A 55,583-nucleotide genomic window follows, 5' to 3' on the forward strand; every position below is an offset into this window, starting at 1 on the left:
ATGTGGAAGTCGCCCAACGGCACGATCCGCAACATCCTGGGCGGGACGATCTTCCGCGAACCCATCGTGATCAAGAACGTCCCCCGCCTGATCCCGGGCTGGACGCATCCGATCGTCGTCGGCCGTCACGCCTTCGGCGACCAATATCGCGCGACCGACTTCCTCGTCCCCGGCCCCGGCAAGCTGCGCCTCGTCTTCGAGGGCGTCGACGGCCAGACGATCGACCGCGAAGTCTTCGATTTCCCCAGCTCCGGCGTTGCGATGGCGATGTACAATCTGGACGATTCGATCCGCGATTTCGCCCGCGCCTCGATGCATTACGGCCTCAACCTCAAGTGGCCGGTGTATCTCAGCACCAAGAACACGATCCTCAAGGCCTATGACGGCCGCTTCAAGGACCTGTTCGCCGAGGTGTTCGAGGCAGAGTTCAAGGACAAGTTCAAGGAAGCGGGCATCGTCTACGAGCATCGCCTGATCGACGACATGGTCGCCTCGGCGTTGAAGTGGAACGGCGAGTTCGTCTGGGCCTGCAAGAACTACGACGGCGACGTCCAGTCGGACCAGGTCGCGCAAGGGTTCGGGTCGCTCGGCCTGATGACCTCGGTCCTGCTGACGCCGGACGGCAAGACGGTCGAGGCGGAGGCCGCGCACGGCACCGTCACGCGCCATTATCGCCAGCATGAGCAGGGCAAGGCGACCAGCACCAACCCTATCGCGTCGATCTTCGCATGGACCGGCGGCCTGAAGTATCGCGGCAAGTTCGACGATACGCCCGAGGTGACCAAGTTCGCCGAGACGCTGGAGCGGTGCTGCATCGAGTGCGTGGAAAACGGCCAGATGACCAAGGATCTCGCGATCCTGATCGGGCCGCACCAGCCGTGGATGACCACCGAGCAATTCTTCGAGGCGGTGCGCGCCAACCTCGAGCAGAAGATGGCGAACTGGGGCTGATCGCCTTCGCCTGAGACGATCGGGGGCTCGGACGCTTAAGCGTCCGGGCCCTTTTTCGTGAGACCCGCGACGAACAGGGCGAGCGCGGCGCGGGCGGCGTCAGGCTCGGGCGGCAGCCGGCGGTCGAGCGCGAGCGTCGCGAAACCGTGGACCAGCGCCCAGGCGGCCATCGTCGCGGCCGCGGCCCTATCTGGGCAGAGCGTCGCGACGCGCGCGGCGAGCACACCATAAGCGTCGCCCTCGGCCGCGCAGTCGGGGCTGACGTGCACGGCGGCGGCGATCGCGTCGGTGAACATCAGCCGGAACAGTGCGGGATGCGCCTGCGCGAAGCCGACATAGGCCAGACCCTGTTCGACCAGCGCCTGTTCGGGCGCGACGGCGCCACCCCGTTCATCGGCGGCGACGAGCAGGCCATGCAGCGTCGCGAAGCCTTCCGCCGCCACCGCGCCGAGCAGCGCATTCCTGTCCGGAAAATGGCGATAAGGCGCCATCGCTGATACCCCCGCCGCCCTCGCGACGGCGCGGAGCGAGGGATCGTGCTCGCCCGCGTCGAGCAGCCGCATCGCATGATCGACGAGCGTCTGGCGGAGCGAAGGTGCGGTGGTCATAGGCTGTTTACACTGTAAGCACTGGATGGTAGCTTACGGTGTAAACAAGGAGGCCGAATGGTGCAAACGGATGGACGAACCGCGACGGCGCGCGCGACGGTGGACCTGTCGGGCTATCCCGATCTGGTGATGGTGCTGCTCGGATTCCGGGTTGGCAGCCTGCGGGGACTGCCCGCGCTGATGCGGATCGGCCGCGGCCTCGCCACGATCGGGCGTTCGCCGCCCGAGGGATTGCTGGGCAATGACGGCATGATGTTCGGCTGGAACCACGTCGGCATCCGCCATTATTGGCGTGATCTCGACAGCCTCGGCCGGTTCACCCGCTCGGCGCCGCACAGCGGCTGGTGGCGGGACTTCCTCGCGGATCGCCACGGCTGCGGGTTCTGGCATGAGGCGTATAGCGCCAAAGGGGGAATCGAGGCGATCTACGTGGGGATCGACGATCCGGTCGGGCTGGGGGCTTTCGCACCGGCACGGCGACCGGAGGGGCCGTTCCTGTCGAGCCGCGATCGATTGATGGCGGATGCACGGGAACGGCGGGACGTCGCGGCCTGACCCCCATCCATCGTCCCGGCGCATGCCGGGACGATGGCGGAAGAGATTATTCGTTGTCGTTGACGCTGCCCTGCCCTTCGCCGTGATTGCCGTAACCGGCGCCCGATTCCTCGGTGTCGGTATTCTCGGTCGGCGCGAGCGGATCGATATTGTGGTCGTTCTTGTCCTGGTCTTCGGTGCGGTCGGGGTCGGTCATCGTCTGTCCTTCTGCAACACGGCGTCCGGGACCAACCGACGGTCGGCCCGGTCGTTCCCGGCAATGGCGCGCGATCGCAACCGTCCTGATCTCGATCAGCCGGCGCGGCGATAGACGGTGACGCCGAGGTCGCGGGCGATCACGCGATAGTGACGCGCGAGCGTGCGGCGGACGAGGATCACGACCGGCCGGCGGCGGTTGCGAGGGATGTCGCCGATCGCGATCACCGGCGGGCGGGCGGCGAGGATGCGGGCGACCTCCTGCGTCGGGTCGACGCCGATCGCGTGCGCCTCGCTGGCTTCGACGAGGTGGAACGGAAACGGGTACCTCGTCGGCAGGCAGGCGTGCGTCGCGTCGTAGAGCACCGGCGGGGCCTGGACGAGGAACGGGCAGCCCTGCCCGCGGGCGCGATCGATGATCCCGGCGAGCGCGGTGAGGCGCCGGCGCGTGTCGGCGGTCTCGCCGCGATGCGGATACCCGCTGAACAGCAGCAGCGCGGCCGCCGCGGCGGCGGCGAGCGCCTGCATCGCGCGCCGATCGAGCGCGATCGCGGCGGCGACCGCGATCGGGACGAGCAGCGGCAGCGCATAATGATTGAAATAGGGCGGGACGAGCAGCCAGCCGATCACCGCCGCGGCGAGCCAGCCGGTCAGGAACCGGTCGGGTCGCAAAACCAGCCCGCGCACCGCGAGCCCGGCGGGGACGAGCAGCACGATCGCGACGCCGGCGAGCCGCGCCGCGACCGGATCGCCGGGAGTCGCCTGCCGCAGGAAGATCGATTCGACGTTGGCGAACCACCAGGCCTCGCCATGGCCGAGTGCGGCATAGGTCGCGGCGGCGGCGATCGTCGGGAGCAGCGCGGTGATGGCGTAGAGCGTTGCCGCTGCGGCGAGACGCGCCGGGCTGCGATGGCGCTGCCAGACGGCCACGAGCAGCGCGATGCCGAGGAACCCGCCTTCGAAGACCGCGGTCGGCTTGATCTGCAACGCGATCCCGGCGAGCAGCATCGCCGGGATCGCGGCGCGGCGGTGGCCGGCGATCGTGTCGCGGGTCAGCAGCGCCGCCACGACGATGGCGAGATCGTAGAAGACCGGCGATTGCCCGCCGCGGCCACCGAGCAGCTCCAGCCAGACGAGGTAGAGCAGGCCCGCGGCGAGTGCGCCACCGGCACCGGCATGGCGGCGCGCCATCGTCGCGATCAGGCCGGCGGTGGCCGCCGCGGCGGCGAGCGCGAGCACATGATAGGCGACGACGGGATCGCCGGGCAGGCCGCGCGCGGCGGCGGCGATCAGGAACAGGCCGATCGGCTTGCGGTCCCAGATGTCGACATAGGGGATCGCCCCGTCCCACATCCGCTGGCCGACGAGCAGGTACATCTGTTCGTCGACGTCGACGAGCGGGTTGCCGATATCGGGCAGCCGCAACGCCACCGCGGCGAGGATCAGGATCAGCCAGGAAAGCCGGTGCGTCATGCGGCGCCCGTCATGGCGCCAGGAGGGTTAGCGGCGCGCTAACGCCGTTCAGAACAGCTCGCCCTGCGGCCCGGCGGGCGGCCGGAACAGGTCGGTGCGCAGCGGCCGGCCGCGGTTGCCGAGGCCGTGCTTGCGGCAGGCGATACGAAAGCGGGTGCGCATCAGCTCCGCCCAGGGGCCGGCACCCTGCATGCGCGTGAAGAAATCGGGATCGTTGTCGCGGCCGCCGCGCAGCGACTGAATGATGCTCATCACCTTGCCGGCGCGATCGGGGAAATGTTCGTCGAGCCACGCCCGGAACAGCGGCGCGACCTCGTGCGGCAGGCGGACGGGGATGAAGAAACAGGATGTCGCGCCCGCTTCCGCGGCGCGCTCGACCAGATGCTCCAGCTCGTGATCGGTGATCGACGGGATCACCGGCGCGATCGAGACATAGACGGGCACGCCGGCATCGGCGAGCATTCGCACCGCGCGCAGCCGCCGTTCGGGATGCGGCGCGCGCGGCTCGATCGTCGCGGCGATCTTCGGGTCCAGCGAGGTGATCGACATCGCGACGCCGGCCAGTTCCTCGGCCGCCATCGCCGAAAGCAGGTCGATATCGCGCGTCACCCGATCGGACTTGGTGGTGATGGTGAGCGGGTGGCGCGTCTCGGCGAGCAATTCGATGATGCCGCGGGTGATCCGCCAGTCGCGCTCGATCGGCTGATAGGGGTCGGTGTTGGTGCCGAGCGCGATCGGCGCGACGGCATAGCCGGGCTTGCGGAGTTCAGCGCGGAGCAGCGCGGCGGCCTGCGGCTTGGCGAACAGCCGCGTTTCGAAATCGAGGCCGGGGGACAGATCGTGATAGGCATGCGTCGGCCGCGCGAAGCAATAGATGCAGCCGTGCTCGCAGCCGCGATAGGGGTTGATCGAGCGATCGAAGAACACGTCGGGCGAGCTGTTGCGGGTGATGATCGTGCGCGGCTGTTCGACGGTGACGCTGGTGCGCAGCGGCGCGGCGGCGCCGTCGATATCCGCGCGGGCGTCGAGCCAGTCGCCATCCGCCTCGACCTGCGGCAGGTTGAAGCGGTGGCTCGCGGTGTTGACCGTAGCGCCGCGGACGGCACGTTTGACATGGGGCTTTGCCATTGCACGGGGCTAGGCCGGTGTGTAGAACATAGCAAGAACGTTGATGGGAGCGATACGATGGCGCGGTTGAACTATCTCGAACTGCCGGTGGCCGATACGGCGCGGGCAAAGGCCTTCTACGGCGCGGCGTTCGCCTGGGGGTTCAGCGATTTCGGGCCGAGCTATGCGGCGACGACGAGCGGGGATACCGACATCGGGTTCCAGGCCGATCCGGCGCAACAGACCGCGGCGGCGCTCCCGGTGATCAAGGTGGCGGATGTCGATGCGGCGCTCGCCGCGGTCGAGGCGGCCGGCGGGCGGGTGACGATGCCCGTGTTCGCCTTTCCCGGCGGGCGGCGGTTCCACTTCGCCGATCCCGATGGACACGAGCTGGCGGTGATGCAGGTGGACGCGGGCTAATTTCGTTTCTTGACGGACCCGGTGAGCCACTGTCCGTCATGCCGGGCTTGTTCCGGGGTGACGGGTGGTTCGGAGTGACGTCGTGCGCTTTCCGCCGGTGAGCCGGCGCCGGCCTACAGCCGCTGGCCGATCACCGTTCCGTCAACCGCGGCATCAGCTCGACGAAGTTGCAGGGGCGGTGGCGGCTGTCGAGCTGGTCCTGCAGGATGCCGTCCCAGCCGTCCTTCACCGCGCCGATCGAGCCGGGCAGCGCGAAGATATAGGTGCCGCGGGCGACACAGGCGCAGGCGCGCGACTGGACCGTGCTGGTGCCGATCTTGGCGTAGCTGAGATAGCGGAACAACTCGCCGAAGCCGGGGATCATCTTGGTCGCGACGCGCTCGACCGCCTCGGGCGTGACGTCGCGGCCGGTGACGCCGGTGCCGCCGGTGGTGACGACGCAATCGACGCTCTCGTCGTCGATCCAACGGTGGAGCTGCGCGACGATCGCGTCGGTATCGTCGCGCAGGATGACGCGGTCGGCGAGGACGTGGCCCGCCGCCGCGATCCGCGCGACGAGCGTGTCGCCCGAGCGATCCTCGGCGAGCCCGCGCGTGTCGGAAACGGTGAGCACCGCGATGTTGACGGGGCGGAAAGCGAGGCTGGTGTCGATCGACATGGCTCAGCCCACCGAGCGCAATTGCGAAGCGACGCGGTCGAGCGCGACGTCGCTGACGCCGGGGATCGCCTGGATCGTCTCGACCAATTCCATGTCGAGCAGGAAGTCGCGGCCGAGCAGCACCGTCGCCTCGCCCTCCTCCACCGGAATGCGCGCGCGCACCTCGCCGCGCGCACCGCGGTGATGCGCGAGCAACGCCGACAGCGCCGCAAAGGCGGTGGCGTGCGCGACCTTCGCCTCGATCGTGAAGCGCGCGATCGACGCCAGCCCCTCGAACGGCTGGATGCGCTTGACCGAGACGCGCGGCGTCTCCTCGCCGGGGCGACGGTCGAGCTCGACGGTGATGAGGCCGCAGCCGCCGCAACGCGCGGCGTCCTCCAGTTCGGCGGCGACCGAATCATCGAAGCAGGTGGCGACGAACTGGCCGCTCGCATCCGACAGCGTCGCCATCATATAGCGCTTGCCCCGTGCCGAGGTACGCCAGCGGGCGTCCTCGACCAGCACCGCCATCGTCGCACCGGCGCGGGTGCCGTCCTCGGGGATGTTGAGCTCGGTCAGCGCGACATATTGGCGCGCGCCGTGCATCTTGGCGAGATGGGTGTGGCGATCGACCGGATGCGCCGAGAAATAGAAGCCGAACGCCTCCTTCTCCTGCTCCATCGCATCGGCCATCGACCAGCGCGCGCCCGCCGGCAGCTTGATCGCGTCGCCGGCGACATCCTCGGCGCCGAACAGGCCGTGCTGGCCGCTGGTCTTGCCCTCGTGCGTGCGCGCGGCGACGGCGAGGATCGTCTCGGCGACGGCGTGGATGCCGGCGCGGTTGGCGTCGAAACTGTCGAACGTGCCGCTGGCGGCGAGCGTTTCGAGCTGGCGCTTGTTGATGAGGCGCGGATCGACGCGGGTGGCGAGATCGTCGATGCTCTTGAACGGGCCGTTGGCGCTACGCTCGACGACGAGCTTCTCCATCGCCCCCTCGCCCACCGATTTCAGCGCGGCGAGCGCGTAGCGGACCGCGAGGCCGCCGTCCTCGGTCGCCTCGACGTCGAACTCGGCATCGCTCTTGTTGATATCGGGGCCGCAGATCGTCACGCCCAGCCGGCGCATGTCGTCGACGAAGATGCAAAGCTTGTCGGTCTGCGCCATGTCGTAGCACATCGACGCGGCGTAGAATTCCTCCGGGTGATGCGCCTTCAGCCACGCGGTCTGATAGGCGAGCAGCGCGTAGGCCGCGGCGTGGCTCTTGTTGAAGCCATAGCCGGCGAATTTGTCGATCAAGTCGAACAATTCGTTCGCCTTTGCCTTGGCGATGCCGTTCACCTTGGCGCAGCCCTCGACGAAGATCGCGCGCTGGGCGTCCATCTCCGCCTTGATCTTCTTGCCCATCGCGCGACGCAGCAGATCGGCGCCGCCGAGCGAGAAGCCGGCGAGGATCTGCGCCGCCTGCATCACCTGTTCCTGATAGACGAAGATGCCGTAGGTCTCGGACAGGATCGGTTCGAGCAGGTCGTGCGGGTAGACGATCGGCTCGGTGCCCTGCTTGCGGCGGCCGAAGCTCGGGATATTGTCCATCGGGCCGGGGCGGTAAAGCGAGACGAGCGCGATGATGTCGCCGAAATTGGTCGGGCGCACGGCGCTGAGCGTGCGGCGCATCCCCTCCGACTCGAGCTGGAACACGCCGACCGTGTCGCCCTTCTGGAGCAATTTGTAGACCGCCTCGTCGTCCCACAGCAATGCGTCGAGATCGATCGAAATGCCGCGCTTGGCGAGGAGTTGCACGGCCTTCTTGAGCACCGACAGCGTCTTGAGGCCGAGGAAGTCGAACTTCACGAGGCCGGCGCCCTCGACGTACTTCATGTCGAACTGGGTGACGGGCATGTCCGAACGCGGGTCGCGGTAGAGCGGCACCAGCTGCGCGAGCGGCCGGTCGCCGATCACCACGCCGGCGGCGTGCGTCGAGGAGTGCCGCGGCAAGCCTTCGAGCTTGGTGGCGAGATCGAGCAGGCGGCGGACCTGATTGTCGTTCGAATATTCCTTGGCAAGCTCGGGCACGCCGTTGAGCGCGCGCTTGAGGTCCCACGGGTCGGTCGGGTGGTTGGGGACCAGCTTGGCGAGGCGATCGACCTGGCCATAGCTCATCTGGAGGACGCGGCCGGTGTCCTTGAGCACCGCGCGCGCCTTCAGCTTACCGAAGGTGATGATCTGCGCGACCTGATCGCGGCCGTATTTCTCCTGCACGTAGCGGATGACCTCGCCACGCCGGGTTTCGCAGAAATCGATGTCGAAGTCGGGCATCGAGACGCGTTCCGGGTTGAGGAAGCGTTCGAACAGCAGGCCCAATTTCATCGGATCGAGATCGGTGATGGTCAGCGCCCAGGCGACGACCGAGCCGGCGCCCGAACCGCGCCCCGGCCCCACGGGAATGTCGTGATCCTTCGCCCATTTGATGAAGTCGCCGACGATCAGGAAATAGCCGGGGAACCCCATCTGGACGATGACGTCGACCTCGAAGGCGAGCCGCGCGCGATAGGCGTCGCGCCAATTGGGGTCGTCGGCGGGCTGGGTGCCGAGCTGTTCGATCCGGTCGAGCCGCTTCTCCAGCCCCGCCGCCGCCTCGGCGCGCAGCATCGCCGCCTCGCCCTCGCGATCGCCGGCAAGGCTGGGCAAGATCGGCTTGCGATAGGGCGCCATCACCGCGCAGCGCTGCGCAACGACCAGCGTATTGTCGATCGCCTCGGGCAGGTCGGCGAACAATTGCCGCATCGTCTCGGCGGGCTTGAGCCATGCGTCCGGGCAGGAGCGGATGCGATCCTCGCTCTCGACATAGGTCGAATGCGCGATGCACAGCATCGCGTCATGCGCGTCGAGGAAGGCGCTGTCCGAGAAACAGCAGGGGTTGGTCGCGACAAGCGGCAGATCGCGGTCGTACGCGAAGTCGATCAGCGCCTGTTCGGCCGCCTCCTCGATCGCGTCGCTGCGGCGGGCCAGCTCGATGTAGAGGCGATCGGGGAACAGCGCCTGCAACCGGTCGAGATAGGCGGCGGCGCGGGCCGGCTGGTCCTCGTGGATCAGCCGGGCGAGCGCACCCTCGCCGCCCGCGGTCAGCGCGATCAGGCCGTCGGTCCGCCCCTCCAGCGCGGCGAAATCGACGTGCGCGGGCAGTTCGATCGGCCGTTCGAGATGCGCGAGGCTGACCAGCGCGCACAGATTGTCATAGCCCGTCGAATCCTGCGCATAGAGCGCGATCCAGTCGAGCGGCACGACGACGCCGTCGGGCATGTCCGGCCGCGCGACGCACAGCATCGTACCGATCACCGGCTGGACGCCGTCCTTCTTGGCGGCATCCGAAAAGGCCATCGCCGCATACAGGCCGTTGCGATCGGTCAGGCCGGCGGCGGGAAAGCGCATCGCCTTCGCCTGTTTGGCGATCGCCTTGGGCTCGATCGCCCCGTCGAGCATCGTGTAGGACGAGAAAATGCGGAGCGGTACGAAACCGGAATGAGCCATTGCCGGGACTTAGTCCCTCCGCCGTGATTCGAACAGGGCGGCGCGAGGAACCGGTCGTGGATAACTCCGTTTCGGCAGGGCAACGGAGGATACGTCGATGTCGGACAGGACTGCTTTCACCAATCCGCTCACGCCGGACTCGGCCGGCGCCGGCTGGGGCTGGATCCTCGCTTATGGCGTGTTGTCGATCGTGCTCGGCGTGCTCGCCTTCCTCAATCCGTTCGCGGCGACCTATGCCGCGACGTTGGTGATCGGGGCGTTCTTCATCGCGGCCGGACTGGTGTCGATCGCCGCCGGTTTCGCCGGCAGGGGGCATGAGGGGCGCGGCTATGCGATCGGTTTCGGCATCCTGTCGCTGGTCATCGGCCTGCTGATGGCCTTCGCGCCCGCCACGGCGGCGATCTCGCTGACGCTGCTGGTGGCGATCTGGCTCGGCATCCGCGGTGCGCTGGAGATCGGGCTGGGCGCGCGGTTCAAGCGCGGGCGGGGGCTGATGATCGTGCTCGGCGTGGTCAACATCCTGCTCGCGATCTACGTGCTGGCGACGCTGCCGTGGTCGGCGCTGACGCTGCCGGGGTTCATCCTCGGGATCAGCTTCCTGCTGGGTGGCGTCGCGTCGGTGGCGTCGGCGCTCAACCACAAGACCGGGGCGAAAGCCTTCGCCGCGCCGGAGGTGTGAACGGTCCTCTCGCGCAAGACCCGTACCCCGGCCGAAGCCGGGGTACTTGAAATTGTAGCGTTAGAGCAATGCTTCTATATCCCCGGCGATCTCTTCGGGCTTGGTCGTCGGTGCGTAGCGGCGGACGACCTTCCCCTCGCGGTTCACCAGAAACTTGGTGAAATTCCACTTGATCGCCTTCGACCCCAACAGCCCCGGCGCCTCGGCCTTAAGCCGCACGAACAGGGGATCGGCCCCTGCCCCGTTGACGTCGACCTTGGCGAACACCGGAAAGGTCACGCCATAGGTCAGCGAGCAGAAACTGGCGATCTCGGCGGCGTCGCCCGGCTCCTGCGCACCGAATTGATTGCAGGGGAAGCCGAGCACCTCGAAACCGCTGTCGGCGAAGCGCCGATGCAGCTTCTCAAGCCCCTCATATTGCGGCGTGAAGCCGCATTTCGATGCGGTGTTGACGATCAGCAGCACCTGCCCCGCCCAACGATCGAGCGATGCGGCGGCGCCGTCGGCACCGGTGACGGTGAAGTCGGTGATCGCGGTCATGCATGCCTCGCCAGCAGGAAGTGGAGGTTCTGCTTCACGCCCGGCCATTCGCGGTCGAGGATCGAATAGACGACGGTGTCGCGCAACCGGCCGTCGGCCATCCGCTGATGCCCGCGCAGCACGCCGTCCTTCGTCGCGCCGAGCCGCTCGATCGCCGTCTGGCTGCGCTTGTTGAGCGAATCGGTGCGGATCTGCACGCACTGGCAATCCAAAGCCTCGAACGCATGCGTGAGCAGCAGCAGCTTGGCCTCGGTGTTGACGCCGGTGCGCTGCACCGCCTTGGCGTAGAAGGTGCCGCCGAGCTCGAGCCGGCGATGCCCAGGCGCCATCCGCATATAGCGCGTGGTGCCGATCACCTGCCCCGCCGGATCGCATACCGCGAACAGGAGCGCGCGGCCGTAATCGGCTTGCGCGAACGACGTCTCGATCCAGCGATCCGCATTCTTGAGCTGCGCGACATTGGCGTAGAACGTGTCCCACAGATCGTCCGCCGCGGCCGCGGCGACCAGCGCATCCCGGTCGGCGCGCACCAGCGGCCGCAGCGTGACGTGACGCCCGATCAGCGTCGGCGTCTCGCGCCAGAGCGTCACGTCAGCACGCCCTCGTGCAGGCGGACGACGCGGTCCATCCGCTGCGCCAGCCGCTCGTTATGCGTCGCGATCAGCGCCGCCGACCCCTCGCCGCGGACCAGCCGCAGCAGTTCGGCGAGCACCACGTCGGCGGTATGTTCGTCGAGATTGCCGGTCGGCTCGTCGGCGAGCACCAGGGCCGGCCGGTTGGCGAGCGCACGCGCGACCGCGACGCGCTGCTGCTCGCCGCCGGAGAGCTGGCTCGGCCGGTGGGTCAGGCGATGGCCGAGGCCGAGCGCGGTGAGCAACGCCACCGCACGATCGTCGGCGGGCTTGCGCTCGGCGCCGTGGACGAGTTGCGGCAGCACGACATTCTCGGTCGCGTTGAAGTCGGGCAGCAGATGGTGGAACTGGTAGACGAAGCCCAGGCGGTCGCGGCGCATGATCGTGCGGCCATGCGCGTCGAGCTTCGCCGCCTCCTCGCCGCCGATCATGATCGAGCCCTGGAAGCCGCCTTCGAGCAGGCCGACCGCTTGCAGCAGCGTCGACTTGCCCGACCCCGACGGCCCGACGAGCGCGACGATCTCGCCCGGCGCGACCGACAGATCGACGCCGCGCAGGACGTGGATCGTCTCCTCGCCCTGGCGGAAGCTGCGGGTCAGGCCGGTGGTGCGGAGGACGTCATTCATAGCGCAGCACCTGTACCGGATCGGTGCTCGCCGCCTTCCACGCCGGATAGAGCGTGGCGAGGAAGCTGAACACCAGCGCCATCAGCGCGATGATGACGATCTCGACCGGATCGGGCTTTGACGGCAATTCGGTGAGATAGCGGATCGACGGGTCCCACAGGTTCTGCCCGGTGACGAGCTGGACGAGGTTCACCACCGCCTGCCGGTAGAACAGGAAGACGAAGCCGAGCGCCAGTCCGGCGAGCGTGCCGAGCGCGCCGATCGTGGTGCCGACGACCATGAAGATGCGCATCAATCCGACCCGCGTCGCGCCCATCGTCCGCAATATCGCGATGTCGCGCGTCTTGGCGCGGACCAGCATGATCAGCGACGACAGGATGTTGAACACCGCGACGAGGATGATGATCGACAGCACGGTGAACATCGCGACCCGCTCGACCTCCAGCGCCTGGAACAGCTGCGCGTTCATGCTGCGCCAGTCGGCGATCACCGCGCCGCCGCGCAGCTTGTCCGCGAGCGGGGCGAGGATCGGCGCGACCTTGTCGGGATCGACCGTCTGCAACTCGATCTGGCTGACGTTGTCGCCGAGCAGCAGCAGCGTCTGCGCATCCTCGATCGGCATGATCACATACGCCTTGTCGTAATCGTACAGCCCGATCTCGAAAATGGCGCCGACCGTATAGTTCACGATGCGCGGCACGGTGCCGAACGGCGTCGCCTGCCCCTGCGGATTGAACAGCGAGATTTCGCTGCCCACCTGCGCGCCGAGCGCCTCGGCCAGCCGCGAACCGATCGCGATGCGGCCGGTGCCCGGTGCGATGCCGGCGAGCGTCCCCATGACGAGCTTGTCGCCGATCACGGGCTTGACGTCGGCCATGCGGACGCCGCGGACCAGCACGCCTTCGGCGCGGCCGTTATAGGTCGCGGCGAGCGGCTGTTCGACCATCGGCGTCGCGGAGGTGACGCCAGGCGTCCGGCGCGCCTCGGCGACGATCTCGCGCCAGTCGGGCAGGCGGCCGCCGACGCCCTGGATGACGGCATGGCCATTTAGCCCGACGATCTTGTCGAACAGTTCGGCGCGGAAGCCGTTCATCACGCTCATCACGATGACGAGCGCGGCGACGCCGAGCATCACCGCGACGAGGCTGATCGAGGCGACTAGGAAGATGAACGCCTCGCCCTTGCCCGGGAGCAGGTAGCGCCGGGCGATCATCCGTTCGTAGCGTGAGAGGAGCATGGCCGGACCTCTAGGTGACGTGCGAGTCACAAGCAACAAATGTTGCGGATTCGACACAGGTTTCGGGCAATCGATTCCGGCCTCTCACATAGCCGGTGACAAAGCCGGCAGTGCTGCCTAGCAAAGACTTACTGAGACACAGGCAACGGCCGTGGTTCGGGGAAGAGTGGAACGGCAGCGCAGCGAAACAACGCGCGATCGTCGGGAAACGACCTAAGGGGGCTGACGGGTTTTCTCGTCACGCAGGCGCCCGGATCGGCAACGGTCCGGGCGTTTGCTTGTCCGCCGCAGATTTAGACCAGAGTAGCCGGGCAGAGGGAGGGAGCTTCCAGGTCGCGCCCCCTGTCCGGCGATCCTGTTTATTGCCGAACAATCCTGAACCGGGTCATAACGCGGACCGAAATATCTGCGATTCCGGACCGAATCCGGTTTGGGCGGCGCGCTTGGCTTCTTCGTCATCCCGACGAAAGTCGGGACCCATGGTCGCGATGACGGCAACGGTATGCGCCACCATTCATCGTCGTAATGTAAGTCCTCCCCCGCCAGGGGGAGGAATTGTCATCGTGCACGAGTTGAATGTCGATCGGCCTAGAACCGCTTCGACACGGTGGCTCCATACGTCCGCGGATCGCCCGGCTGGCCGACAACCAGACCGGTGTTGCCCGACTGGGTCGACAGCAATTCGAAGTAATTCTGGTCGAACACGTTGCGAACCCAGCCGAAGACGTTGAAATCGTCCTTGCGATAACCGGCGCGAACGTTGGAGATCGAATAACCCTCGATCCACGTATAGGCAGACGGCGACGGGTTGGACGAGAAACGCGACCGGTAATTGCCGTCATAGCCGACATAGACCTCGCCGCCCGAGCCATCGACGGGGAGGTTATATTCGCCGCCGTAGGAGAAGGACCATTTCGAGATGCCCGGCAGGCGCTGGCCGGAGATGTCGCATTGCGCCGGGCTGTACGAGGGTTGAGTCGAACTTCCGGCCTGACCGGCGGGGCTTGCCGGATTGGTCAGGCTCGCGGCGCTGCCGCCGGACAGTTCTGGCGGGCATGGCGCGTTCTTGAAGTCGACATATGTGGCGTCGGTAAAGGCGCCGCTGACGTACAGGTTGAGCCGCTTGCTCGGGCGGAAGCTGGTATCGAATTCCACCCCGCGCGACCGCACCTTGCCAGCGTTGGCGAGATAGCCGCGGATCACGTTGATCGCATTGTTGTTCACCGTCGCCTGATAATCGGAGACGTCGGTCCAGAAGCCGGCGAGGTTAAGCGTCAGGCGGCGATCGAGGAACTGCGTCTTGAGGCCGATCTCGTAATTGTTGACCTTCTCGGGCTTCACCGTCTGCGTGGAGAGGTCGACGCCGGTGCTGGTCGAGTTGAGCGGCAGCCCCGACAGGTTGATGCCGCCCGACTTGAAGCTGCGCGCATAGGTCGCGTAGCCATGGATCTCGGGCGCGAAATCATAGGATACGGTGACGTCGCCCGACGTATTCCACGCGCTGAACCGCGGGCTGTAGCGCTGCGGCGCGAGCGTGTTGATCTGGTTCTGGAACGTCGTGCGTGCCGCGGTGGTGGGCTGCGCGGCGAGCAGCGCCGCGACGTTGTCGGCCGTGGCGGTGAAATTATACTGGCTGTTGGCGATACTCACGACCGATTCGTAGAAGCCCGACTTGCGGTCGTAATTGACGCGCAGGCCGGGCTGGATGTGCAGCGCATCGGTAAGCGCCCAGTTGAGCTTGCCGAACACCGCGAAGCTGGTGTTGTCGAACGTGATCGTGTTGGTTGAGGTCAGGCCGTTGAGCACGTTGGGATTGTTGGCGTCGGTTCCCGACAGCAGGAAGCGGCTCGCCGCCGGCCCCTGCACCTGCGAGCCCTGGGTATCGATCGTCTGGTGGAACAGGAAGGCGCCGACGGTATAATCGAGCCGGTTGGTGCCGTTCGAAGCGAGGCGCAGCTCCTGCGACACCTGCTTCTGCTGCGAAGGATTCTGCGACACGGTGGTGATCGGTAGGCCGGTGAAGTCGCGATCGTTCTGCGGCTGCCAGTCCCAATAGCGCCAGGCGCTGACCGAGGTCAGCGTCGCCGGGCCGAGGTCCCAATCGGCGACGAGCGAGGCGCCGCCCACCTCCTGGCGCGAGTTGATCGCGGCATCCAGATCGGTGCGGCGGTCGAACGGATCGCGGCTGGGCGGTGCGTAATTGAGCGCGGCGGCCAGCGCGTCATATTGGCGTGCGATCGGCCGCTGCGTCGTGCCGACCCGCGCATAATATTGCACGCAGCATTCCGGGTTCTGGACGTTGAAGTCGCCCGACAACGTGAAATGCAGCGAGTCGGTGGCGTTCCACAGCAATTGCCCGCGCAACCCCAGGTTGCGCTGGCGGTGCAGGTCCTGCTGCGAGGTGACGTCGTAGATCGTGCCCTTGCGCGTCGTCGCCGAACTCGACAGCCGCAGCGCGACCGTGTCCGACAACGGGCCAGATATCGATGCCTTGCCCTGGACGAAGTCGTAATTGCCGACGCTGATCTCGGCGCGCCCTTCCGGCGTGAAGCTCGGCGGGCGGGTGGTGACGTTGAGCGCGCCGGCGGTGGTGTTCTTGCCATAGAGCGTACCCTGCGGTCCGCGGAGCACCTCGACCCGGTCGACGTCGACGAAGTCGAACGTCGAGGCGCCGATCCGGCCGATATAGACGCCGTCGACATAGAAGCCGACGCCCTGTTCGATCCCGTCGTTGGTCAGGCCGAACGGCGCGCCCAAGCCGCGGATGTTGATCGCCGAATTGCGCGGGTTGCTCGAGAAGAATTGCAGCGAGGGCTGCTGCTGTTGCAGCCGGTTGACGTTGAACGCGCCGGTCCGGTCGATTTCGGCGCCGCCGACCACCGACATGGCGATCGGCACGCGCTGCACCGATTCGGCCCGGCGGCGCGCGGTGACGAGGATGTCGCCGCTGCCCGGCGCCGCCGCGGCCGGCCGGGCACCTTCGCTCGCCCCGGCGGGCGCCGTCGCCGGTGCGGCATCGTCCTGCGCCGCGACGGGTGCGGCGGCGGCAGCGGCGGTCTGGCCGGCGAGAAGAAGGGCGAGCGTGAGCGACATGCGGTTTCCCTGATGTGATTTTGACTGCAAACTCCACTGCTTCAGGGGATGTTCAAAGATGGAGATGCTTCGCGGCGGCAAAGCGGGGCTTCGGCGCAGACGCGAAAAATTACCAAACGGGGTGGCGGACGCCCTCTTGAACCGGGATCGGCGCGAACCGAAATCCCCGCTGCACGGCGCCGATTGTTGGGCCGTGTACCGGCATCGCACGTCCGTGGATGCCGTCGTTCAACTCGCTTCTCGCGGAGGATTTGACATGCGACTCGACCTGACCCCCTATCGCCGCTCGACCATCGGTTTTGACCGTCTGTTCGACATGCTGGAAACCAACGCGCGCGCCGCCACCGCGGAGAATTACCCGCCCTTCAACCTCGAACGCCTCGCCGAGGATCGCTATCGCATCACGCTCGCGGTCGCCGGCTTCTCGCGCGACGAGATCGAGATCACCGCGCAGCAGAACCTGCTGCTGGTCTCCGGCAAGAAGGACGACAAGGCGGGCAACGCCAATTTCCTGCACGTCGGCATCGCCAATCGCAGCTTCGAACGCCGCTTTGAACTCGCCGATTTCGTCTTCGTCGAGGATGCCCGTCTCAGCGACGGCCTGCTCGTCATCGACCTGGTCCGCGAAGTGCCCGAGGCGATGAAGCCCAAGACGATCGCGATCAAGACCGGCGCACCGCTCGCCGCGGTCGAGAACACGCCGGACGTGGCCGAAGCCGCCTAACCGGTCGGGGCGTCCGGGCCGATCGGTCCGGGCGCCTTATTAGATCAGGCCGATGTGCCCTTCGCAGCACGACGATCGGTGCTGGCGACATGATCGCGCAGCACGCGGTTGATCTCCGTTTGATAACCCGCTCCGACCGCGTGATCCTTGAACCAGGCGACGATATCGGCGTCGAGCCGCAAAGTTACCGGCTGCTTGACCGGCCGGTAAAGGCCGGGGCGGACTGCATCGCGCCACGCCGCCGCGGGCGCCTCCGGAATGTCCGCGGTGTCGATCGTCTCGTCCGCCAGAGCCGCGAGCTGCTCGGCTTCGCGCTGCAAGGCAGGATCAAGTCGCGTCCTCTTCATATCGCCTCCTCTCATGGCGCGTCGCACGGCGCGCGCCGATGATCCGCACCCGGTCTGCGTCCTCCCCATCGGGATACATATGGACGACGACCAGCAAGACGACATGACCCACCATGCCGATTGCATGATACCGACGCTCCCCGTCGGCCACGCGATCGGGCACGATGACATGCAGCGGGTCGTCCCAGACCGCCTGCGCCAGCGCGAACGACACGCCATGTTTGGCGGCGTTCGCCGTCGCCTTGGCCGGGTCGAACTCGAAGACCGTCATGCCGTACCAGAATGTACGTACACAACGGCAATCGTCAAGGTCAGACCAGCCGGCTCTTGGTCAGCGCCGCCTGGATGAAGCTGGCGAACAGCGGGTGGGGATCGAACGGCTTGCTCTTCAGCTCCGGGTGGAACTGGACGCCGACGAACCATGGGTGATCGGGCCGCTCGACGATTTCGGGCAGCGTGCCGTCGGGCGACATGCCGCTGAACACCAGCCCACCCTTTTCAAGCGCGTCCTTATAGCCGGTGTTGACCTCGTAGCGGTGGCGATGGCGCTCGTGGATCACCGTGTCGCCATAGATCGACGCGACGACGCTGTTGCCGTCGAGCGCCGCCTCATAGGCGCCGAGCCGCATCGTGCCGCCCATGTCGCCCTGCTCCTCGCGCTTCTCCAGCCCGTCGCGACCCATCCATTCGGTGATCAGGCCGACCACCGGCTCGTCGGTCGGGCCGAATTCGGTCGACGAGGCACCGGCGATGCCGGCGAGGTCGCGCGCGCCCTCGACACAGGCCATCTGCATGCCGAAGCAGATGCCAAAATAAGGGATCTCGCGCTCGCGGGCGAATCTGACCGACTTGATCTTGCCCTCCGCGCCGCGCTCGCCGAACGCGCCGGGGACGAGGATCGCGTCGCACGGTTCGAGCTGGCTGACGATCTCGCTGTCGTCATTCTCGAAGATCTCGGCATCGATCCAGCGGACGTTGACCTTGACCCGGTTGGCGATGCCGCCGTGCACCAGCGCCTCGTTGAGCGACTTGTAGGCGTCCTGCAGGCCGACGTACTTGCCGACGACGCCGACGGTCACCTCGCCCTCGGGGTTGGTGAGCCGGTCCATGATGTCGGTCCAGCGGCTGAGGTCGGGTGCCGAGGACGGCGTGATGCCAAAGGCGCGCAGCACCTCCGAATCGAGGCCCTCGCCGTGATATTGCAGCGGCACCGCATAGATGCTCTTGGCGTCCAGCGCCGGGATGACCGCGCTTTCCGGCACGTTGCAGAACAGCGCGATCTTGGCGCGTTCCGACGGCGGCAGCGGATGTTCGCAGCGGCAGACCAGCACGTCGGGCTGCACGCCCAATGCGGCAAGCTCGCGCACGGAATGCTGCGTCGGCTTGGTCTTCAGCTCGCCGGCGGCGGCGATATAGGGGACGAGCGTGACGTGGATGCTGATCGCATTGCCGCGGCCGACCTCGTTCTTGAGCTGGCGAATCGCCTCGATGAACGGCAGCGACTCGATGTCGCCGACGGTGCCGCCGATCTCGCAGAGCACGAAATCGAGATCGTCCGTCTCGGCGCGGGCGAACGCCTTGATCGCGTCGGTGACATGCGGGATCACCTGCACCGTCGCGCCGAGATAATCGCCGCGCCGCTCACGCTCGATGATCGTCTTGTAGATGCGCCCCGAGGTGACGTTGTCCGACTGACGCGAGGCGACGCCGGTGAACCGCTCGTAATGGCCGAGGTCGAGATCGGTCTCCGCACCGTCGTCGGTGACGTAGACCTCGCCGTGCTGATACGGGCTCATCGTGCCGGGATCGACGTTGAGATAGGGATCGAATTTGCGAATCCGGACGCGGTAGCCGCGCGCCTGGAGCAAAGCTGCGAGAGAGGCCGCCATGAGGCCTTTGCCGAGCGACGAGACCACGCCGCCGGTGATGAAGATGTACCGCGCCATGGGAGAAATCGCCTAGCGTGTTATGGGGTCGAACGACAAGAGCGCGCGGGTCGACCCCGCGCGCGATTCACGATGAACGGATCAGCGGCTTAGCGCTGGAGCGGCACCGCGGCATTGTCCGCGGGGGCGTTGGGCACCGCATCCTGGGCGGGCGCGGGTGCCGGTGCCGCCGCCGGGGGCGTGCGGGCGAGCGAGGTGTCGATCGTCTGCGTCTGGCGGTGCGCCGCGATGAAGGCGAGCGCGATCGACATGCCGACGAACACCGTCGCGAGGATCGAGGTCATCCGGGTGAGGAAGTCCGCCGCGCCGCGTGCCGACATCAGCCCCGACGGGCTGCCACCCATGCCGAGACCGCCACCCTCCGACCGCTGCATCAGGATCACCGTCACGAGCGCCGCGGCGATGATGGCATGAACGACGAGGAGGAAGGTGAACATCTATGGTCCCGGAAACTCGGATGAAGGCGCGCACATAGGCGAGGGTCGCCAAACGATCAACCGTGCCGGTGCGGCGGCCGCGATGGCATGCGGGAGGATCGCCCGCCGTGTCGCATTTCCAGGCCCCGTCGCCGACCCTGCCGTCCTTCCGCAGACATACCCGGACGACTTATTCACCCTGCCCGTCCGTTTACCGGAAACCTGCACCGTGCGGGGGCGTTATGACCGCGAAACAAAGCCCCGAAAATGGCGCAGAAACGGATATTTGATCGTGGGAACTGCCGCGCAATCACTCGCGACGTGGATGACGGCCCTGGTGGATTACGTGCGGTCGGGCGAACCCGATCTCACCAACCGGCAGATGGCGCTGCTCCTCCTCGTCTACCTCAATCCCGGCCCGCATACCGTCCGCGGTTTGGCCCGGGCGCTCAACGTATCGAAGCCCGTCGTCACGCGCGCCTTGAACAGGCTGGGTGCGCTCGGCTATCTGCGCCGGCAACGCGACGACAGCGACAAGCGCAACATCTTCGTCGCGCGTACTTCCGAAGGGGCAGAGTTTCTTGAAGAGTTCGGGCAATTCCTTGGCGAAGGCGACGCCAGGTCGCTCCAGCCAGCCCTCGCGTAGGGCGTTCGCGCTCACCGGCCCGTCGGTCACGCTCGATCCCCGGACGCATGCGGTGCGCGGCGATCTGGCCGACGTCCGCCTCGCCGAACAGGTATTCGCGCCGCATTATGCCGCGCCAATGGCGGCGGTCGCGCTGCGCGACGCCGGCGTTTTCGCCGATCGCAACCTGAGCGAGCCGATCGCGTCGCTCGCCGCGGGCGACGTGTTCGAGGTACTCGAACTCGCCGGTCGCCATGCCTGGGGCCGCGCGATCGGCCTCGACCTGGTCGGCTATGTCGACCGCGCCATCCTCGACAAGGCGAGCGCAGCATGAGCGTCACCGTGTTCATCGACGGTGCCGTCGGCACCACCGGTATCGATATCCGCGAGCGGCTGAGCGGCCGCACCGACATCACCGTCGTCACGCTCGACGATTCGCGCCGCAAGGACGCCGACGCGCGCGCCGAGGCGCTCAACGACGCCGATATCGCGATCCTCTGCCTCCCCGACGAGGCGGCGCGCGAGGCGGCGGCGCTGGTCCGCAGCGGCACGACGCGGCTGATCGACGCTTCGTCGGCGCATCGCGTCGCCGAGGGCTGGACTTACGGCTTCCCCGAGCTGGCCGAGGGGCAGGCAGAGCGGATCGCCGCGGCGCGCTTCGTGTCCAATCCCGGCTGCTATCCCACCGCCTTCCTCGCATTGGTCGCGCCGCTGGTGCGGGCGGGGCTGATCCCCGCCGACTGGCCGCTGACCTATAATGCGGTGTCGGGCTATTCGGGTGGCGGCAAGGCGATGATCGCGGAATTCGAGGGCGGCGGGGTCGATACGGCGTTGCGCGCCTATGCGCTGACGCTGGCGCACAAGCATCTGCCGGAGATGCGCGCGCATGCCGGCCTCACTTACCCGCCGGTGTTCGCGCCGGCGGTGGCGCGGCTCAACCGCGGCATGCTCGGCGAGGTGCCGCTCGCGCTGGCACAACTCCCCGGCCGGCCGAGCCTCGCCGCGATCGAGCAGACGCTCGCCGCGGCTTATGCCGACAGCGCGCTGATCTCGATCGCGAGCGGCGATGTCGCCGCGGTGACGATCGAGGAGAATAGCGGCACCGATCGCATGACCTTGCGCGTCTGCGGCAATGCCGACAGCGGGCAGGTGCGGCTGATCGCCACGCTCGACAATCTCGGCAAGGGCGCCGGTGGCGCCGCCGTGCAGAATCTCAACATCATGGCCGGGCTCGATCCCCTGGCCGGCCTGATCGTTTAACAGAAGGACCGTCATGCAGCGCAATCCCGTCGGCAAGCTGCTCCTGTTCGGAGCGACCGGTGACCTCGCCCAGCGCATGCTGTGGCCGTCGCTGTACGGATTGCACGCCGACGGGCTGCTCCCCGAGGCGTTGACGATCGTCGGCTCGGCCCGCGGCGACCAGAATGACGACGCCTTCCGCGCCTTCGTGCAGAAGGCGCTCGGCCAGTTCCTCGCCGCCGACCGCAAGGACGACGACAAGATCGCCAGCTTCCTCGAACGCCTGTTCTTCCAGCCCGCCGATCTCTCCGATCCGGCGAGCTTCGCCGGCCTCGCCGAAAAGATCGGCGATGTGTCGGGCGGGCTCGCCATCTATCTGTCCACCGCGCCGTCGTTGTTCGAGCCGGCGGTCAAGGGCCTCGAAAGCGTCGGCCTCGCCGGCGAGACGGTGCGAATCGGGCTGGAGAAGCCGCTCGGCTACGACCTCGCGTCGAGCCGCGAGATCAACGACACTGTCGCCTCCGCCTTTCCCGAGGAGCGGACCTTCCGCATCGACCATTATCTCGGCAAGGAGACGGTCCAGAACATCCTCGCATTGCGCTTCGGCAATTCGTTCTTCGAACCGGTGTGGAACGCGCAAGGGATCGACAACGTCCAGATCACCATCGCCGAGACGGTCGGGCTGGAAGATCGCGCCGGCTATTACGAGGGCGCGGGCGCGCTGCGTGACATGGTCGCCAACCATATGCTCCAGCTCGTCGCGCTGATCGCGATGGAGCCCCCTGCCCTCTACGACGGTGCCGCGATCCGCGACGAAAAGGCCAAGGTGTTCCGCTCGTTGCGCAAGATCGCGCCCGAGGACGTGCCGGTCTGCACCGTTACCGGCCAGTATGAGGAGGGCGCGGTCGGCGGCAAGGTCGTCAAGGGCTATGACGACGAACTGGGCTATGACAGCAACGTCGAGACCTTCGTCGCGATCAAGGCGCATATCGACAATTGGCGCTGGCAGGGCGTGCCCTTCTACCTGCGCACCGGCAAGCGGATGGCCAAGCGGCGCAGCGAGATCGCGATCCAGTTCAAGCCGGTGCCGCATTCGATGTTCTCGGGCCGCGGCGGCATCCTCCAACCCAATACGCTGGTGATCCGGTTGCAGCCGGAGGAATATGTCCAGCTTTTGGTGATGGCGAAGGAGCCGGGGCTCGACCGTGAGGGCATCCGCCTGCGCGAGGTGCCGCTCAATCTCAGCATGGACGCCGAATTCGCCGGGTCGCGCCGCCGCATCGCCTATGAACGGCTGCTGCTTGACCTCATCGAGGGCGACCAGACGCTGTTCGTCCGGCGCGACGAGGTCGAGGCGCAATGGACGTGGATCGACGCGATCCGCGCCGGCTGGGACGCCAACCAGACCAAGCCCAAACATTATGCCGCCGGCACCTGGGGCCCCGCCGGTGCGATCGCGCTGACCGAGCGCGACGGCGTCACGTGGCAGGACGATTGAGGGGTTAGGCTGACCGCCGCCCCGTCACCCCGGGCTTGACCCGGGGTCCCGCTATTGGCGGACCGCAGAAGAAGCGGGACCCCGGGTCAAGCCCGGGATGACGGGATATAGGGATGCGTCCCGACCGGCCGGCCAGCACCTTCCGCCGCTCATACGTATGCGCGGCCTCTTACCTTGTGCGTTCGCCCGGTCTATCGGGCGTCGACGCCGACCGAACGAAAGCAAAGACATGACCGAGATCGAATGGTGGGATTACGACGACGCGGCCGAAATGGCCCAGGCGGTCGCCGGCGACATCCAGTTCATCATCGAAGCGGCGATCGACGCGCGCGGCGCGGCGGTGATCGCGCTGTCGGGCGGCAAGACGCCGATCCCGATCTACGACACATTGTCCAAGGCGAAGCTCGACTGGAAGCGGGTGACGATCGTCCCCACCGACGAACGGATCGTGCCGCTCGGCGACGCTTTGTCGAACGTGACGATGATCGCCAAGACCTTCCTGCCCAAGGGCGCGCGGGTGATGCCGATCGTGCCGCAGGCGACCGCCGACTATAAGTCCGCCGGCCGCTCCGCGGATGCGCTGATGCAGGATCTGCACTGGCCGCTCGATCTCTGCCTGCTCGGCGTCGGCGGCGACGGTCATACCGCGTCGATCTTCCCCGGCCCCGATTTCGACGAGGCGCTGTCCGGCCCCAAGGAACGGCGCGCGCTCGGCGTGATGCCCGATCCGCTGCCGCCCGAGGCACCGGTGCCGCGCGTGACGCTGTCGCGCGAGGGCATCGTGACGGCGCGCGCGTTGCTGATCGCGGTCACCGGCCAGGCCAAGCGCGACGTCATCGAACAGGCGATCAAACAGGGGCCGTCGTCGCCCTATCCGATCGGCCGCGTGCTCGCCGATGCCGAACTGCCCGTCGACATCCACTGGGCGCCCTGACCGCTGCCCCCCTCCCCAGGACCCGCGTCATGAACCCCGAAGTCTCCGCCGTCACCGACCGCATCATCGAACGTTCGCGGGAGAGCCGTGCCGCCTATCTCGCGCTGATCGAGCGCGAGCGCGAGACCGGCGCACGCCGGCCGCAGCTCGGCTGCGCCAACCTCGCCCATGCCTATGCCGGCACCGAGGAGGATCGCGACACGATGCGCGCCGACACCGGCATGAACATCGGCGTGGTCACCGCCTATAACGACATGCTCTCCGCGCATGCGGTCTATTATCGCTATCCCGAGCTGATGAAGGTCTGGGCGCGCGAAGTGGGCGCCACCGCGCAGGTCGCGGGCGGCGTGCCGGCGATGTGCGACGGCGTGACGCAGGGCTATGCCGGCATGGAGCTGTCGCTGTTCAGCCGCGACACGATCGCGCTCGCGACCGCGGTGGCCTTGAGCCACGGCACGTTCGAGGGCGCGGCGCTGCTCGGCATCTGCGACAAGATCGTGCCCGGGCTGCTGATGGGCGCGTTGCGCTTCGGTCACCTGCCGATGGTCCTGATCCCCGGCGGACCGATGCCCTCCGGCCTCCCCAACAAGGCCAAGGCGGCGGTGCGCGAGGCCTATGCGGAGGGGAAGGCGGGGCGCGAGGAATTGCTCGACGCCGAGATCCAGGCCTATCATTCCAAGGGCACCTGCACCTTCTACGGCACCGCCAATACCAATCAGATGATGATGGAGGTGATGGGCCTGCACATGCCCGGCGCCGCCTTCGTCAATCCCGGCACCAAGCTGCGCCAGGAGCTGACCCGCGCTGCAGTGCATCGCCTCGCCGGCATCGGCTGGCGCGGCAACGACTATCGCCCGCTCGGCCATTGCGTCGACGAGCGCGCGATCGTCAACGCCGCGGTCGGCCTGCTCGCCACCGGCGGCTCGACCAACCACCTGCTCCACGTGCCGGCGATCGCCCGCGCGGCGGGGATCGTCATCGACTGGGAGGATTTCGACCGGTTGAGCCGTGCGGTGCCGCTGATCGCGCGCGTCTATCCCAATGGCGCCGCCGACGTGAACGCGTTCGAGGCGGCGGGCGGCATGCCCTTCGTCATCCGCGAACTGCTCTCCGCCGGGCTGCTCCACGGCGACATCACCACGGTGAGCGGCGACAGCCTCGCGGCCTATGCCGAGAAGCCGGCGATCGTCGACGATCGGCTCACGTGGCAGCCGGTCGGTGACAGCGGCGATACCAGCATCCTGCGCCCGGTCGGCGAGGCCTTCTCGCCCGACGGCGGGATGCGCATCCTCGCCGGCAACATCGGCCGCGCCTGTATCAAGGTGTCCGCGGTCGATCGCGAGCGCTGGGTGGTCGAGGCGCCGGCGCGCGTCTTCCACGACCAGCTCGACGTCCTCGAGGCGTTCAAGCGCGGCGAGCTGGAGCAGGACATGGTCGTCGTCGTCCGCTTCCAGGGGCCGCGCGCCAACGGCATGCCCGAGCTGCACAAGCTGACCCCGCCACTGGGCGTGCTCCAGAACCGCGGCTTCAAGGTCGCGCTGGTCACCGACGGCCGCATGTCGGGCGCGAGCGGCAAGGTGCCCTGCGCGATCCATTGCTCGCCCGAAGCGCTCGGCCATGGCGCGATCGGCAAGATCCGCGACGGCGACATCATCCGCGTCGATGCGGTCAACGGCACGCTCGACGCCCTCGTCGATCCCGGCGAATGGCTGGCGCGGCCCTTGTGCGACGCGCCCGGCGCGGCGATCGGCACCGGCCGCGAGCTGTTCGCGATGTTCCGCGGCCTCGCCGACGAGGCCGAGAAGGGCGCATCGGGCATGCTCGCCGCGGCGGGTCTATAGAAACACCAACCACCCTCACCCTTCCCACCGCCTGCGGCGGCGGGCCCCTTCCCTCTCCCGCCGGGAGAGGGAAAGACGGCGAAGCCGGCGATGGGTGAGGGTGAGAGCGGAACGTCAGGAGAGAACAGAAATGCAGCTCGTCAGCGTCGATATCGGCGGCACCCATGCCCGCTTCGCCATCGCAGAGGTGGAGGACGGCCATGTCGTCGCGCTCGGCGAGCCGGTGACGCTCAAGACCGCCGAACACGCCAGCCTCCAGACCGCCTGGCAGGCGTTCGCCGCGCGCCACGGTTCGCCCCTGCCGAAGGCGGCGGCGATCTCGGTCGCCTCGCCGATCACCGGCGACATCATCCGCCTGACCAACAATCCCTGGGTGATCCGCCCATCGCTGATCCCCGAGCGGCTCGGTGCGGACATCTATACCGTCATCAACGATTTCGGCGCGGTCGGCCATGCCGTCGCGCAGCTCCCGCATGCGGATTTCGAGCATCTCTGCGGCCCCGATACCCCGCTGCCTACCGAGGGCGTGACGACGGTCTGCGGCCCCGGCACCGGGCTCGGCGTCGCGCAGGTGTTCAAGACCAAGGGCCGCTATCACGTGCTGCCCACCGAAGGCGGGCACGTCGATTACGCGCCGCTCGACGGCATCGAGGACGCGTTCGTCAAGCGCCTGCGCCGCACCTATACCCGCGTCTCGGCGGAGCGGATCTGCTCCGGCCCCGGCATCGTCGCGCTCTACGAGACGCTCGCCGAACTGGAAGGCCGCGCCGTCCCCAGCCGCGACGACAAGACGATCTGGACCGAGGCGCTCGACGGCACCGATTCGATCGCGCTCGCCGCGCTCGACCGCTTCTGCCTCGCGCTCGGCGCGGTCGCGGGCGATCTCGCATTGGCGCATGGCGCAAAGGCGGTGGTGATCGCCGGCGGGCTCGGCCTGCGCATCAAGGACAAATTGATCCGTTCCGGCTTCGACCAGCGCTTCGTCGCCAAGGGCCGGTTCCAGAACATGATGGCGGGCATCCCCGTCAAGCTCATCACCCATCCGCAGCCGGGCCTGTTCGGCGCCGCCGCGGCCTTCGCCCAAGAACACATATAAGAGGCTCCTGCGTCATGACCGACATTGCCACCATCATGCAGACCAGCGCCGTCATCCCGGTGCTGGTGATCGACGACGCCGCTACCGCGCGGCCGCTGGCCGAGGCGCTCGTCGCCGGCGGCCTCAAGGTGCTCGAGGTGACGTTGCGCACCGGCGCGGCGATGGAGGCGATCGCCGAGATGAAGAAGGTCCCGGGCGCGATCGTCGGCGCCGGCACCGTCGTCAACGAGGCACAGGCGCGGCAGGTGATCGACGCCGGCGTCGAGTTCATCGTCTCACCGGGGCTCACCGAGCGGCTGGCCAAGCCGATCCTCGATGCGGCCGTGGCCTATCTGCCGGGCACCGCGACCGCGGGCGACATCATGCGCGGGCTCGACCTCGGCCTCACCCATTTCAAGTTCTTCCCCGCCGAGACGTCGGGCGGGCTGAAGGCGCTGAAGGCGCTGGCCGCGCCCTTCTATCAATGCCGCTTCTGCCCGACCGGCGGCATCACCGAGGCGAGCGCGCCCGACTGGCTGGCGTTCAAGCCGGTGCTCTGCGTCGGCGGCAGCTGGGTGACCGGCGGCTCGATGGCCGAGGTCGAGGCCAAGGCCCGCGCGGCGAGCGATCTGCGCCGCTGACGACAGGGCGGAGGCGGCGGATCAGTCCCCCGCCTCCGTCAGCAGCCAATCCCGGAACGACCGCATCGCCGGCGACGGCTTGCGCGAGAGCAGATGCGTCAGCCAGTAGCGGCCGGCATCGATCTCGATCGCAAACGGCTGGACGAGCTGCTCCGCGGCGAGTTCGCGCAGGAACATCGCGCGCGGCGCCAGCGCGACGCCCAGCCCCGCCATCGCCGCGCTCGCCATGACCGCCGAACTGTCGAACAACGGCCCGCGCAGTGCCGGCGGGGAAAGCCCCGCCTCGGCGAACCACCCTTCCCACTCGCTGGTCCGGTACGAGCGCAGCAGAGGTTCGCGCAGCAGATCGGCCGGGCTACGCAACCGCGCGGCGATGCGTGGCGCGCAGAGCGGCGTCAGCGGTGCGGCAAGCAGCGGTTCGGCATGCGTGCCGTGCCATGCGCCGTCCCCGAAGCGGATCGCGCCGTCGATCCCCTCGCCTGCCAGATCGACGCGGTTGTTGTTGATCGAGAGCCGGACGTCGACGTGCGGATGGCGCGCGGCGAAGCGTTCGAGCCGCGGCAGCAACCAGCCCGTGGCGAACGTGCCGACCACGCCGATCGCCAGCGGATGTTGCAGGCGTCCGCCGGCGAACCGGTCGAGCGTCGCGCCGATCCGGTCGAACGTCTCGGCGAGCACCGGCACCAGCGCCTGCCCTTCGTCGGTCAGCGCCAGTCCGCGCGGCAGGCGGCGGAACAGCGGGGTGCCCAGCCGCTTCTCCAGCGCCGCGACCTGATGGCTCACCGCCCCCTGGCTGACGAACAACTCACTCGCGGCGCGGGTGAAATTGAGATGCCGCGCCGATGCCTCGAAGGCGCGCAAGGCATTGAGCGGGAGCTGGGCACGATCCATCCCGCCATGAATAATCCTCATGGCCGAGGCGAGGGAAGATGGTTTGTGCGGCATCGCCACCGGGGGCATTCGGGGAGCGAAGGAGAGCCGTCCATGATCGCCAGCCTCGTTGCCGCCATGCTCGCCGCGCAGACCACGCCCGTGGCTACAATGCAGCACAACGATCCCCTCACCCGGCCGATCGTCGGAGATCACGTCGCCGAATGGCTGGCGCCGCGGCCGCCGGTACGGGTGTTCGGCGACAGCTATCTGGTGGGCTTCGGCGGGCTCAACGTCGCGCTGATCGACACGGGCAAGGGGCTGATCCTGATCGACGGCGCATTGCCGCAGGCCGCGCCGGCGATCCTCGCCAATGTCAGGCGGCTAGGCTTCCGGCCACGCGACATTCGCTACATCCTCAGCACCGAACCGCATTTCGATCATGCCGGTGGCATCGCCGCGCTTGCCCGCACGACCGGCGCGACGGTGATCGCCAGCGCCCGCGCCGCCGAAGGGTTGCGATCCGGCCGTCTCGCCGCGGACGATCCGCAGCGCGGCTATGACAGCCGCTTTCCCGCCGTCGCCGCGGTCCGGGTGGTCGGGGACGGCGAGCGGCTGACGCTGGGGCGCACCACCGTAACCGCGCATGCGACGCCCGGTCATACGATGGGCAGCACGAGCTGGAGCTGGCGGTCCTGCGTTCGCCAGAAGTGCAGGACGATCGTCTTCGCCGCCAGCCTCAATCCCGTGTCGAGCGACGGCTATAGCTATACCGCCGCCACGAGCCGCCCGATCGTCGCCGGTTTCCGCAAAAGCTATTCGGTCATGCAGACGCTGCCATGTGATCTGCTGATCACCGCGCACGCCGATCAGGACGGCGCCACCGATCGCTTCCGTACGACACCCGGCGCCTGCCGCGCCTATGCCGCCTCGTCACGCCGCAAGCTCGACGGGCGCTTGCGCGAGGACGGGGCCGCGCGCTGACGCGCGCTACATCTCCCCCCGCGCGCGCCGGATCGCATACCATTTCTGCACATTGGCGTTGTGCTGCGCGAGCGTGTCCGCGAACACGTGCCCGCCGGTCCCGTCGGCGACGAAATACAGCGCCTTCGACGCCGCCGGATCGAGCACCGCATCGATCGACGCCCGCCCGGGATTGGCGATCGGCCCGGCGGGAAGCCCCGCCTCGGCATAGGTGTTGTAGCCGTTCTTCGTGTGCAGTTCCGATCGCAGGATGCGCCGCCCCAGCGGCCGCCCCTTGGTGATCGGATAGATCACCGTCGGATCGGCCTGCAACGGCATCCCCTGCCGCAACCGGTTGCCATAGACCGCCGCGACGGTACGCCGCTCGGCGGGCTTGCCGGTTTCCTTCTCGACGATCGAGGCGAGGATGATCGCCTGTTCGGGTGTGGTCACCGCGATCCCCGGCTTGCGCTTGGCCCAGGCGGCGGCGAGATAGTCGCGCATCGCCTTCTGCATCCGCGCCACCACGCTCGCGCGGGTATCGCCGCGCTGGAAGGCGTAGCTGTCGGGCAGCACCGACCCCTCCGCCGGCACCGGCACGTCGCCGGTCAGGCCGTCGGCCTTCTTCAGCGCCTCGTGGACGAGCACGGAAGGATAGCCCTCCGGTACCACCACTAGCCGCTGCAACACCTTGCCGCCTTGCAGCATCTTGAGGATGTCGGCCGGGCTGGTGTGCGCGGGGATGCGATATTCGCCCGCCTTGATCGGCTCGCCCGATCCGAACACGCGGGCGAGCAAGCGGAAGCGGCCCGCCGAACGGATCGCCCCCGCCTTCTCCAGTTCGCGCGCGGCGGACGCGAGGCTGCTGCCCTCCGCCACCTGCACGGTGAGCGTCCGCGGCGCCGGGCCGCTGCCGCCCCAGCCCTGCACCACCAGAAACGCCGCGACGATCGCGACGAGGCCGATCAGCAGACCGAGGCAACCGACCCTGCGCATGGCGTCAGATCGCCTTCATCACCAGCGAGGCATTGGTGCCGCCGAAACCGAACGAATTGTTCAGCACCGCGCGCACCTCGCGCTTGCGCGCGACGTGCGGCACGAGGTCGACGCCCTCCGCACCCTCGGAGGGATTGTCGAGGTTGAGCGTCGGCGGCACGATCTGGTCGCGCATCGCGAGGATGCAGAAGATGCTCTCCACCGCGCCGGCGCCGCCGAGCAGATGGCCGATCGCCGACTTGGTCGAACTCATCGACAGGCCGCCGATCGCATCGCCGAACAGCCGCTTGACCGCGCCGAGCTCGATCATGTCGGCCATCGTCGAGGTGCCGTGCGCGTTGATATAATCGATGTCGGTCAGCGCGAGGCCCGAACGCTTCATCGCCATCTCCATCGAGCGGAACGCGCCCGATCCCTCGGGCTCCGGCGCGGTGACGTGATAGGCGTCGCCCGACAGGCCGTAACCGACCACCTCGCAATAGATTTTCGCGCCACGCGCCTTGGCGTGCTCATATTCCTCGAGCACGACGACGCCCGCGCCCTCGCCCATCACGAAGCCGTCGCGGTCGCGGTCGTAGGGGCGGCTGGCCTGTTCGGGCCGGTCGTTGAAGCTGGTGTTGAGCGCACGCGCCGCGGCGAAGCCGGCGATGCCGATCGGGCAGATCGTACTCTCGGACCCGCCCGCGAGCATCACGTCGGCATCGTCGAGCGCGATCATCCGCGCCGCGTCGCCGATCGAATGCGCACCGGTCGAACAGGCGGTGACCACCGCATGGTTCGGCCCCATCAGCCCGTATTTGATCGAAACCTGACCCGAGATCAGGTTGATCAGCCGGCCGTGGACGAAATGCGGGCTGACCCGCTTCGGTCCCTTTTCGGCGAGGACGAGCGATTCGCTCTCGATCCCCGGCAGGCCACCGATCCCCGAACCGATCGAACAGCCGGCGCGGAACCGCTCCGCCTCGCTCATCTCGGTGAGGCCCGCGTCCTCGAGCGCCTGGCCGGCGGCATCGATGCCATAGACGATGAACGGATCGACCTGGCGCTGGACCTTGTGGTCGACGCGCTTGTCGGGATCGAAGCCATAAGGGTGATCCGCCGGCTTGACCTCGCAGGCGATCAGACATTTCTGGTCCGACGCGTCGAAACGCGTGATCGGGCCGGCGCCCGACTTGCCCGCGATCAGGTTCGCCCAGGCGGTCTCGACGTCCGCGCCAAGCGGGGTCACCAGACCCAAACCGGTTACGACAACGCGCCGCATACCCTTACTCCATCCAGTCCAAACAGGTCGCCGTCCGACGGAAACGGGCGGCTATTACGAAAAACGGCCCCCCGCCCTCACAATCGGGGACGGGGAGCCGTTCAGATCCGGCCCTCAGCGGGCGCGGGCAAGCCGAAGGCTCAGCCCTTGTGCTCGTCGATATAGGTGATCGCGTCCTTGACGGTCGTGATCTTCTCGGCGGCATCGTCGGGGATCTCGACCCCGAACTCTTCCTCGAACGCCATGACGAGCTCGACGATGTCGAGGCTGTCGGCACCCAGGTCGTCGATGAAGCTCGCGTCCTCGGTCACCTTGTCGGCTTCGACGCCGAGATGCTCGACGACGATCTTCTTCACGCGGTCGGCGGTCTCGCTCATGGTATATTCCCTCTTCGCTTTGGGGGTGTTTCGTTCTTCCCGAACGCCCGTAGAACGCAGGCGTGCGGGTGGCAAGCGTCTGTTAAGGTCGATCGTTGTGATCAGCCCCAACCTGCCTAGATCATGGCCATACCGCCGTTGACGTGCAAGGTCTGGCCGGTGACATATCCCGCCTCGCGGCTGGCGAGGTATACGACGGCAGCGCCGATATCCTCGCCGGTGCCGAGGTCGCCGGCGGGAATCCGCCCCAGCAGCGCGGTCTTCTGCGCCTCGGGCAGCACGTCGGTCATCGCCGAGCGGATGAAGCCCGGCGCGACGCAATTGACGGTGATGTTGCGGCTGGCCAGCTCCTGCGCCAACGCCTTCGACATGCCGACGAGGCCGGCTTTCGATGCGGCGTAATTCGCCTGGCCGGGATTACCGGTCTGCCCGACCACCGAGGTGATCGACACGACGCGGCCGAACCGCTGCTTCATCATCGGCTTCGCGGCGGCGCGGACGAGGCGGAACGCGGCTTCCAGATTGACGCGGATCACCTGGTCCCATTCGTCGTCCTTCATCCGCATGGTCAGATTGTCGCGCGTCACGCCGGCATTGTTGACGAGGATGTCGAGCCGCCCGCCCAATGCCTGCACCGCCTGCGGCACCAGCGCGTCGACCGCGGCGGCATCCGACAGATCGCAGGGAACCGCGACATGCGCCCCGCCGAGCCCGGCACGAAACGCCTCGAGCTTGTCGGCGTTCGACCCCGACACTGCGAGCGTCGCCCCCTGCCCCGCGAGCGCCTTGGCGATGGCGGACCCGATGCCCCCCGAAGCGCCGGTAACCAGCGCGGTCATGCCTGTAAGATCGAACATGTTAGTCTCCGAAATTTTTGTTCACGCGAAGGCGCGAAGGCGCAAAGGGGGTGTGGCCGTTAACGACGCGACGGATGCCCTCCCTCAACGTCTCGCCACCGAAATTCAGGAGCAAACCCAGCGGCTGCTTGGTAAGCCGAAGGTATGTCAGCAATTGTTTAGCATGAGCGGCATTCAGCCGCTCGACCGATTTTATCTCGACCAACAAGCGGTCATTGATGATGAGATCGATACGAAATGCCGCGTCGAAATGCAGCCCTTCGAAATCGATAGCGATTGGTCGCTGTCGTCCCACGGCATAACCGAGTGCCGCCATCTTAGCCGCAAGCACGGTTTCGTAGACGCTTTCGAGCAGGCCCGGACCCAATTGCCGGTGAAGTCGCAAGGATACATCAATGACATCGGCTGCGGCCGCCTCAAGATCCATCTCTCCGCGCCTCCGCGCCTCCGCGTGAACATCACACCTTCTTTAGCAAATCCTCGATGTCGTCCATCGTGACGACGCTGATCGCGTCGACGTCTGGGGCGATGCGCTTGACCATCGGGGCGAGGACCTTGCCGCCGAATTCGACGAACTGCGTCACCCCCGCCTCGGCCATCGCCAGCACCGATTCGCGCCAGCGCACCATGCCCGTCACCTGGCGGACCAGCGCCGCGCGGATCGCGTCGGGGTCGGCGATCGGTGCCGCGTCGACGTTGGCGTAGACCGGCACCAGAGGCGCAGCGATCCGCGCCTCCGCGAGCGCCGCCGCCATCGCGTCGGCGGCGGGCTGCATCAGCGGGCAGTGGAAAGGCGCGGAGACCGGCAGCAGCACCGCACGCTTGGCGCCGTGTTCCTTCGCCAGCGCCACCGCGCGCTCGATCGCGGCGCGGTGGCCGGAGATCACCACCTGCGATGGATCGTTGTCGTTGGCGACGGTGCAGACGAGGTCGCCGCCACCCTCCGCCGCGATCGCGTCCAGCGCGGCGCGGGCGATCGCCTGCGCCTTGGCGAGATCGGCGCCGAGCAGCGCCGCCATCGCCCCCTCGCCGACCGGCACCGCCGCCTGCATCGCCTCGCCGCGCAGGCGCAGCAGCCGTGCCGTGGTGGAAAGGTCGAACGCCCCCGCCGCGCACAGCGCGCCATATTCGCCCAGGCTATGGCCCGCGACATAATCGGCCTTGTCGGCAAGACGGATGCCGCCCTCGCGCTCGGCGACGCGCAGCGTGGCGATGGCATTGGCCATGATCGCCGGCTGCGCATTGGCGGTGAGCTGCAGATCCTCGCCCGGCCCCTCGGCCATCAGCCGGAACAGATGCTGGCCGAGCGCCTCGTCGACCTCGCCGAACACCTCGCGTGCCACCGGGCTCGCCTCGGCCAGCGCCTTGCCCATACCGACCGCCTGGCTGCCCTGGCCGGGGAAGATGAATGCCCGCATCGCGCGTCTCCTCTATAACAGGAGCGCGCCACTAGGACCGCTGCGGCCCTCACGCAACCTGAACGAACCTCTCGGAGTTGCGACACCTTGCGACCGTTTTCGGGAATCGGCGGGAGAGGTGTGCGACAAGTCGCCCCTATCTCTTGTGTCGACGCCGGACACGGCGCCGGTTTGCAAATGGGAGTGATTACAATGAAGAAGCTGATCCTGAGCGCGATCGCCGCAACCCTGGTCGCCAGCCCGCTGGCACTCGCCGCCGCCGACGCCGCCCCCGTGCAGCGCGAGCGCACCGTCACCACGGTCAAGCAGCGCCCGAACGGCCGCACCGTCGTCACGCAGCGGACCACCGTCCGCAACAACGGTCCGCGCGCCTGGCGTGCCGGCCAGCGCTTCGATCGCCGCTACGCGACCAACTATCGCGTCGTCCGCGACTATCGCACCTATCGCCTCGCCGCCCCGCCGCGCGGCCAGTATTGGGCGCGCTCGGGCAATGACGCGGTTCTCGTTCGCGACAACGGCACCGTCGTGCGGGTGATCCAGCGCTCGTTCCGCTAAGCACCAAGGCTTGCCTTTTCGCCGCTTCGGCGTATGAGAGCGACATCCGGGGTGGAGAGCCAGTCTCTCCGCCCCGGTTTTTATGTTTGAGACGACAGTCGGAGGGGCGTCGCATGGGGCGGCGTCAGCGATCGGCCAACGAAGGACAAGGCATGGCTCTGTACGAGCACACGTTCCTTGCGCGCCAGGATCTGGCACAGGCGCAGGTGGACGCGCTGGCGGAAACCGCCACCAAGATCATCGAAGACAATGGCGGCAAGGTCGTCAAGACCGAGACCTGGGGCCTGCGCAGCCTCGCGTATCGCATCGCCAAGAACCGCAAGGCGCATTACGTCATGCTCGAGATCGATGCCCCCGGCACCGTGATCGCCGAGCTGGAGCGCCAGACGCAGATCAACGAAGACGTCATCCGCTACATGACCGTCAAGGTCGATGGGCTGGAAGAGGGTCCGACCGTGATGATGCGCAAGCAGGAGCGCGATCGTGAGCGTCGTGGCGATCGCGAAGGCGGCCGTGACGGTGGCCCGCGCGGCGACCGCGGTGATCGCGGCGATCGTCCGGACCGTGCCCCCCGTCGTGACCGTGAAGAGGAGGCCGCATAATGGCTCGCCCGTTTTTCCGCCGCCGCAAGTCGTGCCCGTTCAGCGCCAAGGATGCGCCGCGGATCGACTATAAGGACGTCCGTCTGCTCCAGGGCTTCGTGTCCGAGCGTGGCAAGATCGTGCCGTCGCGTATCACCTCGGTGAGCGCCAAGAAGCAGCGCGAGCTCGCCCAGGCGATCAAGCGCGCCCGCCACCTGGGCCTGCTGCCCTACGTCGTTAAGTAAGGAACGGACACATGGACGTCATTCTGCTTGAGCGCGTCGAGAAGCTCGGCGCCATCGGCGACGTGGTGAAGGTCAAGGACGGGTTCGCCCGCAACTTCCTGCTGCCGAACAAGAAGGCGCTGCGCGCCAACGAAGCCAACCGCAAGGTGTTCGAGGCGAACCGCGCCCGCATCGAGAGCGACAACGCCAACCGTCGCGGCGAAGCCGAGAAGGAAGCGGGTTCGTTCAAGGACGCGAGTGTCACCCTGATCCGTCAGGCGTCGAACACCGGCCAGCTCTACGGTTCGGTCGCGGTCCGCGATCTGATCGAGGCGCTCGTCGCCGACGGCCACAAGGTCACCAAGAGCCAGGTGGTGCTGGACAAGCCGATCAAGTCGATCGGCCTGTACACCGTGCGCGTCGCGCTGCACCCCGAGGTTACCGTGACCGTCAAGGTCAACGTCGCACGCTCGCCGGAAGAGGCCGAGATGCAGGCATCGGGCGTCGACGTCATGTCGTCGATGTTCGAGCGCGACGAAGCCGGCTTCACCGAGGATTACGATCCCAACGCCGAGCCGGGCGCGACTGCCGAAGTGCAGGACGAGCCCGCCGACGAGGCGCCGGCGCAGGGCTGAGCCCCGCGTTCGCCTTCATATATTGAAAGAGGCCGTTCGGAGCGATCCGGGCGGCCTTTTCCATAAAATGGCATGTCCGCTGGCGCCGTCCGGCGACACCCAAAATGGTCACCGATAATCAACGCGTTAACTCACGCGAAAGACATCGACCATTATGGACTAATCCATGCCAGCCCGTTTCAGCATCGCCGTCGACCCCGCTCGTCACCTCGTCACCTCGTCACCGTCACGTCGGCGGGGTTTTTCCTGGTGGAAGACGTCGCGGCGTTCCGGCAGTCCTATTGCGACGCGCTCGGCCTGCTCCATTGCGGTCCCAACCAGCATCTGACGCTGACCGACGCGTCGGGCATGCGCATCCAGAGCCGCGAGGTCGTCGAGGCGTTCATGGCGATGACGCGCGATCCCGACCTGCGCTCGCGCCGCATGGCCTTCGTCGTCGGCATGTCGCTGTCGCGCCAGCAGATTAACCGTCTGCCCGCGCCTGGGCGCGAGGGCATCGCCTATTTCGCCGAGCGCGGCGCCGCCGAGGCCTGGCTGTTCGAGGATTCGCTCATCGGCGGCCGAACAGTTTTTCAATATCGCCATGCGCCAGCTTCACCCACGTCGGGCGGCCATGGTTGCACTGGCCCGAATGCGGCGTAGCCTCCATCTCGCGGAGCAGCGCGTTCATCTCGGCGACGCCGAGCACCCGCCCTGCCCGCACCGAGCCGTGGCAGGCCATCGTCCCCGCCACCGCATCCAGCCGCTCGCGCAGCGATAGCGCCTGGTCGAATGCGGCGAGTTCGTCGGCAAGATCGGTGACCAGCCCGGTCGGGTCGGCCTGGCCGAGCAGCGCCGGCGTCGCGCGCACCAGCATCGCGGTCGGCCCGAACCGTTCGAGGTCGAGGCCGAGTTCGGCGAGTTCGGCGGCACGCGCCTCGAGCCGGTCGCAGGCGGGCTCCTCCAGCTCGACCACCTCGGGGATCAGCAACGCCTGCGACGCGACCCGCCCGCCGGCGAGCGCGGCGCGCATCCGTTCGAGCACCAGCCGTTCGTGCGCGGCATGCTGGTCGACCAGCACCAGCCCGTCCTCCGCTTCGGCGACGATATAGGTCTTGGCAACCTGCCCGCGCGCGACGCCGAGCGGATGCGACGTGGTCTGCGGCGGCGGTGCCCAAGCGGGTTCGGCGCGCGCTGCCGGCGGCGCGGTGAAGAAGGTCGGCCGATGATCGAGCACGCCCCCATAAAGCCCCTCCCCGCGCGGCGCGGTGTCGAGGGCCGCGGACATCGCATCGATACCTAACGTCTCCGGCAGCCCCCAACCTGCCCCCCCCGCGGGCGGAGCGGGAGTTTCGGGCTGCCACATCGCCAGCGCTTCCGCGCTCGGCCGCTGCACGCTGCGGTGGCCGGCGGCGTCCAACGCGCGCCGCAGCCCCGACACGATCAGCCCGCGCACCAGCGCCGGATCGCGGAAGCGCACCTCGGTCTTCGCCGGGTGGACGTTGACGTCGACCTCGCTCGCCGGCACGTCGAGGAACAACGCCACCACCGCATGCCGGTCGCGCGGCAGCATCTCGGCATAGGCGCCGCGGATCGCACCCATCAGCAGCCGGTCGCGCACCGGTCGGCCGTTGACGAACAGATATTGGTGATCGGCGACGCCGCGATTGTAGGTCGGGATGCTCGCCACCCCGCCGAGCACCAGCGGCCCGGCGTCGGTCGGCCGTTCGAGGTCGATCGGCACCGCATTGTCGGCGAGCGCGCGATCCGTCAGCGCCGCGACGCGCTCCGGCCGCTCCTCCGCCTGAGTCACCGCCAGCGCGCGGCGGCCGTCGTGTTCGAGCGTGAAGGCGATGTCGCAGCGCGCCATCGCCAGCCGCCGCACCGCATCGAGGCAGGCGGCATATTCGGCGCGCGGCGAGCGCAGGAACTTGCGCCGCGCCGGCACCCGCCCGAACAGCGCCTCGACGATCACCCGCGTCCCCGGCGGCAGCGCGGCCGGCCCCTCGCGGACCAGCACGCCATTGTCGATCGTCCGCGCCCAGCCCTCGGCCCCCGCGACTCGGCTTTCGATCGTCAGCCGCGCGACACTGGCGATCGACGGCAGCGCCTCGCCGCGGAAGCCCAGCGTGGCGACCATTTCGATCGCGCCCTCGTCGCCGACCAGCGACTCCGGCAGTTTCGACGTGGCGTGCCGTTCCAGCGCCAGCGCCATGTCGGCGGGGGTCATGCCGCACCCGTCGTCCGCCACCTCGATCCGCGAAAGGCCGCCTTCGGAGAGGGTTATCGCGATCCGCCGGGCACCCGCATCGATCGCATTCTCGACCAATTCCTTCAACGCGCTGGCGGGCCTTTCCACCACTTCACCGGCGGCGATACGGTTGACGAGATGTTCAGGCAGACGGCGTATTGACACCGCGCAAGCTCTATACCAAGCGAACGCATCCCGCGAGCCCCTCCGCCAGACGTGACGAACTTCGTGACCGACACGGTCTGCGGCGGGTCTCATGGAACTCCCGCGTCCCGCATACGGAACCTAGCGCCCGATGGCATTTCCTCGCTTCTTCAAATTCATGTCCCATGACATGGCGATCGATCTCGGCACCGCGAACACGCTGGTCTATGTCCGCGGCCGCGGCATCGTGCTCAATGAGCCGTCGGTGGTCGCGGTCGAGACGATCAACGGCGTCCGCCGGGTCAAGGCGGTCGGCGACGACGCCAAGCTGATGATGGGCAAGACGCCGGGCTCGATCGAGGCGATCCGGCCGCTACGCGACGGCGTCATCGCCGACATTGACGTCGCCGAAGAGATGATCAAGCATTTCATCCGCAAGGTGCACGGCCCCCGCAAGTTCGCGCGCTGGCCCGAGATCGTGATCTGCGTGCCGTCGGGCTCGACCAAGGTCGAGCGCCGCGCGATCCGCGACGCGGCGTCGAACGCGGGCGCGAGCCAGGTCTATCTGATCGAGGAGCCGATGGCCGCGGCGATCGGCGCCGACATGCCCGTCACCGAGCCGATCGGCTCGATGGTGGTCGACATCGGCGGCGGCACCACCGAAGTCGCGGTGCTGTCGCTGCGCGGCCTCGCCTACACCACCTCGGTCCGCGTCGGCGGCGACAAGATGGACGAGGCGATCGTCAGCTACGTCCGCCGCAACCACAATCTGCTGATCGGCGAAGCCACCGCAGAGCGGATCAAGCAGGAGGTCGGCATCGCCCGCCCGCCCGCCGACGGCATCGGCAAGATCATCTTCGTCAAGGGTCGCGACCTCGTCAACGGCGTGCCCAAGGAGATCCAGATCAACCAGGGCCAGATCGCCGAGGCGCTGAGCGAGCCGGTCGCGACGATCGTCGAGGGCGTCCGCGTCGCGCTCGAGAATACCGCGCCCGAACTCGCCGCCGATATCGTCGATCAGGGCATCGTGCTCACCGGCGGCGGCGCGCTGCTCGAAGGGCTGGACGAGGTGCTGCGCGACGAGACCGGCCTGCCGGTCACCGTCGCCGAGGACCCGCTGACCTGCGTCGCGCTCGGCACCGGCCGCGCGCTCGAAGATCCGATGTTCCGCGGCGTGCTGCAGACCGGCTAAGCCGCGGGCGTTCTTTCACACGAGACGGGGGGACATCGGCGCATGGCGCCTGCCCGCGACCGTCGCACGGGTTTCTCGCGGCGACGGCAGTATAGTGCGTTCTTCGGCTACGTGCTCGCAGTGGCGGGCGCGGTGGTCGGTGCCGCGCTGCTCGCCGCCTCCATCTTCAATCCGCCGGCGTTCAGCGCGGTGCGGATGGCGGTGGCGAGCGTCACCGCGCCCGTCGCCAGCGTCCTCGACGCCGGCGTCGACGCGGTCGCGTCGGTGCCCGAGGCGATCGGCACCTGGTTCCACGTCCATGGCGAGAACGCCGATCTGCGCGCCGAGGCCAAGCGCCACCGCGCTCTGCTCACCAAGGCGCGGGTCATCGCCTACGACAACCGCCGGCTGCGCGCGCTGCTGAAGGTCCGTGACCGCACGCCCGAGCCGGTCGTCGCCGCGCGCCTCGTCGCCTCGACCGCGTCGAGCGGCCGGCGCTTCGCCCTGCTCGACGCCGGGCGGGTGCAGGGCGTGACGCCCGGCATGCCGGTCCGCGGTCCCGAGGGGCTGGTCGGCCGCGTGCTCGAATCCGGGCCGTTCGCCGCGCGCGTGCTGCTGGTCACCGATCCCGAGAGCCTGGTGCCGGTGCGCCGCACCCGCGACGGCATGCCGGCGATCGCCGCCGGCCGCGGCGACGGCCGCGTCGACATCCGTTCGGTCAACGCGACCAACGTCCGCTTCGCCGCCGGCGACATGTTCGTCACTTCGGGCACGGGCGGCCTCTACGGGCCCGGCGTGCCGGTCGCGCAGGTCGAGACGAACGGCTCGGACAGCGTCCTCGCAATCCCCTTCGCCGCGCCGGACTCGCTCGATTTCGCCCTGGTCGAGCGGCCGTTCATGCCGTTGCCGCCGCCCCCGCCGCCGCGGGCGATCGCCCCTCCCGCGACGCCGTCCGCGCCCGCGCCCGCGCGTTGAGCGGGAAAGCGCCGATGTCCCGCTACACGATTGATCACCGGCCGTTCGAGCTGCCGCTGCCCCCCGGCCGGGCGCGGGCGGTGCCGTGGATGAGCGTCCTCGGCGGCTCCGCGCTCACCGCGGTGCTGCCGGTCGTCGCCAGCCTCGCTTTGGTGCCGCCGCTCGGGCTGCTGATGCTGCTGACCTGGCGATTGCTCGCCCGCTTCGCATTGCGCCCTTGGGCGGCGGCGCCGCTCGGCCTGTTCGACGACCTCGTCAGCGGCCAGCCGATGGGATCGGCGGTGCTGCTCTGGTCGCTCTGCTTCATCGCGATCGACCTGATCGAGCAACGCCTGGTGTTCCGCGACTTCTGGCAGGACTGGCTGATCGCCAGCGGCGCGATCGCCTTCTGCCTCACCGTCGGTCGCTGGATCGCGCTTCCGCTCGGCGCGCACGTCGATCCCGTGCTATTGGCACAGATCATGATCGCGGTGATGCTCTTCCCCCTTTCGGTCCGGTTCGTCGCCTGGATCGACCGCAAACGCGGACCGGCCGCATGATCCGCCGCTCTCCCCGCATCGTCACCGAGGCGATGCAGACCTACAGCTTCTCGCGCCGCGCCTGGCTGCTCGGCACCGCGCAGGCGGGCGTCGGCATGCTGCTCGCCGCGCGCATGGGCTGGCTCGCGATCGCGCAGAACGAGAAATACAATCTCCTCGCCGAGAGCAATCGCGTCAATCTGACGATGATCCCGCCGCGCCGCGGCTGGATCATCGATCGCCACGGCGCGCCGATCGCCAACAACCGCACCGATTTCCGGATCGACATCATCCCGGATCGCCTTGAGGGGGGCGACGCTGGCCGCGACCGCGTGATCGGGCTGCTCGCGCGATTGCTCGAACTGACCCCCGACGACGTCGAGCGGATCAAGATCGACCTCAAGGGCGCGGCCGGATTCCAGCCCGTCCAGGTCGCCGAGAACATCAGTTGGGACCGGTTCGCCGCGATCAGCCTGCGCCAGCCCGAGCTGCCCGGCGTCGCGCCGACCCGCGGCTTCGCGCGCGCCTATCCCGCCGGCGCCGCGGTCGCGCATCTCACCGGCTATGTCGGCGCCGCCAATGCCGAGCAATTCAAGAAGACGCACGACCAGTTGCTCGTCACCCCCGGCTTCAAGCTCGGCAAGGACGGTCTCGAAAAGCAGCTCGAGGCGCAATTGCGCGGCACGCCGGGCGCCAAGCGCGTCGAGGTCACCGCGCGCGGCAAGGTCGTCGCGGAGCTGCCGACCCGCGCCGACGTGCCGGGCAAGACGCAGCGACTGACGATCGATGCCGGCCTGCAGGAATATGCCGCGCGCCGGCTCGGCACCAATTCGGGATCGACGGTGGTGATGGACTGCCGCACCGGCGAGATGCTGGCGATGGTGTCGATGCCCGCCTACGATCCCAACAGCTTCTCCGACGGGATCAGTCATCTCGAATGGAAGATGCTGTCGGACGACGACCATGTGCCGCTGATGAACAAGGTGACGCAGGGCCTGTATCCGCCGGGGTCGACGGTGAAGCCGATGAACGGCCTGGCGCTCCTCGCCGCGGGCGTCGGCGCGCACGACCGCATCGTCTGCTCGGGCGCGCTGCGCGTCGGCACCGGCATCTTCCACTGCCACAAGAAGGGCGGCCACGGCCCGCTCGACCTCAAGGGCGCGATCGAGCAGAGCTGCGACATCTATTTCTACGAGATGATCCGCCGCCTCGGCTACGACAAGATCGCGCCGGTCGCGCGACTGGTCGGGCTGGGGCAGAAGTTCGATCTGCCGATCGCCACGCAGCGTTATGGCACGGTGCCGGATTCCGAGTGGAAGCTCAGGAAGTACAAGCACAATTGGACCGTCGCCGACGGCCTCAACGCGTCGATCGGCCAGGGCTATGTGCTCGCCAACCCGCTCCAGCTCGCGGTGATGGCGGCACGCATCGCCTCCGGCCGGACGCTGCAGCCGAGCCTGCTCGCCAACCACGTCCACCTCGACGCCCCCGCCCTGCCCGTCGCCTCCGAACATCTCGCGATCGTCCGCGATGCGATGTACGGCGTCATCAACCAGGGCGGCACCGGCGCCGCTGCACGGCTGCTGGTGCCCGGCGTCGCCATCGCCGGCAAGACCGGCACCGCGCAGGTCCGCCGCATCACCATGGCGGAGCGGCGCAGCACCGGCGTCATCAAGAACGGCCAATTGCCCTTCAAGATGCGCGACCACGCGCTGTTCGTCGGCTTCGCCCCGGCCGACAACCCGCGCTACGCGATCGCGGTGGTGCTCGAACACAACGGCCATACCGTCCGCAACCTCGACACCCCGATGATCGGCCGCGACATCATGACCTATCTGTTCGACCGCGACCGCGCGATGAAGAGCCTCGCCGACGTCGAGCCGACCTGGGGCGGCGACATCGGCACGCGCATGGCGGCGCAGGCCGCCGCCTATCGCGCCGCACAATCGCCGCCGCCCGCCGCCAACGCCACCAAGACCGACGCGACCGTGCCGAGCGATTCCGACGCGGTCGAGGCCGCGACCGATCTCGCCAACCAGACCCAGGCGGCGCTCGCCACCCCCGGTCCGGTCGGCAACACCGTCGCCGAAGACGGCACGACCGAACGAAGCGAACCATGACCCGCAGCCGTATCGTCCCCGATCCCATCGCCCGCCAGCCATGGCGCGTCATCCTGCTGGTGGTGGCGATCGGCGCGTTCGGCCAGGTCGTGCTCTATTCCGCCGCCGGCGGCTCGCTCCAGCCCTGGGCGCTGTCGCAGGGCATCCGCTTCTTCGTGCTGCTCGGTGCGGCGCTCGGCATCTCCTACGTCCCCGAACGCATCTGGAAGGCGTCGGCGCTGCCCGCTTATGTCGTGATCGTCATCGCGCTAGTGCTGGTCGAGCTGGTCGGCGCGGTGCGTGGCGGCAGCCAGCGCTGGCTCGACGTCGGCATCAAGCTGCAACCGTCGGAATTCATGAAGCCGGTGATCGTGCTCGCCTGCGCGCGCTTCTACGACATGCTCCCGCCCAACGAGACGCGGCGCTTCGGCGCGATCTGGCCCGCCGCGCTGCTCGTCGGCATTCCCGCCGCGCTCATCGCCAAACAGCCCGATCTCGGCACCGCGCTGATGGTCTGCGGCGGCGGCGTCGTCGTCATGTTCCTCGCCGGCGTGCCGATGCGGCTGTTCATCGGCGGTGCGCTGGCCCTGTCGGTCGCCGCGCCGATCGCCTTCAACTACGTGCTCCACGATTACCAGCGCAACCGGGTTCTGATCTTTCTCGACCCCGAAAGCGATCCGTTGCGCACCGGCTATCACATCAGCCAGTCGAAGATCGCAATCGGCTCCGGCGGCATCTGGGGCAAGGGCTTCCTCAACGGCACGCAGAGCCATCTCGACTATCTCCCCGAAGGCCACACCGACTTCGTGTTCGCGACGATGGCGGAGGAATGGGGGCTGGTCGGCGGCTGCCTGTTGATCCTCGCCTTCATCCTGGTGGTGCGCTGGGGGGTCAACGTCGGCCAGCACGCCACCAGCCGCTTCGCGCGCCTCACCGCCGCGGGGCTGGCGACGACGATCTTCTTCTACGTCGCGATCAATCTCGCGATGGTGATGGGCCTCGCGCCGGTGGTCGGCATCCCCCTTCCCCTCGTCAGCTTCGGCAGTTCCGCGCAGATGACCGTCCTGCTCTGCATCGGCATCCTGATGTCGATCGACCGCCAAAACCGTCGTGCGGTCCGCTGGTGAGACAAAAAATGCCGCAGGTGCAAAAAAGGGTTTGCAACCTGCGGCACGACTGCTAATTGGCCGCCTCCCGACGGGGCCGGCGCCTCTCCAAAGCGCCAACAACCGGCCAAGTCATGGACGCATAGCTCAGTTGGTAGAGCAGCTGACTCTTAATCAGCGGGTCCTTGGTTCGAGCCCAAGTGCGTCCACCATTATCTTCAATGACTTACGGGATGAGCCGGCGCTTTTTGCCAGACCTACCCCGTCCGATTTACAGCGCAGTTTACATTTTGCCTCGTTTTTCGAGCTTCGAAATGGCCGTTTCTTCCATCCCGAAATTACGGTTGAGATAGTGCGCGTCGAGGATCGGCTCGACATCCTTGAGGCTGTGTCCGGTGATCGTCGCGATCTGCTGAACGCTCGCTCCCGCGATCGCCAGCCGGGTCACCACCGTCCCGCGCAGATCATGAAATGTGAGGTCGGCGATCCCGGCTTTGGCGCATGCCTCGCGCCATGACGTACGAAGCCCAGTGCTCGTCCATGACTGGCCCCGCTCGGTAAGCAGGATGGTCGCAGGGAGTGGCCTGCCCGCGTCCTCGTACGAAGCTTTGAGCGCATCCAGGAGCAGCTTGAGCGCGCACCCACGGTAATCACGATCCGCTTGGGCTTGCGGTTCCTCATCCTGCTTTTCGTCTTGCCCTGGACGAGCTCGCATCATCTAGCAGAAGAGCGGCAACCACGGAAGCGGCCGCTCTAAAGGCGAGCCCGCTTGTGACGTCGGAGCGGTGTCACAAGAAATCCGTCTAGGCTAGCTTCAATTTTGGATACGATCGTAATCAACTTTCGGAGCAAATCCAATCTCTATTCTGGTGGTTGCGAGGACAGTATTTGACGACATCGAAAACTGCTAACCGCCTGCACGTAATATAATATTATTGTTTTATCTTGAAGATCGTCCGGACCAATTATAGGATATGCACCGCTACTTTCGAAGTCGATCCGCCGATATGATGAACGTGTCAGACTTCCCGCCCCTCCGCGCGACCTTATCCGACTAGTTCAGACTCTCGCTTCCACGCCGAGCAGCATAATGTTTTGACAGGCCCATCTAGGTCTTAACGTACTTCGACCTTGCTTGCAGCCTTCTGCGCGGCTCAGATCGGCACATCCTGCGGATCGCGGCTGGTGAAACCGTACGTCCGGTAACAGCTGCTGACGATCCGACCCAAGACGGTGATCTCGGTATAACCTTCAGGTGTGCCGAGGAATGCACCGCGCCAGTCCGCCCCGGCGACGGCCCCCGTCGTGATGAAGGAAATGCCGTTCAGCGCGATCCGCTCGTAGACGTGGCTGTGCGCCTGCAGCACCGCCAGCACGTCATGGTCGCGCAGGATGCGCAGCACCTCGCGGCCATTGACCACGAAGGTCCAATTGTGCGGCGTATCGAGCCAGGATTCGGGCTCGTAGCATTGCATCGCCGTCACGAGCGGAATGTGCGTGACGACGATGATCCGCTTGGCCCTCGGCTGCGCGGCGAGATCGGCGCGCAGCCACTGGAGTTGCTCGGCGTCGACGCGGCCTTCGTAATTGCGGTCGGCGGTCAGGCCGATCGTGTCGAGCACGACGAAATGCACGCCCTTGTGATCGAAGGCATAATAGCGCGGCCCGAAGCGATCGACGTAGAATTGCTTGCCGTAATCGGGCGCGGTCGGGTCGATCCCGCTCTTGGGAAACACGCCGAGGCAATCGTGATTGCCGATGACGTGATGGACCGGTTTGCGCAGATGCGCGCGCTCGGTGCGCTGATAGAGGTCCATCAGCATCGTCGCGCGCGCGCGCCCGGTCTCTAGCGCGTCCTCGACATGATCGCCGCCCTGGATCGCAAAATCGCAGTCCGACGCCGAAATCTGCTCGAAGCACATCGCACAGGCACGGGCGGCATCCAGTTCGGGCCGGATGTGGCAATCGCCCATGAAGGCGAAGCGGAACGTCTCACCGGCAGGCTCCGTCACGCGCGGCGCGGCCCTTGCCGGCAGCGGTGTAAACGGCGCAGCCATCGCGAGGGTCAGGAGAGTACGTCGATCCATATATCACCCTCGTTCAGCAGGAGTGCGGGGCATCAGAAATGCGCCCGCGCCGTGACGAAGATCTGCCGAGGCGCGGCGGCCTGCAGCGTGGTGTAGGTTCCCGTGGGATCGGACGTCACGAACCCCGCGGTCCCGGTCGACGCGATGTAATGCGCATCGAACAGGTTCATGACGTTGAGCTGAAGATCGAAGCGGCGGTCGAACCGATAGCCGGCCGACAGGTTCACGTTGACCGCACCGGGCAGCACCGCGTCGTTGAGGTAGCTGTAATAGCGCGCGCTGCGATAATGTGCGGTCGCCCCGCCCCAGACGACGCCATCGTCATAGCTCAGCTCGACATTGCCGACATGCCTGGGCGAGGCGACGACCTGCTTGCCCTTGGTGGCGACGACCGCGCCGCCCAGCGGCCGGACGTTATCGTCATAGGTCGCGTCATTGTACGCCCAGCTGCCGTAGAGCGACCAGCCCGGCGCGATCCGCCAGTTCGCCGCCGCCTCGACGCCGCGCGACGAAACGCTGCCGACGTTCTGCAGCACATTCTGGTTGCCGACGACGGTGGCGCTGATCGACGAGGCCAGCAGGCGATTGGTGAACTTGACGTAATAGCCGGTCAACGAGAGCTGGACCGCCGCATCGTGGAAGCGATAGCCCGCCTCGAACGTGTTGGTCATTTCCGGCTTCAGGTCGCTGCGGATATAGTCGAACCCCGCCTGCGAACTGCTCGAGAACGGCCCGCTCGACGTCGAGGCGACAAATGCCGCCATGTTGCGCGTATAGTCGCCGAAGAATTCGCTATGTCCGTCGAGCATGTAGAGCAGGCCGGCGGTCGGCAGGAACCAGTTCTGCGCCTTGATCGATCCGTCGATCGGCTTGCGGCTGACGATGCTGTGCGCGTGATTGGTCGAGACGACGCCCTTCACGCCCGCATTCAGGCGAAGATGCACGGTCGCCTGCCAGATATCGCCGATATCGAGCTGGACGGTGTCGGTCCGATACTGGTTGGCATAGGTCGTCTGGAACGGATTGGTGTAGAAGCGCTGGAATTGCCGCGGCGTGACGCCGGCCTGGAGGCCGTAGAGGTAATTGGCCTGATCAAAGGCGTTGCGTTCGTACCAGATGCCGCCCTCGATCTTGTGATCGCCGGCAGTGAAGGTCAGGCGGGAGATGACGCCCTTGCGATCGATATCGTAGCGGTTGGCCGATACCGATATGGGCGAGCCACCATAAGCTGCCGGCGTGGGATCATAGGGGTCCGCCCAGGTGCCGATGCCCTTGTCGAGGTGCAGATAGCCGGTCGTGAACCCCGACAGCCGCGACGACAGGTGGTAGCCGAGCTTTTCATAGGCGAGCAGATCGCGCCGCACCCCGCCGCCCTGATAGACGCTGTCGTCGGCGTTGACGTAGGGCGCAGGCGGGGTGCCGCCGTTCTGCGTCAGCGTCGCGAGCTGCTCGGCGAGCGCGAAGGTCGGGATGTTGTCGAAATCCCAGCCATAGGCTTTGATTCGAGCCAGCGACGTGTCGTTATAATCGTCCTCGCGCCGGTCGATCAGGTTGAGGAAGGTCGTCGCGGTGACGTCGTCGCCGAGCGGCTGGATATATTTGGCGTTGATCTGATCCTGGACCTGCTGGCCCCACCCCTTCCACTTGCCCTGCCGGTCATGCGCATAGGAGAGCGCGATTCGGCCGTTCCCCGGCAGATCGCCGCTGTTGATCCGTACGAAACCGCGCCACGAATTGGCGCTGCCGTAGCTGCCCTCGACATCGACGCCGAACCGTGCGGTCGGATCGATCGAGGTGAAGTCGACCGTACCGCCGATGTTGCTGGTGGAGGCGGTGCCCAGCGCACCGCTGCCCTGCGACAGCGTCGCCGGGCCATTGTTCTCGGTCAGCAGCGCGCGATTGATCGAGAGGCCGTTGTTGTTGCGATATTGCATGTTGCCCAGCGGCACGCCGTCCAGCGTATAGCCCATCTGGTCGGTGAGGAAGCCGCGGATCGACAGCTGCGTCGCGGCCTCATAGGTGCCGCGCGCATCGGACGAGCCGAAATTGACGCCCGGCAGCCGACCGAGCGCGCGGAGCGGCGAGGAACCGGCGGTCAGCTTCGCCATCGCCTTCGCCGAAACCGTCTGCACCTGCCGCGACTCCCCCTGCCCCAGCACGACGATATCCTGGTCGGTGGTCGCCGCGGTTTCCTGCGCGGTGTCGACCGGGGCGACCTTCAGCGAGATCATCGAGGCGGTCTGTTCGGCGATCACCAGCCCCTGCCCCGCGATCAGCCGGCGCAGTGCCTCGTCGCGGGTGAAGCTGCCGCGCAGCGCGCCGACGCGGCGATTGGCGACTGCATCATAGGGAAAGACCAGATGCACGCCGGCCTGGCGGGCGAAGGCGTTGAGCGCGGTCGCGGTATCCGACGCCCCGATATCGAAGCGCAGGCGGGCGGCGTCTCCCGGCGCGGCGATGGCGGCCGCCGGCATCGCGACCGCCACCAAGGCGGTCGTCGTCAGAAACTTGAACATGGCAATCCCCGCTCGATACGAATGTCGATGCAGGGATGGACGAGCGGCGACAAACCGCCATTCGCGGCCGAAAAAATTCTCAGGCGCGGGTGAGGACCACGCCGGTCCCGCCCGCGGTGGCGCGGACGCCGAACGAACTGCGCAGCGCGTGCAGGAATTCCGCCGGGTCCGTCGTCGCGAAGGTACCACCGAGCCGCAGCCGCGACAGCGCCGGGTCACCGATCACGATCTTGTCGGGGAGATAGCGGTTGAGTTCCGCCACCGCATAATCGAGGCTTTCGCCGTTCAGCACCAGCGTATCGTGGCGCCACGCGGTGACGCGGCCGAGCGCGCCGGCGTCACGCGTCTGCAGGCTGACCTGCCCGGCGGTGACGAGCGCGACATCGCCCGCGCCGATGCGCAGCGCGTTACCGTCGGCGATGCTGCCAGCCAGCACCGCCAGCTCGCACCCGGAACCGCGCAGCCGGGCATTGTACCGCCCCGGTTCGAGCCGGAACCGTCCGCCCGGCGTCGACAGCTCGAGATGACGGTTCCCGGCCAGCGCGATCGCAACCTCACCACGATCGAGCCACAGACGCGCCGGGGTTCCGTCCCGCCAGAACACGCGGCTGTCCGTGTTGAGATCGAGCGACAGACCCGGCGCCGCACTTACCGCCTTGCGCTGGCCGACCGCCGTCACCGCCATGTCGCGCGCATAGGCGCGATAGGTCGCGCCGCCGCCGATCGCCGCTACCGCCGCGAATGAGGCCGCGGCCCGCAACACGCGCCTTCGGTTCGGACGCTCTATCGTCGCCCTGACCGGATCGGCCGGTAAAGCAGGCGCCGCATGCTGAATCTCGCCGTGCGAGACGCGCAGCCGGTCCATATCCCGCCACGCGCCCGCCACCTCGGCGAAGGCGACGGCATGGCGGACATCGGCGTCACGCCAGGCCTCGAATGCCGCCACGTCCGCCGATCCCGCGTCGAGCGCGGCCAGCCATGCGGCAGCCTCGTCGATCAGGTCAGCACGACGCTGCGGGATGTCGGTATGGCCGGGCAAGGATCCTCCACGTGCGCGTCGCTATCGCGACGGGCCCTGGTTACGAGCGCCAGCCCCTTAGCCATATGCTTTTCGACGGTCGAGACGGATATCGACAGCGCCTCGGCGATGGCGGCAGGCGACATGCCCTGCACCTTGCGCATATGCAGGACGCGGCCGCATTGCGGCGGCAGGGCGTCGATGAGATCGAGCAGCCGTTGCAATTCGGAGCGTCCCGCGGCGATCGCAAAGGCGTCCGGCGCGGGATCGGCGACGTCCAGCATCTCCAGCGACGCGAGCAGATCGATCCTGACCACGCGCGCGCGCCGCAGCCGCTCCAGCGCGAGATTGTGCACGATGGTCAGCACGAACCCGCGCGGCGCGATGATGGCGCGATGATCCGGTGTCTTCAGGACGCGCGCATAAGCCTCCTGCACCAAATCGTCGGCATCGTCGCGGCCGCAGAAATACACTGCCTTGGCGCGATAGGCCGCCGCATGCGGCAGCACCTCGGCGACGAACCAGCGATCGATATCCCGCAGCCAGCTCAACGCGCACCCCCATCAGTCGGGCGGCGACTAGGCCGAGTTGGTTACAGCGCGGCGACAACTCCCCACGCGACGCAGTCGGCTTTGTAAGTGTGACCCATGGGCGGACATTAACGCGCCCTTCCCCGCTTCCCAACTTCGGCCATCCGTTGATGTGATTTGTCGGAACCGAAGACGATGTTCGCCGGCCTGCCCCATGACCGAGGGCGGACCGGACCATGGGCTTTTGGCAGATGGAGCACCTAGCCCACACCGCTGGCCGCAAAGATCGGTGCGAGCCAGCAAGTGACGCATGGTGCAGCGGCTACGCGCTTGTTCGCGGGACAGGCGAACGGGCGCCCACCTTGAAATAAAAGGGACCGGCCCGGATATTTCATAATGTTTCCGGGTTTGGCAGTCGGGAGTCTGATTTGCGCCTGAGTGAGACGCGGCGGGCCGATCATGCTCTCAGCGGGGGACATTCGATGAACGCAGCCTGGGCCTATCCATTCATTTTCGTCGCTGGCATGTTGCAAGCCGTCGGTGCGTCGATGGGCGGTCAGTTGAACAAGTCGATCGGCAATCCGTGGCTCGCAACATCCATCTCGTTCATGCTCGTCTTGTTCCTGACGGTCGCACTTTTCGCGTGCATGCCGAAGCCGCTACCTAGCGTGGGCGACTTTGCCGCTATGCCGTGGTGGGCACCACTCGGGGGCATCGTCGGTGCGGTCGCCGTGTTCGCCGGGTTCCTGCTGATCCAGAAGCTTGGCGCCGGCCCCGTCAACGGCATCACGATCACCGCCAATATCCTCGCCAGCCTCGCGATCGATCACTTCGGGCTGTTCCGCATGGAGCAGCACGAAATGAACCCTTGGCGCTTCCTCGGCGCACTACTGATGGTCGGGGGCGTCACGCTTATCGCAAAGTTCTGACGTGTCGTGAGGTATTGGAAAAACGAATTTGTTTCAGCCGGTCGAGGACCGTCCGGAGGTCCGTTGCCCCAAGCGATCGCAACGCGTCCCCGCCGAGGATCGCAACCGGCAGCGTATCCGTGATAATCGAGCCCAAGACGCGGCGACCGGTAACGACGATGTCGGTATCGCGGGGCAGCTTGTCATCCTCGCCTTGAACGATGGCGGACTGGTCCGAGCGGCGCTGCTGCGCCATCGCAGCGGTCGAGTGAGCCAGCCCCAGACCGATCAACGTCACCCACGGGGCAGTTATCCATTCATCTCCCAAACTTACGGAAAAGGTGAGCCGAGGGTACTTTCTGTGAACACCCATACGGCTGACCTCGATCCTTCCGCCAAAGCTATCCTGCTAGGATATGCGCGGTGGAAGATGGTCAAATTGCGTCAATAGCTGGGCGTCAAACGCATCCGACGACCGCCTGCCCGATCCGGACTTGAGGCTTAACTGAGAAATGCGAAAGCCAACGCCGGTTCGCAAACTCGCTACTTTTGACGTTCGTGCAACGATGCTGCTCGACTCCGTAAGTATCTCGCGCGATTTGGACTGGCCCGAACGCTAACCGCGGACCTGCCGGCGGCGGTGAATCACCGCGTCATGCCGAAGGCGGCGTACCGCGTCTCGACGCGTGGGTCGATCTTGATCGCAGCGGCGGCGTCGGCGTCGGATTTGGCACGGTCGCCCTTCTTCGACCAGGCGATCGACCGGCCCCATAATGACGATGTCTCGCGGGGTTCCATCGCCAGGACGCAATCATAGTCCACGATCGCCTCGTCGATACGGCCCATCCGCAGCAGAGTGAGCGCACGACTGTCGCGTATCGCCGCATCGTTGGGTAGCTTGATGAGCGCGGCGTCGCAGGCTTCCAGGGCTCGCGCCAGCGCGACGCCGGTGGTCGCCGCTTCCCAACAGAGGTTGTTGAGCTGAAACGGGGTCGTCGCCTTCGCCCGAAGAATAGCCCAATCGGACTCGCCAGCGGCTTGCTGACCGGCCCGCATCCGGGTCAGGCTGCGTACCAGCAGGATATCGTCGTCGTCCGGATGCGCCGCGGCCGCCTTGTCCACCGCCGCCAGCGCTGCCCTGGGATCGCCGGCCTTGAGCTCGAGATCGGCCTTGTATCTGACGGCGTCGCCCGTCGCATCGAGTGCCAAGGCCGCATCGAGATCGGCGCGTCGGCCGACGACGTCGCTCACCGGACGTGCCAGCGCACGATTCACGTACAGATACGCTTCCGGTTTGATCGCGATGGCGCGATCGTACAGGGCCATGGCCTCGGCAGGCCGACCGGCGGCGGTGCGTATCGCCGCAGCCCCGGCGAGGGCATAGGTGTCGGTCGGGAACGCCTTGGCGATCGCATCGGCCTCGGCCAGCACGTCATCGGTCCGGCCCATATCCCGCAGGATGTTGGCGCGCAGCATGTACGCCTGAATGTCCTTGGGGGCGATCGCCTTGATCTTCGCGACATCCGCTAGCGCCGCATCGTGATCCGTCAGTTTGCGATAGGCCGCCGCTCTTGCGTAGAGCGCAGCCGTATCGTCCGGCGTGAGTTCGATCGCGCGCGTATAGGCCGCCACCGCCTCCTTGGGGCGGTTGTTCTGCATCGCGACCCAGCCGCGGCGGTTGGCGATGAACGGGTTGCGCGGCTCGATCTGCTCGGCCGCAGCGAAGTCCCGCTCCGCCGCTGCTACGTCGCCCTTCCGCGCATAAGCGAGCCCGCGGTCGGCGAGCGGCCAATAGGTATGGGGTGCGAGTGCAGCGGCCTTGGAATAATCGGCGATCGCCTCGTCATGGCGTTCGCGATTGAGCAACGCGTTGCCACGATCGATCAGGGCGACGGCGGTGGTCGGGGTCTCTTTCAGCGCGATCGCCAGTTCGGCGTCGGTCATGACATAATCGTCGGGTCGGCGCAGATAGACGGTCTTCTCGGCGAGCGCACGCAGACGCGGCTGCGCGGCTGCGGCCTCCGCGTTGGTCATTTCGGGGGCGAGACTGCGTTCGGTCTTCTCGATCGTGAAGGTGCCATCCTTGACGTCCGCATGACGGTGATATTCGATTCCCCCGACGGTCTCGTCGACGGCGGCGGCAGCCGAGTCGAAGACGCTCCGGAACCCGGCCGGCAGACGGATGCTCTCCTGCACGCGGTTGTAATACGGGAATGGCAGCGCCCAGGGCGCATCGCGATCCGGGCCGGCGTCCCGGGTAAGATCGGCCTTGTAGCCGACGCCGGTGCCATCCGTCTCGTACCAGCCGCTGCTCCAGTCGAGCTTGGCGCTGCCCGTCATGCTGAGGCGCGCCTCGCCGCGCGCCCGGTCGAAGGACGCGGCGGCGCTCTTCACCTCGACGAAATCATATTGGCTGTGCCAATATTTGCGGAGCGCCTGATCCTTCGCTGCACCGGTAAGGTTCGACAGCGAGGCGTTGAGCCCGATCGCCTCGTCGCCCGTCATCACCGTGTCGACGATGAAGGGAGCGGGAACCGTCAGGCCGTTGCGCGCGTCGATCCGGATCGTGGTCGCCACGCCCGGTGCGGTCAGCGGCGGCGGCATCATCCGCACCAGTGCCGCCCGTTCGGGCAGGACCGGCAGACCCCAGCCGGACGCCGGCGGCTTGGTCCGGTCGAGATCGGTGTCGCCCGTGCGCGTCCCGTCGAGCCAGAAGATGCGATCGCCGATATGCGCACGGACGAGGACATGATCGAACAGCGCGATCATCGGCAAACGCTGGTCGAGGCCGTTGCCGAAGCCGGTCCCGACGAGCACCGGTTCGGCTTCGATCCCGGCGGCATGCAACAGACCCAGCAGCAGCGCAGTCTTCGCCTTGCAGTCGCCATACCGACGCGCCCAGGTCGTCGGCGCGTCCGCCGGGACCAGACCGCCGGCCCCCATCGCTAGCGCGACGTAGCGGATGCGATCCTGCACCAGGGTCAGAGCGGCCTGCGCGCGCGCCTTGGCATCGGGAAGCGCGCGAATCCTGTCCGACTCGGTTTTCAAGGCGCCATCGGCCGGCAGTTGCGCAGCCTGCGCGAACAGCGGCGCGAACAGCGCGGCGAGGTCCGCCCAGGAGGTGAAGTCGCTCGCCTCGAGCAGGCGGCCGATGCGGAACCGCGGCGGTGCGCCCTTCGGCAGCACGGCTGGCGCGACGTCCGCCATGCTGATTTCGGCGACAGTATAGCCACCCTCCTTGCGGGTGCTGATGCGCGGCAGGCTGCCGTTGCTGCGCAAATGTACCGGCATATCCGACGGCCAGCGGATCGAGGCGTGCGCCCGGGTGATCGGCAGCGGGTTCCAGGCTGCCGCCAGTTGCTCGACATGACCCTTGACCACCGGATCGGCGTGACTGACCGACATTGCCAGTTCGAGGACGTCGCCGACCTGCAGGCCTTCCGGCTGGATATTCGCCGTCAGCACCCCGTCCAGCATCGCCTGTTCGAGGTTCTGCTCGCGTCGCACCACGGTGAAGGTCTGGCCCGCCTTGAGTACGTCGATCACCTCGGCGCCGCGGTGGATCAGCAACGTGTGGACGGTCAGCGTGTCCGTGTCGGGTCGCCAGGGCAGCGAGATGTTGCCGACGGCGAGACCCGGCGGCGTCTCGATCTCGATCAGGCTCGCCGAATAGACCGTCTGTCGTCCTCGTTCGAACTGCACCTGCTGGTCCGACAGCAGAACACGCATCGGCGCGCCGTCCTGCTGGGCAGGCGTCGCCGGAGCGGGCTGCGGTTTCACCCAGGCCGGCACCGGGCCAAAGCTCGGTTTGTCCTCGGCCAGCGCAGGCATCGCACACACGCTTGCCGCCGCAAGCGCGATCATCGAACGTCGCAACATCACCCCCCATGGTTTGGCCACAGCCTAACGAGGGACGGGCGCGGTGCAAGACGCCGTGACGTGCGAACGATACAGACGGCCCCGCCTATCCCGCGGGGCGC

At 67.3% G+C, this 55,583-nt stretch carries 56 protein-coding genes and 1 tRNA gene (2 of these 57 only partly in view); 26 read left to right on the top strand and 31 right to left on the bottom strand.

The window, feature by feature from the left end; genetic code table 11:
* A protein-coding gene (locus SFC76_RS11035; RefSeq protein WP_322849524.1) for an NADP-dependent isocitrate dehydrogenase crosses the window boundary here: on the top strand, window positions 1-951 show its 3' portion. Its footprint begins 270 nt before the window's first position; 951 of the gene's 1,221 nt are visible here — the last part of the coding sequence; its start codon lies beyond the left edge, outside the window; the stop codon is at window positions 949-951.
* A gap of 35 nt (window positions 952-986) precedes the next feature.
* On the opposite strand, the gene SFC76_RS11040 is transcribed toward SFC76_RS11035, so the two are convergent.
* Complete coding sequence (locus tag SFC76_RS11040) at window positions 987-1,559, bottom strand: TetR/AcrR family transcriptional regulator (RefSeq protein ID WP_322849525.1); 573 nt, start codon at window positions 1,557-1,559, stop codon at window positions 987-989.
* 57 nt (window positions 1,560-1,616) lie between these two features.
* Here SFC76_RS11040 and SFC76_RS11045 point away from each other — a divergent pair, with 57 nt between their 5' ends.
* A complete protein-coding gene (locus SFC76_RS11045) occupies window positions 1,617-2,114 on the top strand; it encodes a monooxygenase family protein (protein WP_322849526.1) in 498 nt (165 codons plus the stop codon).
* Between the two features lie 46 nt (window positions 2,115-2,160).
* Here the strand turns inward: SFC76_RS11045 and SFC76_RS11050 are convergent, their stop codons facing one another.
* From SFC76_RS11050 to SFC76_RS11060, 3 genes are all read right to left on the bottom strand, one after another.
* Window positions 2,161-2,310, bottom strand: coding sequence for a hypothetical protein (locus tag SFC76_RS11050; protein ID WP_322849527.1), 150 nt, complete (start codon window positions 2,308-2,310; stop codon window positions 2,161-2,163).
* A 95-nt stretch (window positions 2,311-2,405) separates the two neighbouring features.
* Window positions 2,406-3,782, bottom strand: a complete 1,377-nt coding sequence (locus SFC76_RS11055; RefSeq protein ID WP_322849528.1) for a hypothetical protein — start codon at window positions 3,780-3,782, stop codon at window positions 2,406-2,408.
* Window positions 3,783-3,830: 48 nt separating this feature from the next.
* On the bottom strand, window positions 3,831-4,910 hold the full coding sequence (locus tag SFC76_RS11060) for a PA0069 family radical SAM protein (protein ID WP_322849529.1): 1,080 nt from the start codon (window positions 4,908-4,910) through the stop codon (window positions 3,831-3,833).
* A gap of 57 nt (window positions 4,911-4,967) precedes the next feature.
* Here SFC76_RS11060 and SFC76_RS11065 point away from each other — a divergent pair, with 57 nt between their 5' ends.
* The gene (locus tag SFC76_RS11065) at window positions 4,968-5,309 is read left to right on the top strand and encodes a VOC family protein (RefSeq protein ID WP_322849530.1); all 342 of its coding nucleotides are present in this window, start codon (window positions 4,968-4,970) and stop codon (window positions 5,307-5,309) included.
* A gap of 130 nt (window positions 5,310-5,439) precedes the next feature.
* Here SFC76_RS11065 and moaB read toward each other — a convergent pair whose 3' ends face one another.
* Entirely contained in the window at window positions 5,440-5,967 is a 528-nt protein-coding gene (moaB, locus tag SFC76_RS11070) for a molybdenum cofactor biosynthesis protein B (protein ID WP_322849531.1), read from the bottom strand.
* 3 nt (window positions 5,968-5,970) lie between these two features.
* On the bottom strand, window positions 5,971-9,471 hold the full coding sequence (gene dnaE / locus SFC76_RS11075; protein ID WP_322849532.1) for a DNA polymerase III subunit alpha: 3,501 nt from the start codon (window positions 9,469-9,471) through the stop codon (window positions 5,971-5,973).
* 97 nt (window positions 9,472-9,568) lie between these two features.
* Here dnaE and SFC76_RS11080 point away from each other — a divergent pair, with 97 nt between their 5' ends.
* Window positions 9,569-10,150 carry an HdeD family acid-resistance protein gene (locus SFC76_RS11080; protein ID WP_322849533.1) on the top strand — a complete coding sequence of 194 codons (582 nt, stop codon included), beginning with the start codon at window positions 9,569-9,571 and terminating at the stop codon, window positions 10,148-10,150.
* Between the two features lie 60 nt (window positions 10,151-10,210).
* Here SFC76_RS11080 and SFC76_RS11085 read toward each other — a convergent pair whose 3' ends face one another.
* From SFC76_RS11085 to SFC76_RS11105, 5 genes are all read right to left on the bottom strand, one after another.
* On the bottom strand, window positions 10,211-10,690 hold the full coding sequence (locus SFC76_RS11085) for a glutathione peroxidase (RefSeq protein WP_322849534.1): 480 nt from the start codon (window positions 10,688-10,690) through the stop codon (window positions 10,211-10,213).
* Entirely contained in the window at window positions 10,687-11,280 is a 594-nt protein-coding gene (locus SFC76_RS11090) for a GNAT family protein (protein ID WP_322849535.1), read from the bottom strand. Before SFC76_RS11090 ends, SFC76_RS11085 begins: the two co-directional genes overlap by 4 nt.
* A complete protein-coding gene (locus SFC76_RS11095; protein WP_322849536.1) occupies window positions 11,277-11,948 on the bottom strand; it encodes an ABC transporter ATP-binding protein in 672 nt (223 codons plus the stop codon). Before SFC76_RS11095 ends, SFC76_RS11090 begins: the two co-directional genes overlap by 4 nt.
* A complete protein-coding gene (locus SFC76_RS11100) occupies window positions 11,941-13,185 on the bottom strand; it encodes a lipoprotein-releasing ABC transporter permease subunit (protein WP_322849537.1) in 1,245 nt (414 codons plus the stop codon). Before SFC76_RS11100 ends, SFC76_RS11095 begins: the two co-directional genes overlap by 8 nt.
* A 588-nt stretch (window positions 13,186-13,773) precedes the next feature.
* Entirely contained in the window at window positions 13,774-16,278 is a 2,505-nt protein-coding gene (locus tag SFC76_RS11105) for a TonB-dependent receptor (protein WP_322849538.1), read from the bottom strand.
* Window positions 16,279-16,534: 256 nt separating this feature from the next.
* On the opposite strand from SFC76_RS11105, the gene SFC76_RS11110 reads away from it, so the two are divergent.
* Window positions 16,535-17,002, top strand: a complete 468-nt coding sequence (locus SFC76_RS11110) for an Hsp20 family protein (RefSeq protein ID WP_322849539.1) — start codon at window positions 16,535-16,537, stop codon at window positions 17,000-17,002.
* Window positions 17,003-17,046: 44 nt separating this feature from the next.
* On the opposite strand, the gene SFC76_RS11115 is transcribed toward SFC76_RS11110, so the two are convergent.
* From SFC76_RS11115 to secG, 4 genes are all read right to left on the bottom strand, one after another.
* On the bottom strand, window positions 17,047-17,349 hold the full coding sequence (locus tag SFC76_RS11115) for a BrnA antitoxin family protein (RefSeq protein ID WP_322849540.1): 303 nt from the start codon (window positions 17,347-17,349) through the stop codon (window positions 17,047-17,049).
* Window positions 17,330-17,620, bottom strand: coding sequence for a BrnT family toxin (locus tag SFC76_RS11120; RefSeq protein WP_322849541.1), 291 nt, complete (start codon window positions 17,618-17,620; stop codon window positions 17,330-17,332). Before SFC76_RS11120 ends, SFC76_RS11115 begins: the two co-directional genes overlap by 20 nt.
* Before the next feature lie 40 nt (window positions 17,621-17,660).
* Window positions 17,661-19,295: a CTP synthase gene (locus SFC76_RS11125; protein WP_322849542.1), complete on the bottom strand. Its 1,635-nt coding sequence runs from the start codon at window positions 19,293-19,295 to the stop codon at window positions 17,661-17,663.
* An 89-nt stretch (window positions 19,296-19,384) separates the two neighbouring features.
* The gene (gene secG / locus SFC76_RS11130; RefSeq protein ID WP_322849543.1) at window positions 19,385-19,732 is read right to left on the bottom strand and encodes a preprotein translocase subunit SecG; all 348 of its coding nucleotides are present in this window, start codon (window positions 19,730-19,732) and stop codon (window positions 19,385-19,387) included.
* A gap of 304 nt (window positions 19,733-20,036) precedes the next feature.
* Between secG and SFC76_RS11135 the strand changes: the two genes are divergently transcribed.
* The 8 genes from SFC76_RS11135 to eda all read left to right on the top strand — a co-directional run bounded on the left by SFC76_RS11135 (window position 20,037) and on the right by eda (window position 27,564).
* Window positions 20,037-20,357 (top strand): MarR family transcriptional regulator, encoded by a 321-nt coding sequence (locus SFC76_RS11135; protein WP_163958881.1) that lies wholly within the window; start codon window positions 20,037-20,039, stop codon window positions 20,355-20,357.
* Between the two features lie 52 nt (window positions 20,358-20,409).
* Entirely contained in the window at window positions 20,410-20,670 is a 261-nt protein-coding gene (locus tag SFC76_RS11140) for an SH3 domain-containing protein (protein ID WP_322849544.1), read from the top strand.
* On the top strand, window positions 20,667-21,596 hold the full coding sequence (argC, locus tag SFC76_RS11145) for an N-acetyl-gamma-glutamyl-phosphate reductase (RefSeq protein ID WP_322849545.1): 930 nt from the start codon (window positions 20,667-20,669) through the stop codon (window positions 21,594-21,596). The genes SFC76_RS11140 and argC overlap by 4 nt, the downstream gene beginning before the upstream one ends.
* Before the next feature lie 13 nt (window positions 21,597-21,609).
* The gene (zwf, locus tag SFC76_RS11150) at window positions 21,610-23,073 is read left to right on the top strand and encodes a glucose-6-phosphate dehydrogenase (protein ID WP_322849546.1); all 1,464 of its coding nucleotides are present in this window, start codon (window positions 21,610-21,612) and stop codon (window positions 23,071-23,073) included.
* Window positions 23,074-23,302: 229 nt separating this feature from the next.
* Window positions 23,303-24,007 (top strand): 6-phosphogluconolactonase, encoded by a 705-nt coding sequence (pgl, locus tag SFC76_RS11155; RefSeq protein WP_322849547.1) that lies wholly within the window; start codon window positions 23,303-23,305, stop codon window positions 24,005-24,007.
* A gap of 29 nt (window positions 24,008-24,036) precedes the next feature.
* Window positions 24,037-25,848 carry a phosphogluconate dehydratase gene (edd, locus tag SFC76_RS11160; protein WP_322849548.1) on the top strand — a complete coding sequence of 604 codons (1,812 nt, stop codon included), beginning with the start codon at window positions 24,037-24,039 and terminating at the stop codon, window positions 25,846-25,848.
* A gap of 130 nt (window positions 25,849-25,978) precedes the next feature.
* Complete coding sequence (glk, locus tag SFC76_RS11165) at window positions 25,979-26,944, top strand: glucokinase (RefSeq protein WP_322849549.1); 966 nt, start codon at window positions 25,979-25,981, stop codon at window positions 26,942-26,944.
* Window positions 26,945-26,958: 14 nt separating this feature from the next.
* Complete coding sequence (gene eda, locus SFC76_RS11170; protein WP_322849550.1) at window positions 26,959-27,564, top strand: bifunctional 4-hydroxy-2-oxoglutarate aldolase/2-dehydro-3-deoxy-phosphogluconate aldolase; 606 nt, start codon at window positions 26,959-26,961, stop codon at window positions 27,562-27,564.
* Window positions 27,565-27,585: 21 nt separating this feature from the next.
* Here eda and SFC76_RS11175 read toward each other — a convergent pair whose 3' ends face one another.
* Window positions 27,586-28,455, bottom strand: coding sequence for a LysR family transcriptional regulator (locus SFC76_RS11175; protein WP_322849551.1), 870 nt, complete (start codon window positions 28,453-28,455; stop codon window positions 27,586-27,588).
* 93 nt (window positions 28,456-28,548) lie between these two features.
* Here SFC76_RS11175 and bla point away from each other — a divergent pair, with 93 nt between their 5' ends.
* The gene (bla, locus tag SFC76_RS11180) at window positions 28,549-29,418 is read left to right on the top strand and encodes a subclass B3 metallo-beta-lactamase (protein ID WP_322849552.1); all 870 of its coding nucleotides are present in this window, start codon (window positions 28,549-28,551) and stop codon (window positions 29,416-29,418) included.
* Between the two features lie 6 nt (window positions 29,419-29,424).
* On the opposite strand, the gene mltG is transcribed toward bla, so the two are convergent.
* From mltG to fabD, 6 genes are all read right to left on the bottom strand, one after another.
* On the bottom strand, window positions 29,425-30,393 hold the full coding sequence (mltG, locus tag SFC76_RS11185; protein ID WP_322849553.1) for an endolytic transglycosylase MltG: 969 nt from the start codon (window positions 30,391-30,393) through the stop codon (window positions 29,425-29,427).
* A gap of 4 nt (window positions 30,394-30,397) precedes the next feature.
* On the bottom strand, window positions 30,398-31,654 hold the full coding sequence (gene fabF / locus SFC76_RS11190) for a beta-ketoacyl-ACP synthase II (protein WP_322849554.1): 1,257 nt from the start codon (window positions 31,652-31,654) through the stop codon (window positions 30,398-30,400).
* A gap of 140 nt (window positions 31,655-31,794) precedes the next feature.
* Window positions 31,795-32,031, bottom strand: a complete 237-nt coding sequence (locus tag SFC76_RS11195) for an acyl carrier protein (protein WP_019515010.1) — start codon at window positions 32,029-32,031, stop codon at window positions 31,795-31,797.
* A gap of 116 nt (window positions 32,032-32,147) precedes the next feature.
* Window positions 32,148-32,888, bottom strand: coding sequence for a 3-oxoacyl-[acyl-carrier-protein] reductase (fabG, locus tag SFC76_RS11200; protein WP_322849555.1), 741 nt, complete (start codon window positions 32,886-32,888; stop codon window positions 32,148-32,150).
* A gap of 1 nt (window position 32,889) precedes the next feature.
* A complete protein-coding gene (locus tag SFC76_RS11205) occupies window positions 32,890-33,315 on the bottom strand; it encodes a GxxExxY protein (RefSeq protein WP_322849556.1) in 426 nt (141 codons plus the stop codon).
* A gap of 31 nt (window positions 33,316-33,346) precedes the next feature.
* On the bottom strand, window positions 33,347-34,306 hold the full coding sequence (gene fabD / locus SFC76_RS11210; protein ID WP_322849557.1) for an ACP S-malonyltransferase: 960 nt from the start codon (window positions 34,304-34,306) through the stop codon (window positions 33,347-33,349).
* Window positions 34,307-34,498: 192 nt separating this feature from the next.
* Between fabD and SFC76_RS11215 the strand changes: the two genes are divergently transcribed.
* The 5 genes from SFC76_RS11215 to SFC76_RS11235 all read left to right on the top strand — a co-directional run bounded on the left by SFC76_RS11215 (window position 34,499) and on the right by SFC76_RS11235 (window position 36,943).
* Complete coding sequence (locus SFC76_RS11215) at window positions 34,499-34,861, top strand: RcnB family protein (protein WP_322849558.1); 363 nt, start codon at window positions 34,499-34,501, stop codon at window positions 34,859-34,861.
* Window positions 34,862-35,013: 152 nt separating this feature from the next.
* The gene (rpsF, locus tag SFC76_RS11220) at window positions 35,014-35,463 is read left to right on the top strand and encodes a 30S ribosomal protein S6 (protein WP_322849779.1); all 450 of its coding nucleotides are present in this window, start codon (window positions 35,014-35,016) and stop codon (window positions 35,461-35,463) included.
* Window positions 35,463-35,687, top strand: a complete 225-nt coding sequence (rpsR, locus tag SFC76_RS11225) for a 30S ribosomal protein S18 (RefSeq protein WP_007403456.1) — start codon at window positions 35,463-35,465, stop codon at window positions 35,685-35,687. The genes rpsF and rpsR overlap by 1 nt, the downstream gene beginning before the upstream one ends.
* 11 nt (window positions 35,688-35,698) lie before the next feature.
* Complete coding sequence (gene rplI, locus SFC76_RS11230; RefSeq protein ID WP_322849559.1) at window positions 35,699-36,301, top strand: 50S ribosomal protein L9; 603 nt, start codon at window positions 35,699-35,701, stop codon at window positions 36,299-36,301.
* Between the two features lie 72 nt (window positions 36,302-36,373).
* Entirely contained in the window at window positions 36,374-36,943 is a 570-nt protein-coding gene (locus SFC76_RS11235) for a hypothetical protein (protein WP_322849560.1), read from the top strand.
* Here the strand turns inward: SFC76_RS11235 and mutL are convergent.
* The gene (gene mutL, locus SFC76_RS11240) at window positions 36,852-38,696 is read right to left on the bottom strand and encodes a DNA mismatch repair endonuclease MutL (protein ID WP_322849561.1); all 1,845 of its coding nucleotides are present in this window, start codon (window positions 38,694-38,696) and stop codon (window positions 36,852-36,854) included. The two genes, SFC76_RS11235 and mutL, sit on opposite strands and share 92 nt — an antisense overlap.
* Window positions 38,697-38,826: 130 nt before the next feature.
* Between mutL and SFC76_RS11245 the strand changes: the two genes are divergently transcribed.
* From SFC76_RS11245 to SFC76_RS11270, 6 genes are all read left to right on the top strand, one after another.
* Window positions 38,827-39,867 (top strand): rod shape-determining protein, encoded by a 1,041-nt coding sequence (locus SFC76_RS11245; protein WP_038660014.1) that lies wholly within the window; start codon window positions 38,827-38,829, stop codon window positions 39,865-39,867.
* A 42-nt stretch (window positions 39,868-39,909) separates the two neighbouring features.
* Window positions 39,910-40,821 (top strand): rod shape-determining protein MreC, encoded by a 912-nt coding sequence (mreC, locus tag SFC76_RS11250; RefSeq protein WP_322849562.1) that lies wholly within the window; start codon window positions 39,910-39,912, stop codon window positions 40,819-40,821.
* A 14-nt stretch (window positions 40,822-40,835) separates the two neighbouring features.
* Window positions 40,836-41,360, top strand: a complete 525-nt coding sequence (gene mreD / locus SFC76_RS11255) for a rod shape-determining protein MreD (protein WP_322849563.1) — start codon at window positions 40,836-40,838, stop codon at window positions 41,358-41,360.
* A complete protein-coding gene (gene mrdA, locus SFC76_RS11260) occupies window positions 41,357-43,459 on the top strand; it encodes a penicillin-binding protein 2 (RefSeq protein ID WP_322849564.1) in 2,103 nt (700 codons plus the stop codon). The genes mreD and mrdA overlap by 4 nt, the downstream gene beginning before the upstream one ends.
* Window positions 43,456-44,565: a rod shape-determining protein RodA gene (gene rodA / locus SFC76_RS11265; RefSeq protein ID WP_322849565.1), complete on the top strand. Its 1,110-nt coding sequence runs from the start codon at window positions 43,456-43,458 to the stop codon at window positions 44,563-44,565. Before mrdA ends, rodA begins: the two co-directional genes overlap by 4 nt.
* A gap of 115 nt (window positions 44,566-44,680) precedes the next feature.
* Window positions 44,681-44,756 (top strand) — tRNA-Lys (locus SFC76_RS11270).
* A gap of 71 nt (window positions 44,757-44,827) precedes the next feature.
* On the opposite strand, the gene SFC76_RS11275 is transcribed toward SFC76_RS11270, so the two are convergent.
* The 5 genes from SFC76_RS11275 to SFC76_RS11295 all read right to left on the bottom strand — a co-directional run bounded on the left by SFC76_RS11275 (window position 44,828) and on the right by SFC76_RS11295 (window position 50,716).
* A complete protein-coding gene (locus SFC76_RS11275) occupies window positions 44,828-45,262 on the bottom strand; it encodes a tyrosine-type recombinase/integrase (RefSeq protein ID WP_322849566.1) in 435 nt (144 codons plus the stop codon).
* A 436-nt stretch (window positions 45,263-45,698) separates the two neighbouring features.
* Window positions 45,699-46,556, bottom strand: a complete 858-nt coding sequence (locus SFC76_RS11280) for a metallophosphoesterase family protein (protein ID WP_322849567.1) — start codon at window positions 46,554-46,556, stop codon at window positions 45,699-45,701.
* A 107-nt stretch (window positions 46,557-46,663) separates the two neighbouring features.
* A complete protein-coding gene (locus SFC76_RS11285; RefSeq protein ID WP_322849568.1) occupies window positions 46,664-49,147 on the bottom strand; it encodes a TonB-dependent receptor in 2,484 nt (827 codons plus the stop codon).
* A 79-nt stretch (window positions 49,148-49,226) separates the two neighbouring features.
* The gene (locus tag SFC76_RS11290; protein ID WP_322849569.1) at window positions 49,227-50,186 is read right to left on the bottom strand and encodes a FecR family protein; all 960 of its coding nucleotides are present in this window, start codon (window positions 50,184-50,186) and stop codon (window positions 49,227-49,229) included.
* Window positions 50,144-50,716, bottom strand: a complete 573-nt coding sequence (locus SFC76_RS11295) for an RNA polymerase sigma factor (RefSeq protein ID WP_322849570.1) — start codon at window positions 50,714-50,716, stop codon at window positions 50,144-50,146. The genes SFC76_RS11290 and SFC76_RS11295 overlap by 43 nt, the downstream gene beginning before the upstream one ends.
* 461 nt (window positions 50,717-51,177) lie before the next feature.
* On the opposite strand from SFC76_RS11295, the gene SFC76_RS11300 reads away from it, so the two are divergent.
* The gene (locus tag SFC76_RS11300; protein ID WP_322849571.1) at window positions 51,178-51,624 is read left to right on the top strand and encodes a DMT family transporter; all 447 of its coding nucleotides are present in this window, start codon (window positions 51,178-51,180) and stop codon (window positions 51,622-51,624) included.
* Here the strand turns inward: SFC76_RS11300 and SFC76_RS11305 are convergent.
* The 3 genes from SFC76_RS11305 to SFC76_RS11315 form a co-directional block, all read right to left on the bottom strand.
* Window positions 51,608-51,901, bottom strand: a complete 294-nt coding sequence (locus SFC76_RS11305; RefSeq protein WP_322849572.1) for a hypothetical protein — start codon at window positions 51,899-51,901, stop codon at window positions 51,608-51,610. The genes SFC76_RS11300 and SFC76_RS11305 overlap by 17 nt on opposite strands.
* Before the next feature lie 347 nt (window positions 51,902-52,248).
* Window positions 52,249-55,434 (bottom strand): tetratricopeptide repeat protein, encoded by a 3,186-nt coding sequence (locus tag SFC76_RS11310; protein WP_322849573.1) that lies wholly within the window; start codon window positions 55,432-55,434, stop codon window positions 52,249-52,251.
* A 133-nt stretch (window positions 55,435-55,567) separates the two neighbouring features.
* Window positions 55,568-55,583, bottom strand: partial view of a PaaI family thioesterase gene (locus tag SFC76_RS11315; RefSeq protein ID WP_322849574.1) — the end only. The gene runs 440 nt beyond the window's last position; 16 of the gene's 456 nt are visible here — the last part of the coding sequence; the start codon falls outside the window, past its right edge; the stop codon is at window positions 55,568-55,570.

Source organism: Sphingomonas sp. CD22 (assembly GCF_034556155.1).
Lineage (GTDB): Bacteria > Pseudomonadota > Alphaproteobacteria > Sphingomonadales > Sphingomonadaceae > Sphingomonas.

What these genes read in the sequence shown, in the direction of transcription:
- SFC76_RS11040 (WP_322849525.1), bottom strand. Translation starts at nt 1,559, where the DNA reads ATGACCACCGCACCTTCGCTCCGCCAGACGCTCGTCGATCATGCGATG.
- SFC76_RS11045 (WP_322849526.1), top strand. Translation starts at nt 1,617, where the DNA reads ATGGTGCAAACGGATGGACGAACCGCGACGGCGCGCGCGACGGTGGAC.
- SFC76_RS11050 (WP_322849527.1), bottom strand. Translation starts at nt 2,310, where the DNA reads ATGACCGACCCCGACCGCACCGAAGACCAGGACAAGAACGACCACAAT.
- SFC76_RS11055 (WP_322849528.1), bottom strand. Translation starts at nt 3,782, where the DNA reads ATGACGCACCGGCTTTCCTGGCTGATCCTGATCCTCGCCGCGGTGGCG.
- SFC76_RS11060 (WP_322849529.1), bottom strand. Translation starts at nt 4,910, where the DNA reads ATGGCAAAGCCCCATGTCAAACGTGCCGTCCGCGGCGCTACGGTCAAC.
- SFC76_RS11065 (WP_322849530.1), top strand. Translation starts at nt 4,968, where the DNA reads ATGGCGCGGTTGAACTATCTCGAACTGCCGGTGGCCGATACGGCGCGG.
- moaB (WP_322849531.1), bottom strand. Translation starts at nt 5,967, where the DNA reads ATGTCGATCGACACCAGCCTCGCTTTCCGCCCCGTCAACATCGCGGTG.
- dnaE (WP_322849532.1), bottom strand. Translation starts at nt 9,471, where the DNA reads ATGGCTCATTCCGGTTTCGTACCGCTCCGCATTTTCTCGTCCTACACG.
- SFC76_RS11080 (WP_322849533.1), top strand. Translation starts at nt 9,569, where the DNA reads ATGTCGGACAGGACTGCTTTCACCAATCCGCTCACGCCGGACTCGGCC.
- SFC76_RS11085 (WP_322849534.1), bottom strand. Translation starts at nt 10,690, where the DNA reads ATGACCGCGATCACCGACTTCACCGTCACCGGTGCCGACGGCGCCGCC.
- SFC76_RS11095 (WP_322849536.1), bottom strand. Translation starts at nt 11,948, where the DNA reads ATGAATGACGTCCTCCGCACCACCGGCCTGACCCGCAGCTTCCGCCAG.
- SFC76_RS11100 (WP_322849537.1), bottom strand. Translation starts at nt 13,185, where the DNA reads ATGCTCCTCTCACGCTACGAACGGATGATCGCCCGGCGCTACCTGCTC.
- SFC76_RS11105 (WP_322849538.1), bottom strand. Translation starts at nt 16,278, where the DNA reads ATGTCGCTCACGCTCGCCCTTCTTCTCGCCGGCCAGACCGCCGCTGCC.
- SFC76_RS11110 (WP_322849539.1), top strand. Translation starts at nt 16,535, where the DNA reads ATGCGACTCGACCTGACCCCCTATCGCCGCTCGACCATCGGTTTTGAC.
- SFC76_RS11115 (WP_322849540.1), bottom strand. Translation starts at nt 17,349, where the DNA reads ATGAAGAGGACGCGACTTGATCCTGCCTTGCAGCGCGAAGCCGAGCAG.
- SFC76_RS11120 (WP_322849541.1), bottom strand. Translation starts at nt 17,620, where the DNA reads ATGACGGTCTTCGAGTTCGACCCGGCCAAGGCGACGGCGAACGCCGCC.
- SFC76_RS11125 (WP_322849542.1), bottom strand. Translation starts at nt 19,295, where the DNA reads ATGGCGCGGTACATCTTCATCACCGGCGGCGTGGTCTCGTCGCTCGGC.
- secG (WP_322849543.1), bottom strand. Translation starts at nt 19,732, where the DNA reads ATGTTCACCTTCCTCCTCGTCGTTCATGCCATCATCGCCGCGGCGCTC.
- SFC76_RS11135 (WP_163958881.1), top strand. Translation starts at nt 20,037, where the DNA reads ATGACGGCCCTGGTGGATTACGTGCGGTCGGGCGAACCCGATCTCACC.
- argC (WP_322849545.1), top strand. Translation starts at nt 20,667, where the DNA reads ATGAGCGTCACCGTGTTCATCGACGGTGCCGTCGGCACCACCGGTATC.
- zwf (WP_322849546.1), top strand. Translation starts at nt 21,610, where the DNA reads ATGCAGCGCAATCCCGTCGGCAAGCTGCTCCTGTTCGGAGCGACCGGT.
- pgl (WP_322849547.1), top strand. Translation starts at nt 23,303, where the DNA reads ATGACCGAGATCGAATGGTGGGATTACGACGACGCGGCCGAAATGGCC.
- edd (WP_322849548.1), top strand. Translation starts at nt 24,037, where the DNA reads ATGAACCCCGAAGTCTCCGCCGTCACCGACCGCATCATCGAACGTTCG.
- glk (WP_322849549.1), top strand. Translation starts at nt 25,979, where the DNA reads ATGCAGCTCGTCAGCGTCGATATCGGCGGCACCCATGCCCGCTTCGCC.
- eda (WP_322849550.1), top strand. Translation starts at nt 26,959, where the DNA reads ATGACCGACATTGCCACCATCATGCAGACCAGCGCCGTCATCCCGGTG.
- SFC76_RS11175 (WP_322849551.1), bottom strand. Translation starts at nt 28,455, where the DNA reads ATGGATCGTGCCCAGCTCCCGCTCAATGCCTTGCGCGCCTTCGAGGCA.
- bla (WP_322849552.1), top strand. Translation starts at nt 28,549, where the DNA reads ATGATCGCCAGCCTCGTTGCCGCCATGCTCGCCGCGCAGACCACGCCC.
- mltG (WP_322849553.1), bottom strand. Translation starts at nt 30,393, where the DNA reads ATGCGCAGGGTCGGTTGCCTCGGTCTGCTGATCGGCCTCGTCGCGATC.
- fabF (WP_322849554.1), bottom strand. Translation starts at nt 31,654, where the DNA reads ATGCGGCGCGTTGTCGTAACCGGTTTGGGTCTGGTGACCCCGCTTGGC.
- SFC76_RS11195 (WP_019515010.1), bottom strand. Translation starts at nt 32,031, where the DNA reads ATGAGCGAGACCGCCGACCGCGTGAAGAAGATCGTCGTCGAGCATCTC.
- fabG (WP_322849555.1), bottom strand. Translation starts at nt 32,888, where the DNA reads ATGTTCGATCTTACAGGCATGACCGCGCTGGTTACCGGCGCTTCGGGG.
- SFC76_RS11205 (WP_322849556.1), bottom strand. Translation starts at nt 33,315, where the DNA reads ATGGATCTTGAGGCGGCCGCAGCCGATGTCATTGATGTATCCTTGCGA.
- fabD (WP_322849557.1), bottom strand. Translation starts at nt 34,306, where the DNA reads ATGCGGGCATTCATCTTCCCCGGCCAGGGCAGCCAGGCGGTCGGTATG.
- SFC76_RS11215 (WP_322849558.1), top strand. Translation starts at nt 34,499, where the DNA reads ATGAAGAAGCTGATCCTGAGCGCGATCGCCGCAACCCTGGTCGCCAGC.
- rpsF (WP_322849779.1), top strand. Translation starts at nt 35,014, where the DNA reads ATGGCTCTGTACGAGCACACGTTCCTTGCGCGCCAGGATCTGGCACAG.
- rpsR (WP_007403456.1), top strand. Translation starts at nt 35,463, where the DNA reads ATGGCTCGCCCGTTTTTCCGCCGCCGCAAGTCGTGCCCGTTCAGCGCC.
- rplI (WP_322849559.1), top strand. Translation starts at nt 35,699, where the DNA reads ATGGACGTCATTCTGCTTGAGCGCGTCGAGAAGCTCGGCGCCATCGGC.
- SFC76_RS11235 (WP_322849560.1), top strand. Translation starts at nt 36,374, where the DNA reads ATGTCCGCTGGCGCCGTCCGGCGACACCCAAAATGGTCACCGATAATC.
- SFC76_RS11245 (WP_038660014.1), top strand. Translation starts at nt 38,827, where the DNA reads ATGGCATTTCCTCGCTTCTTCAAATTCATGTCCCATGACATGGCGATC.
- mreC (WP_322849562.1), top strand. Translation starts at nt 39,910, where the DNA reads ATGGCGCCTGCCCGCGACCGTCGCACGGGTTTCTCGCGGCGACGGCAG.
- mreD (WP_322849563.1), top strand. Translation starts at nt 40,836, where the DNA reads ATGTCCCGCTACACGATTGATCACCGGCCGTTCGAGCTGCCGCTGCCC.
- mrdA (WP_322849564.1), top strand. Translation starts at nt 41,357, where the DNA reads ATGATCCGCCGCTCTCCCCGCATCGTCACCGAGGCGATGCAGACCTAC.
- rodA (WP_322849565.1), top strand. Translation starts at nt 43,456, where the DNA reads ATGACCCGCAGCCGTATCGTCCCCGATCCCATCGCCCGCCAGCCATGG.
- SFC76_RS11275 (WP_322849566.1), bottom strand. Translation starts at nt 45,262, where the DNA reads ATGATGCGAGCTCGTCCAGGGCAAGACGAAAAGCAGGATGAGGAACCG.
- SFC76_RS11285 (WP_322849568.1), bottom strand. Translation starts at nt 49,147, where the DNA reads ATGTTCAAGTTTCTGACGACGACCGCCTTGGTGGCGGTCGCGATGCCG.
- SFC76_RS11300 (WP_322849571.1), top strand. Translation starts at nt 51,178, where the DNA reads ATGAACGCAGCCTGGGCCTATCCATTCATTTTCGTCGCTGGCATGTTG.
- SFC76_RS11310 (WP_322849573.1), bottom strand. Translation starts at nt 55,434, where the DNA reads ATGCCTGCGCTGGCCGAGGACAAACCGAGCTTTGGCCCGGTGCCGGCC.